Below are 54,792 nucleotides of genomic sequence, written 5' to 3'. Positions count from 1 at the left end.
ACACGGTGGACCTGACGCTGGGCTCCCGCGAGGGCGACAGCTGAGTCCGAGGGTCCAACTGACGCGCACGCGTGCGTGAAGCGCGATGAGCCGGGTGCCGGAGCTCCCCCTCCGACACCCGGCTCAGTCATGGGCTCTGTGGGCCGACCGGGCTCAACGGGCCGACCGGGCTCAATGGGCCGACTCTCGACTCACTTCTCGAAGAGGCTGTTGAGCTCCCCCTGGGACATCTGGTCCTCGGCGTACGAGAACGTCCCCGACTCGGCCAACTCCCGTGCGGCAAGCACCAGTCGCCGATACATCGCCCGCGCGATGCTGCCCCCCACGGTGACCCGCCGTACCCCCAACTCGCGCAACTCCGCCATCCCCAGCGCGTTCCCGGTCAGCCCCATGACCACGTTGAGCGGCCCGTCGAGCTCGCGGACGAGCGTCCCGATGGTCGCCGCGTCAGCAGCCCCCGGCACGAACGCGCAGTCCGCGCCGGCCGCCAGATACGCGTTGGCCCGCCGCACACACTCGTCGAGCGAACCGCCGACGAGGAGCACATCGGTCCGCCCCACGAGCACGAACGGCTCCCCGTGGCCGTCAACAGCCTCCCGCGCGGCCCGAATCCGCTCCACGGCGAGGTCGTGCCCGTAGAGCGGCCGGTCCCGCTCCCCGGTGAAGTCCTCGACATTGCCGCCGGCCACACCGGTGGCGAGCGCCGCCGCGACGGTCTCGGCGACCACCTCGGGCGCCTCCCCGTACCCGTCCTCCAGATCGGCACTGACGGGCACGGACACCCCACGGGCGATCTCCCCAACCCGCCCGAGCATGGTCCCCCGATCAACGCGCCCGGCGCCCACCCCCGCCGCCTCCGCGTCGGCGAAGAAGTCATGATCCGGCCGCCCAAGGGAGAAGGCGACCCCCGCGCTGGTGGTGGCCAGCGCGGAGAACCCGGCGGCCTCCAGCACCTTGGCGCTCCCCACGTCCCAGGCATTGGGCAGGAGAAAGCACCCTTCCTTGTGCAACTCGACGAAGTGTTCCGCCAGTTGGCGACGATTGCTGTCCACGTCCCGCAGCCCTTCCTCGACGGTCCCTGCGCCCGACCCTCCCACACACCCCCTCCCGCCCCACGCTCCCCGCGAACCAACCAAGCCGGGTAGTCTGTACCCGCTCCGTCCCAGGTGGGCGGCGCGGGGTGGGTTGCCCGAGCGGCCTAAGGGAACGGTCTTGAAAACCGTCGTGGCGGCGACGTCACCGTGAGTTCGAATCTCACACCCACCGCACATGAATGGCCCCTGACCAGGCAATACAGTCGGGGGCCATTGTCGTGTCCGCCACCCGCCCGGCCCCGCGGTTCCCCGTGCTTTCCCGCTCGATCGGGCACGGAAGGGGCACGCGAGGGCACGCCCGGGGCACGCCATTTCAAGATCCAGCGGTCGGTCACCCGCCGCCCGCTAACGGTTGATCGGGATCTCGTAGACGATCTCGCAGTGAGCGACGGGCACCACGATGTCGGCGGTCTCCACGGGTCGGCCGTCGTCGCTGTAGTACGTCCGCCGGATGTGCGTGAGAAGGGCGGCCTTCTGGATCCCGAGGAGTGACGCCTCCTCAGCCGTGGCTTGTCGCGGTTCCGGTTGCTCCACTGCGTGGCTGACGGTCACTCCGATCGCGGCCATGCGGTTCACCACGCCTGCCCCCGCGTGGGGCCCTCCTTCAGGGAGGACGACGAGGGTGCCGGCGGTGAGGTCGTACGGCTCCCAACTCGTCGACAGCTGCACCGGCCTGCCGTCTGCAAGGAACTCGTACGTCGTCCGGACGCACAGATCGCCTTCGGCGAGGCCGAGCCGGGCGGCGATCTCCGCGGGAGCCGGCACCTTGGCGTCGGTCCGGCTCTCCCAGTCGCCCTGCCTGCCCAGCGCCTTCATGTCCGCGCGGAAAGGGGACCCTTGGGGCTGCTCGCGCGCCGATGAACGCACCATCCGCACCCGCTGCCGGGGTTCTGCGACGTAAGTACCTGATCCCGCGCGGCCCTCCAGGACGCCCTGAGAGATCAGCAGTTCCTGAGCCCGGCGCACCACGTTCTCGCCCACGCCGCACTCTTGGCCGATTTGGGAGCGAGAGGGGAGGCGGTCCCCCGGCTCCCACACGTGCTCCGCGATCCGCCGCCGGAGTTCGTCGGCGATGCGGAGATAGGGCGGCTGCTCAGGAATATGGAAAATCTAGTCCACTAGCTCTAATCTAGTTAACTAGCTTCACTCAAGGTGATCGCTGGTGACGGAGGCTGTCTGTGCCCGCTTCGGGAGTTAGTGCGGCGGCCCTCGTTGCTCGGCTGACCGCGATCGGGCTCCCCGCGCGCCTGGAGGAGCACGCCTTGCACACGTCGGTCGAAGCGGAGGTGCCGGAATCGCTCTCCGCCGAGTCATGGAGGGAGGCCCTGGAAGTGGTGGCTGAGGCCGATCGTTTCGGACTCCTCGCCACCAGCCTGAACGCCCGAACTTTATGGGCGGTCGTACGAAAAGCGGTCCCCGCGACGGGCGATGTCGGGGGACCGAGCCATCAGCGATAGGAGCTGATTCAGCGTGCTCAACCGTATCCGCCGTGCCGCCTGCCGTACCAGGGCGCGGTACTTCACCAAGGGCAGGCACCGCCGCCCCTTAGCGCCTTCCCCGTCGCCAACCGCTCCCGCCTTCTCCACGCTCCTGGACGAGCCAACAGTCGTTCTAGGGCCGGCACTTGACCGTGCAAGTCATAGCCGCTCGCTCATGGGCGAGGACGTAGCTTTCGTCCGGCCGTACGTGCTGGCGTGGGAAGGACGCGTGCGACGGCATCGGGCGGTTGCCGTTGCTCCCCCTCTGCCGGCCGATGCGTGGTCGGCTTCCCTGGCGGTCCGCTGATGCCCTCTCGACGGCACACCCACGGTTCGGACGCCACGGCCGCGCCGTACCGCTCGACTGCATGCCGCATCGGTACGCACCACGCTTGCGCGGAGTCCTCTCCGGCCTCCGCACCGGTCGACCTGCCCGTGATCTACGAGGCCTGCGACTGCCCCTGCCACTCAGCGCCAGGCCAAGCCTGGCCCGCGGAGGTGGCGCAATGAGCGACTCGTCGCCCGGCGGCGTCCAATATAGAGACCACCGAGAGGCAGAAGCAGGGATGACGGTGCAGAACGAACTGAGGCTTCTCCCTTGGGCGGGGCCGGACGGCAAGCCGTGCTACCTGAGCACCGACGACCCGGACGGCTACATCTCCCGCCTGGCGGACCACATCGAGGCGGTGCAACTCGGGCTGGCATCAGAACTGCTGGAGCAAGCACCCCAAGTGCTCGATGATGAGACTGCGGATCAGGGGCAACTGAGCCTTCTCACGGCCCAGTTGGCTGGCGCCTTGCAAGACGTATTGCGCGTCGCGACGAGCCGCGGCCGCCGGATGGCGACGCCTGAAGTCCCAGAGAGAGAACCGCTGTTTGACTACTGACAGCGGCTTCTGGAGAGCAGCCGTACGCATACGTGGGACAGCAGGGAGCCTCGAACATGGATCGGGGCTCCCTGGAGATCGGTCGACGCCGGTCAGTGAGGCCGTGATTCGGTTTCCTGGGGAGGGTGATGTTCATGACCGGTCGTTGTGGTTGCTGTACTCCTCTGCTGTGCCGCTTGGGCGGCTCTGCGCGTGTGGGCGAGGGCAGTCCCCAATAGGGGAAGGGCTCTATCCAGATCACCTGCCGCTTGGTAGGCGCCAGCGAGGTTGTTGCGGCTGATGAGGGTGTCGGGGTGGGTGTTGCCGAGGACCTGTTCCCGTTGGGCAAGGGTGGCTTCCAGCAGGGGGATGGCTCTGTCTAGATCACCCGTCGCTTGGTAGACGGTCCCGAGGTTGTTGCGGCTGGTGAGGGTGTCGGGGTGGGTGTTGCCGAGGACCTGTTCCCGTTGGGCAAGGGTGGCTTCTAGCAGAGAAGTAGCCCTACCTAGATCACCCGCCCTAAACAAAGTGCTGGCAAGGTTGTTGCGACTAGTAAAGGTGTGAGGGTGCGTGTTGCCGAGGACCTGCTCGCACTGGGCGAGGGTGGCTTCCAGCAGGGGGATAGCTCTGTCTAGATCCCCCGCCGCCTGGTAGGCGTTTGCTAGGTTGCCACGGCAAATTAGGGTCTGGGGGTGTATATCTCCAAAGGCCTGTTCGCGCTGGGCGAGTGTGGCTTCCAACAGAGGGATGGCTCTGCCCAGATCGCCCGCAACCCGGTAGGCGCCGGCGAGGTCGCTACTGCTGATGAGGGTGTCGGGGTGGGTGCTGCCGAGGACCTGTTCCCGTTGGGCGAGGGTGGCTTCCAGCAGGGGGATGGCTCTGCCTAGATCACCTGCCGCTTGGTAGGCGCCAGCGAGGTTGTTGCGGCTGTTGAGGGTATCGGGGTGGGTGTTGCCGAGGACTTGTTCCCGTTGGGTGAGGGTGGTCTCCAGCAGAGGGACGGCCTTGCCGAGATTCCCCGCCGCAAGGTAGGCGCTGGCGAGGTTGTTGCGGCAGTTGAGGGTGTCGGTGTGGGTGTTGCCGAGTACCTGTTCCCGTTGGGCGAGTGTTGCCTCCATCAGGGGGATAGTGCGGGCAGTGTGACCTTGCTGGTGGAGTCGATTGGCGGCGTCGTTGTACGCACTGGTGAGGGCGTTGTTGTGGTGTCCTAGTGGAGTGGTAGCTGCCAGGGTGACGAGGTGGGGTATGAGGGTGTCCCACTGTGTGTCGCTGGTGCCGTCCCGGCCTGGAGGTGGGCTCAGTTGGTGGAGGACGGCCCGTTCGGCCCGTTGACGTCCTGGAGGGCACGTGGACGGCTGTGTGTTGGCCGTGGTGGTGAGGGGGCCGCGCAGGACGGTTTGCACCAGGCGGTGCACGCTTACGTGGGTGCCTGTGTCGTTGATCATGCTGTACGCAGCCAGGGCGCCGATGGCTTCAGCGATTTCGTCCAGGTCGGCGCCGGGTGGGGTTAGCAGGGTGTGGGGGATGTCGTCGGGGGCGAGCCAGGCAGCCGTGTGCAGGACCTGGACGGCCATCGGGTCCGCTTGCTCCAGGACCTGGAGAGTGACGTTCCAGACCCGGGCGATCGTGCGTTCGGCGTGGAAGCCGTGGGCGGTCTTGGCGAGTTTGGTACCTAGGCGTCGGCGGTAGGCGTCGAGGCTGATGCCACGGTTCTGAGCGAGGTACGCGCCAGCCTGCTTGATCGCCAGAGGAAGGTGCCCTAGGTCAGCGGCAAGAGCACGGGCTTCGACCCCCTGGCGAGGGTTGGGGGTGGTGTCCTTGAACGCGAGACGGCACAGCAGGGTGGTTGCGTCGTCCGGGTGGAGGTTGCCCAAGGCCAGGGTAGGGGCCGTGTCGGGCCAGCCGATGGTGCGGCGACTGGTGGCCAGGTGATGCCCCTGGTGCAGTGCTCCGGTATACGGGGCGAGGTCGTCGGGATTGTCGACGTTGTCGTACACCAGCAGCCAGCCGGGATGCCAGGCCAGCCATTGCTTCGCCCACGCCACTTGCGCCCCCCGCCCGGCCGTGCTGGCCCAGGCCGGCACCAAAGTCTGGGTGAGGGCGGTGAGGGCGGTCTCGATCTCGTCGGGGGAGGCGGCGCCGATCCACCAGATCAGGGTGTAGTCGCCGCGATAACGGTGTGCGTAGTGCAGGGCGAGCGTGCTTTTGCCGACCCCACCCAAGCCGTGGACAGTCCCGCTTTGTGTGATTGCACCCTCGCGCTGGTCGGTCAGGGTATGCCGCAGCCAGGCGAGGTCATGCTGACGGCCCAGGCACAACGGCGGCGGAGGCAGGTTCGAGGTGCCTGGCGCTGCCGTGACTCTCTCCACGGCATGCAGCGCCTCAGCAGGCAATACAACGTCACCCGTGTAGGCGTCTCTGATCTGCTGGGCTCCGATCGACCGCTCTCCGGTTGCCGCGATGCGTGGACCGGACACGGCTTCTTCCGCGCTCACGACCGTAGCGGGGCGTGACCGTCACCGGTGATCGCGGTGCCGATGTGTTGCGCCGCGATCGACCGCTCACCGGACGCCGTGATGGTGACCGCGCCTGCGGCTGGGGCCGGTAGCAGGGCCGACAGCTCCTCCCGCAGTGCCGGATCGTCCTGCAACGCGCGCTTCAGGAGCCGGCTCAGCACAGCCGTGGAGTAGGCGTCGTCCTGCTCGTCGGCGGCCTCACCCACGACTCGTTCTAGCTCTGTCCGGCTTGCCTCGTCCCTGCGCCGCCAGACCAGTTGCAGGATCTGCTGCCCCAGACCAACCGTCGCCTCGGCAGCAGCATCCTGAGCCCTCGTCAGCACTGCCACCCCGTACGCGCTCACCGCGGCCGTCACCGCAGGGCCCGCCTGCTCGACCAACTGCACGATCTCCGAACTCACTTGATTCCCCCTGACTGCCACGGTTCCCAAAGAACACCAGGGTAGAAACAACACACCCATCGTGAGGCCAATACGCCCGAAACGCCCGCAGCGGTTCGACTCCCCCCTCACGCCATCTGCTTGGGAAGCTTGGGTTTCTTGTGGCTGCTACCGCGCTGGCCTGTGGCGGGGCGGTGTCGGGATCCTGGTCGCACTGATGGCCACTCCCCGCCGTTACCCGTGGTTCCCCGCAGGATCTGGCACGCGAATGGCACGACCCATTCGGCTGGAAGAACCCTGGGGGGATGCTCGACCTTGGGGTCTGGGCCTCAGCCAACGATAGTCAGCCATGACGGCGGGTGCGCCGACCGATCAGGCGCGCGTGTGTCTCGCTGCATCCCCACTGGCCTCAGCCACGCTGCCATGCTGTCGACCAGAGCAAGTCGCGTCGGCAGACGCGTAGCAGTGTGGCTTTCAGTGATGCCCTCTTCGGTCCGAAGCAACTTGGACGGGGGCGCTGCCGTGGTCCGCTGCGTGACTCACCTCCCTCGTTGTCTCGCAGTTAGACACCCACCTACCGCGACTCCCGCTCACTCTTCTTGCGGCGCTTGCTCGCCCTCTTCTTCGGTTCGGCTTGGTCGCGCTTCGTCAAGTCACCTTGGTGGGGGTAGTAGCGCGACGTGCCCCTGGCCGGCGATGAGAGTTGGGGCGGCCCGTGACTCTTCGTCAGGGTTCGCGTCAGACGCGAGCACCGCTCCGGCAAAGAGCACAGATCTGGTCGACGCAAGGTTCGACGACTTTCTGTCCTACCTGGCGCAGTCGACTGTAATCTTGAAGGAGGGCAACTATGAGGCTATGAGTGCACAACGGAGGCGATGATGCTGCGAACGCCAAACTGGCGCGATTGGTATCATTTCCGTCATCAGCAAGCATGTTTTGAGTCTGGTAATGCTTTCGAAGATTACGTTTCCAAAGTGCTATCGCACTTCCACGACGACTACCTGAATCCGGCACCGTCCGGCTCGCTCGGGGACGGCGGGTGTGATGGATTGGCCGAGTCAGGCACAATCTTTTATGCCTGTTATGGGCAGAGGCCAGGTCGTGATGCTGAGCGAGAGCTAGCAAAAAAGATTAACTCGGATTTCAGTCGCGGATTGGCTGAATGGGACACGTTTCATACGTGGAAGTTTGTGACGAACGCGCCCGTTGGGCCCGTGGCATTGAGGTCCGTCACTCAATTGCAACAAGCGCACAGCCCGTCCTCCACCCGGCCGCTTACAATCCGAGTTGTAAGACCAGATAGACTCTGGACGGAAGTGGTGGGAACCCTAAGCGACACAGTTCTCGACTCACTCTTCCCGGGTGCGCCTGGAATTGAAAATATTGAGCTTTCAGATCTGCTGCCCCTGCTCGACACTCTCGGCACTCATGATTCGGCTGCCGAGGTCGGTGGAAGCGTGTTGCCCGTCCCAGCTACCAAAATGGAATTCAACGCCCTTCCTGAGGCGAGCCGGCTTGAGTTTAATGCCGGGCGGCTTCTGGCTCCACGCATTGATCGCTGGTATGCCGAGTCCTCTGACCCAGATCTCTACGATGCACAGGGAGAGCGGTTTCGAACCCTCTATAAAGAAGCTAGATCGATTACTGCCGAGCCTGCAGAGATTCTTGAGCGGCTCTACGTTTCAGTGGCTGGTGGCAACTTCCGGATGGATGGGAAGCGCGCCAATGCGGCTTTCGCTGTAGTTTCGTACTTCTTTGATTCGTGTCATATTTTTGAAATGCCGTCGGTTCCAGGATCAACATCCGGGGAGGGAGTTGCCTGATGCTTTTGCCCACTAAGGGGGTTTCGCCGGAACGCGCCCTGATGACAATCGGATCGGAGATCCTGGAGGAATTGTCTGACCCAATGTCGGTGTCGGGATTGTGGGAACGGTACAATACTCGACAAGACACCACAAGCAGGCTTCATCGGGTTACATTCGACTGGTTTTCGCTTGCGCTAGCAACCCTCTACGCAATGAAGGTTGTGGACGTGTCGGATGGTGGCTATATCAGGACTTCCCATGTTTCTCACTAGGCTCACTTCATCCGATGCCAGATTTAAAACCCTAAGCTTTCATGAAGGGTTGAATATTCTTGTAGCTGATCGCACAGACGCGTCGGCGCAGGGTGACAGTAGGAATAGTATTGGCAAGACAAGTTTCGTCAAGATTTTGCGGTACGTTCTTGGCGGCGATTTGCCTCCAGATTTCAAGGCCTCTGAGCTTTCAGATCATAAATTCATTGCGTCTATTTCGCTCCCAGCAGTAAGCGGTGATGTTGATGAGACGGTGACTGTCACGCGTTCCGTCTCACCTACGACCAGAGTCGATGTGACCGGCTGGTCGGCTTCTGAGGGGGCGCGAGACCTGCACGTTGACGCGTGGCGCAGTATGCTGAGTCGACATGTTTTTCGAATCCCTCCAAACGTGAACCGGCCGACCGCCGGTCAAATTTGGGGACAGCTAATCCGAACTTACTTCGGCAACCCCATCAAGGGGCATCAGTCTGAGGCTGACTGGGAGTCCGGGGTCAAGCTCGGATTCATGCTGGGGTTGGCACCGGAAATCTTGGGTAAAGCTGGTGACCTGGATCGCCTTACGAAGCAGGGTAAGGCCATCCGTAAAGCAGTAAAAGACGGGGCTATCGCACACCTTTCTCTCGATGAATCAGCGCTTCGCGCTCAGCTTGCGACAGCCCGTCGCCAGAGAGACCGCATACAGGAAAGCATGCGTTCTTTCACGGTTGATGAGCAGTACGCCAGTCATCAACAAGAGGCCGACGGTCTTAGTGGTTCGATTCAGAGGCTCAACGATGAAGCCTTGGCTTTGCAACGCCGATCACGTGAACTTGATGAAGCGCTGCGCGACGAAGTGGTGGCTTCCGAGAGCAATGAGCTAACTGCGAAGCTTGCGCGTGTTTATGCCGAGATTGGGCTCGTGCTCCCAGACGTTGTTAGTAGGCGTTACGACGAGGTAGTTGCCTTTCACGAGTCCGTTGTTCGTAATAGGCGCTCATTCTTGGAGCAAGAACTCAACGCGGTTACATCCCGCCTCGATGCCATCGATGTGGAGCGTCGAGCGCTAGACCGTGCGCGATCCCAAGTTATGCAGATTCTCGAAGAGACTGTCGCGCTCGACACCTTTATGAGCATGCAACGTGATCTCGCCAAACAAGAGGCGAACGTCGCGGACTTGGAACGACGTCTCGAAGATGCGAATTCGATCAGCACAATTAATGACACGGTCAAGCTTCGGACTGCAGAACTGATTGCCTCCGTTCGAACTGAAATGAACGAACGGGACGAGAAAATTGATGAGTCTGTTTTACTGTTCAGTGAGCTCGGGGCGGAAATCTATACCGACCGAGAGGCCTCTCTCTTGGTGTCTTTGACACCTAAGGGAATCCTCAGTGTCGAGCCGAAGATCTCGGGCGACGCTAGTACCGGCGTCCGTAGTGTTGAGACTTTCATGCTCGACGTCGTGTGCGAGATTGCGGCCATTAAAGCTCGAAGGGCCCCGCGGCTGCTCGTTCATGACAGCCATCTCTTCGATGCCATAGATGGGCGGCAGGTTGCTTCTTGCCTTAATATCGGCGCGAGGCTTGCGGAAGAACACGGGTTCCAATACATTGTGACGGTCAACTCTGACTTTATTGCGAGTGTAGAAGCACAAAGTGATGGTGCCTTTGATGCCGCTCCTTACACCCTGGACACTAGACTGACGGATGAAAATGATGAGGGAGGCCTCTTCGGATTCCGATTTGATTAGCCCAACGGCAAACGACCAAGGGCTCAAATCTCACCTACCTCCCGGCCCTCACTTGCTCCCATCCCGTCTGCCGTCGACCCACATACCGTGGAGCGGGCGTGGTTACTGGCGTCCAGGTGGAGCGCGCCACTGTACGAACGACCTGGACGCCAGGGGCCTCGTCTGCTCGGCTCTGTCTGGGGCGATGGCGGACGGGATGGGAGCTCCCCGCGCACGCTCCTACGGACCCGCAGCGACCGACGCCGCCTCCTCTTCATCCCGGTGCTGGCCGATCCCCCGCCGGAGGCACTGCTTCGGCCCTCGCTGGCCTGCCCAAGGTGCTCGCCTTACTGTTCTCGGCTCGTGCATCGGCGCGCGGCCCGGCCCCCGGCCGGGCTGGAGCGGGACGAAGGCAGGAGCGCAGGCCCGGCCGGGGGCCGGGCCGCGCGCGCGGGGAGCGGAGCGAGCCGCCTTGATCAAGTAGGGAAAGTCTTACCGCGCGGCTCAGACAGGCTCGTGCTGATCGTCGACGCCCACTCCACCTACTCACGTGAGTAGGTCACGGCTAAAGTTGTGCTGGCCGACATAACAGGACGACAGGAGCGTGCTGACCGGATGGGACCCAAGTCCGAGCGGGTCTACCGCACGATTCGTGAGTGGATCGCTACGGGCAAGTACTCGCCAGGTTCCAAGCTCCCGTCCGAACGCACCCTGTCGGAAGAGCTGGAGATTGGCCGTACGGCTCTGCGTCAGGTGCTGGCAAAGCTCGTTGCTGAGGGCGTCGTTGAGGTGCATGGCCGTAGCTCCTACCGGGTGCCCGACCGGTCAGTGATCATCGAAGCGCCGGCGGATGTCGAGCCGTGGCAGATCCATGGTGAGCGGACGCTGTACGACAACCGATGGGTGAAGCTGAGCCTCGTCGACGTGGAACCGCCCGGCGTAGAGCGCTTTGAGCACCATGTCGTCAGGCTTCACCACGTGGCCATTGCCGCGGTCCTCGATGACCAGGACCGAGTGCTCATGATGTGGCGGTACCGCTTCGTCCCTGACTCGTTCGGCTGGGAACTGCCCGGTGGCATCGTCGACGAGGGGGAGGAACCCCTTCAGACCGCCTTGCGTGAAGTCGAGGAAGAGACGGGCTGGCGGCCGAACTCCCTGGAACATGCGGTCACTTATCAGCCCATGGTCGGCATGGTCGACTCGCCGCATGAGATCTTCGTCGGTCAGGGAGCAAAGCTCGTCGGTGAACCGACCGATCTGGAGGAAGCCGGGCACATCGCCTGGGTGCCTCTGTCCGATGTTCCTGGGCTGATGGCTCGTGGTGAGTTGATGGGCTCGGGCACTCTCGTCGGCCTCCTTCATGTGCTCGCTTCACGGGGTGCCGGCACCTCGCCTACAACTGCTGTGTGAGCTGCTCGATCCGCCGTCTGTGACGCACTGATTTGGTCCGGCTCGCAATCAACTTTGCGTTCCGCAGGTGGTCTTGCGCCTGGTCGTACTCGCCGCGCGCCAAGTGGGCCTGGGCCAGATCGCAGCGCAGTCCGGCCGTTGCCCTGATGAACGTGGGATCAGTCGTATCCAGAGCGGTGTACAGGCTGTCCACTGCCTCGGGATCGCCGATCAGGGCGAGTGCGTTTCCGCGCCACCTGGTGAGGTGGCCCTCATTGAGGAAGATGCTCAGCATGTCCGGATCGCGGGCCTGTTCCCCGGCGGGCAAGTGCCGAGCTGCGCGTTCAAGTGCCCGCTGGCAGTCGTCCTGGAGTCCAGCGCGGGCGCAGATTTCCGCCTCGGCCGCGTACAGCCAAGCTGTGAGCCGCGGAGAGTTCGCCTTCCCACCAAGACGCTGGGCATCTCGGACCAGCTGTACCGCCGTCTCTGGTCGCCCGGCGTCGCAGAGGACGAATGCCTGCTCGGCGGTGGCGTGCGCGAGATACATGGGCTCTTCGGCCTCTTGCGCGGCGCGCTTGCCCAACTCGTAGTGGCGCCAGGCTCGTTCGACGGCTCCGACATCGAGGGCCTGCCAGGCTGCCAACGTCGCCGCGCCGGCCAGAGCCAGAGCGACCGGGCGACGAGTCTCCGGGAGGACTGCGAAGGTGAGAGCTTCTTCCAACCGGGTCAGGTGGCCAGTCATCTGGTCGACCAGACTGGCGGCACCCATCTGCCGGTCGATGGTCCGGAGCAGCTCGGTTTGGTCCATGAACGTCTTGACCATGGTCAGGCTGACGTTCCGTGCCTCATCGATCCGAGATATCAGCTCGTCGTACCCGTCGGCCGCCGTGAACGCCGGCGGTGACTGTGGCCTGCTCGTCAGTTCGTCGTCTGTGATCCCGAGCAGGGCGCGGAGAATCTTGGCGTAGCGGCTGGAGATCGTACGGCGTCCGTTCTCCCATTCCGACACGTACACTCGCAAACTCGCGGTGGAGGCGACGGTGAGCATGTGCTGACGCGCATGGCTCTCGATCTCCCGCACAAGACGCTCTTGCGACCATTCCCGCGCCGTTCTTGCTGCCTTGAGTCCACTCATCGTGTACTGCCGCTCCGGGTAGGGGTGTTGACCGTAACAGCAGCATGCCTCACGACGGCGCAGGTCGGCAGGGGTTAACGAGCCAGCTGTTAACCCCTGTTGTCTACCGGCTTGTTGATGGGCGCGCTTTCCTAGAACTGTCGCAGTCAGGCGAGTTGAAGAGCCGGACCAACGACGATGCTTGACATCTGGTGCGCACCAGATGCAACCTACTGGTGCGCACCAGCAGGAAGTGCAAACACTCCGCAGCTTTGCTGCGGCATCCATCGACATTCGGGAGCGGCGACCCACCGCCAAGCAAGTACGCCGCTCCCGCCCCTGAAGGGACTTCCATCATGCGTCAGATTCCCGTCGACACGTCCGCCGCGACTGTGATGGTCGCCAAGGCTCCACAGCCCAAGGTCAAGGACCGCCGTACCGGTGAGATCGCCGTGGACAAGGACGGCGTCACGCTGATGACCGTGGAGGTCATGTTCTCCACGCCGGACGAGGTCGAGATTCTCAAGCTCACCGTGCCCCAGCCCGGCGTCTCCGAAGAGTTGACCATGGGGACCCCGGTCGCTTTGACCGGCCTGGTCGCCTCGGCGTGGGAGAGCGAGTTCAACGGTCAGAAGCGGCATGGCATCGCCTTCCGCGCGGTGGCCGTGACCTCGCTCGCCGTTGCGGCCCCGCAGGCTGAGGCTGCCTGATCATGACCTGGTTCATGGTCGTTGTGGTGCTGGTCGTCGCCGCTGCGGGTCTCCTGCGGTGGCGGCGTCCCGCCTGGTACTGGCTGACCTTCGGGGTCACCCTCGCCGCCCTGCGGGTTCTGGTTCGCTACGCCTCCGTCATGGACGCCTGCGGCCTCACGGTCCCACCCTCCCGCTGGCGCCTGGCCCTCGCCCGGATCGCCAACCGACCGGTACCCGAATCCCGTCCACCGCGCATCCTGCGACTGCGCCCGACCCGTACCGGCCTGGTGTTGCGGCTGAAGCTCCGTCCCGGACAGGACGCCTTCGACGTCGCGGCGGCCTCCGACCGGCTGCGTCATTCCTTCGGCCTGTACGGCGTCACCTCGCGTGAACTGCGTTCGGGTGTCGTCGAGGTGCGGATGACGGGTTATGACGTCCTCAAGCGAGTACAGATGCCCGTCCGGATCGAGACGCGCCCGATGCGGGTTCCGGTCGCCCTGCGCGAGGACGGCTCTGTGCACTACCGCGACTACCGGGCCGTACCGCACGGGCTCACCCTGGGCGCCACGGAGTCCGGGAAGTCCGTCTACCAGCGCAACTTGGTCGCGGGGCTGGCCGCGCTGGACGTCGCGTTGGTGGGCATCGACTGCAAGCAGGGAGTCGAACTCTTCCCGCTGGCCCGCCGTTTCTCCGCCCTCGCCGACAACCCAGACACCGCCCTCAACCTGCTGGAAGCCCTCGTCACGCACATGGAGGACGTCTATCAGCTGATCCGGGCCAACCAGCGGATCACTGTCGATGTGCCGGACGCGGAGATCGCCGCCGACATCTGGGACTTGCCCGCCGATGTGCGCCCGGTGCCCGTCGTGGTCCTGGTCGACGAGGTGGCCGAACTTGCCCTGTTCGCAACCAAGGACGAGGAGAAGCGGCGCGACCGGATCATCACCGCTCTGGTCCGCCTCGCCCAGCTCGGCCGTGCCGCCGGCATCTACTTGGAGATCTGCGGGCAGCGCTTCGGCTCCGAACTCGGCAAGGGCATCACGATGCTCCGCGCCCAGCTCACCGGCCGGACCGCGCACCGCGTCAACGACGAAGCCTCCGCCAACATGGCCTTCGGGGACATCTCCCCGGACGCCGTACTCGCCGCCATCCAGATTCCCACCGACACCCCCGGCATCGCCGTCACCGGTGACGCCTCCGGCGGTTGGACTCGTATCCGCGCCCCGCACACCTCGCTGCGTGAGGCCGTGAACATCTGCAACAGGCACGCCGAGCGCACCCCGGAGCTGCCCGCCCTGGCAGCCTTCCGCCCCGCGGTTGCCCCGCTGCCCTCGGCCCGGGTGCCGCTGTCCAAGACAGCCCCCGCCACTGCCTGAACCTCTCTCGCTCCTCGGTCGGCGCGACCGCATCGCGCCGGGTCCCTACCCGCCCCATGCCTGCTGAAGGGAGAGCACGTCATGTGCCCCGACTGCGAGGACTTCGCCCGCACCGTGCTCCTGCTGGGTCAACTCGCCCTCTACGCCGACGAATTCGGCGCTGACCATGACTTCATCGAGTCGGTGGCCCCGTCCCTCGCCGCGTCCTTGCCCGAGCCGCTGCTCGGTGCCTTCCCGCCCGACTACGACCCCACCGACGGCCCCGACCACCCCGGCGGCTGGTGATGGCCCGCCCCACGTTCCGCGTGGACGCCGTCCTCGTCCAAGCCGTCATCGCCGGGGCCCTGTCCTTCGCCCACCTGCACGACCTCGCCGCCGCTGCCGGACAAGGCGGTTGGAAAGCGTGGGCCTACCCGATCAGCGTTGACCTGCTCCTGGTCGCGTCCTGGCGGAGGCTGCGCTCGGGCGGCCCGTCGCGTCTGGCCTGGTGCTGGTTCGTGATCGCCCTGGTGGCTTCCCTCGGTGCCAATGTCGCCACCGCTGGACTCCTCGACCTCCACCAGGTCCCGGCCTGGCTGAGCATCCTCGTCGCTGCCTGGCCTGCGCTGGCCTTCATGGGCGGGACGCTTCTTGCCCACTCCACCGGCGACCACCCGGCGCCCGAAGCGCCGGCCACCACAGCCGAGCGCGAGCCGGTCGCCTCGGTCGAGCCGGAATCCATCCCTCCCGCGCTGGACGAGAACGAGGACACCCTCACGCTCCCGGCTGCGGAATCCGCTCCAGCGCCGAAACCGGCCGCGGCTGCGCCTACTGCCCCGGCTGTGCCGGTCCCGGCCGCACTGGTCGACCACGCCCGCAAGGTGGCCGCCGACCACCGCGCCCGGACCGGATCGCCGATCGACACCGACACCCTGCGCGCTCGCCTCGGCGTCCCACCCCAACTCGCTCACGCCATCGCCGCTCAGCTCGCCTGAACCCGGAAGGAAACACAACTGATGACCCGTGACCCCGCTGATCTGACCGTGGCCGACTACCTCGATGGCGCCCGCGAGATGACCGCCGCCGATCGGCCCTACCTCGCCCACCTGCTTGCCGAGGAAGCCGCCCGGCGCACCGCCGACCCGGCCACCGCCGCCGGTATCCGTGCCAGCTTCCCCGACCCGGCGATCACCCGAACGGAGAGCGACTGACATGCCCGCCCGCGACCACTTCCACTCCGTCATGCGCATCGGGCCGGTGCAGATCGGCACCCACCGTGACCGCCACGGCCACACCAGGCACGCCGCGGTGTGCACCAACGAGGGCTGCGGCTGGTCCGCCGACTACGCCAGTCAGAGCGCCGCTCAGCTCGCCGCCCGCACCCACCGCTGCCGCATCCGCTAGGAGGCCACCGCTCATGGACGTCCCCCTCTGGTTCGCCCTCGCCGCCATCGGCTACCTCGGCTGCAAGCTCTTCCGGCCGCCGTTCTGGCTGGTCCTGGTGCTGCTTCTGGGCGGCTACCTCGTCGCAGACAGCATCCTCGCCCTGGTCATCGACACCGCCGTCAAGTAGCCCGCCCCAGAAGGGAGTTCAGCTGATGTTTCACCCGAAGATCCCGACCATGCCCCAGCCGACCGGCCTGATCACCCCGCCCGCTGTCGTCGAGCCGACCGCTGTCACTCAGCAGCAGACGCCCGCTCCGGCACCGGTCGCCCCGGTCCCGACCGCGGTGCCCGCCCGGCTCGCCGTCCAGCTCACGCCCGGCGCCGTCGTCGCCTTGGTCGGCGGTGGCACGGCCGTGGCCCTGGTCGTCGGCGCGGTCCTGGTCTCGATGCTCCTCGCGGTCGCCGTCTCCGGCGCCTCGGTCGCCATCTGCGCCCTGGTCATCCGTTCACTCGTCACCAGCGAAGCCAAGCGGCGCTGACCGGCCCCCGGGCGGCCTCGATACCGCCAAGCATCCGCCGCCCGGGAGCCCTGCCCCTGCCGAACCCGAAGACTCGGAAGGACCCCCAGCATGACGCAGCACCCCACACCGCCGCCTCGGATCTGCCCCAATTGCGACGGCTTCGCCTCCATCGCCATCACCCTCGGGGGCCGCAGCGCCCGCGGTCACCTACGCACAATCACCGCGCACTGCACGGCTTGCCACGGCACCGGCACCACCCGCCGACGCACCCGGAACAACCGGGAGGACGCCCGTGCATGACCTGCTGCGCGACCCGGTCATCCTCGGCGATCTGATGAGGGTGGCCTCGGCCGACGACTTCGACCGCTGGCACGAACAGATCCGCCGTACCGGCGGCTGCGCCGACCCCATCCACCTCACCGGGTGGACCCTCACCAAAGACAAGACGACCGGCGCCACCCTGCACCACTACACCACCGCCAACGAGCCCGGCGGACACCTTCGCGTCGCTTGCGGCAACCGCCGCGCCTCGCGCTGCCCCTCCTGCGCCTGGACCTACGCGGGCGACACCTACCACCTCATTCGCGCCGGACTCGCCGGAGACGATCGCCGCGACATCCCTTCCACCGTCCGCGACCATCCCCGCGTCTTCGCCACTCTCACTGCCCCGTCTTTCGGACCCGTCCACAACCGCCCCGATACGGGTGTCTGCCGATGCGGCTCCGCCCACCTCGCCGATGACCCCACCCTCGGCACCGCCCTCGACCCGGCGACCTACGACTACGCGAGCGCCGTGCTCTTCAACAACCACGCCGGGGAGCTCTGGCAGCGCTTCACGAACCGGCTGCGCCGCGAGATCGCCGCCCGCGCCGGCATGTCACAACGCGAGTTGAAGGAAGCCGCCCGTATCTCGTACGGCAAGGTGGCCGAGTTCCAGAAGCGGGGCGCTCTGCACTTCCACGCCGTCATCCGTGTCGACGGACCAGAAGGACCGGACACTCCGCCCCCGGATTGGGCAACCGCGCAGCTGCTCGACGATGCGATCCGTGCCGCCGCCTCGCACTCCTATACCTCGGTCTCGGTCCCGGCCGCCGAGGATGAGCCCGCCCGTACCTTCCGTTGGGGTGCCCAGCTCGACGTACGTCCCGTGAAGGCTTTCGGTGACGGCTCCGACATCACCGAACAGGCCGTCGCCTCATACGTCGCCAAGTACGCCACCAAAGCCGCCGAGAACACCGGCACCCTTGACCGCCGTATCGGCGAACTCTCCGAACTCGACCGCCACCACGTCCCCGACCACACCCGCCGCCTCATCGAAGCCTGCAAACGACTCGACCCGCTCTATCCCGACCGCCGCCTCTGGGCCTGGGCTCACATGCTCGGCTTCCGCGGCCACTTCTCCTCCAAGTCCCGCCGCTACTCCACCACCCTCGGCGAACTACGCCAGGTACGAGCCGACTTCCGCGCGGCCCAGGAGAACGCGGCCCTCGCCCTCGACGACCGGGAGCCGGACACCGTCCTCGTCCTCACCGACTGGCAGTACGCCGGACATGGCCACACTCCCGGAGAGTTCGCCCTCGCCGGCACCATCGCCCGCGACCTCCAGCACAACCGTGAAACCGCCCGCGAGGCACTCGCAGCGCTGGCTGACGAGGGGGAGTGGTGACGATGGAACGACTCCTCACCGTCGACCAGGTCGCCGAGCAACTCGGCACCGGTGTCCGCTTCCCTCGCCGCCTCATCGAGGAGCGCCGCATCACCTTCGTCAAGGTCGGTCGGCACGTCCGTATCCCTGAGAGCGCTGTGGAGGACTTCGTGAGCGCGAACACCGTGGAGCCGATCGCCCTACGGCCCACGGGCTTCAGGAGGGCTGCCTGATGGCTGGCAAGCGCAAGTCCCGCCGGAACTTCGGTCGCGTCCGTAAGCTGCCGTCCGGCCGGTTCCAGGCTCGGTACCCGGGGCCTGACGGGCTCCTGCGTCCAGCGGACCGGACCTTCGCGACCTCGACGGACGCTGACCGCTGGCTCATGCGCAAGCGCATCGAGATCGAAGAAGGGCGCTGGCTCGATCCGGTCGAGGGACAGACGACCGTGCGCGACTGGTCAGCCCGTTGGCTGGCCGCCGTCTCTCCGCAGCTGAAGCACAAGACGCAGGCGACGTACCGGTCCCTGATCAACTCGCTGATCGTTCCGGCACTTGGCGATCACGAGTTGTCCAACCTCCGGCCCATCACGGTTGCTGAGTGGGTCGGTGGCATGAAGACCAAGGGGCTCAGCGCGTCCCGGATCAGGCAGGCGTACCGAGTCCTGTCGCAGATCATGCGGTCGGCCGTCGACAACGACATGATCCCCCAGACACCGTGTCGGGGCGTGAAGCTGCCCAGGATGCCGCAGACCGAACCGCACATCCTGACTCCGCTCGAAGCCTCGCGGGTGGTCCGGAGCGCGGCCAAGCCGCATGACCTGCTGATTGCCCTCCTTGCGTACGCAGGCCTGCGGGTCGGTGAAGCGTTCGCCCTGCGGCGGGGGGACATTGACATCTCCGGCGGCCTAGTGATGGTTGACGAGAACCTGGCGGAGGCCAATGGCGCCTTGGTCTTCGACACCCCCAAGTCCCATCAGAAGCGGGTCCTGAGGATCGGTTCCTCGCTGGCGAAGCGACTCGGCCGGCACTTGGAGACGCTGCCCAGTGGGGAAGACGCGCTTCTCTTCGTGACGCCCGCGGGAAAGCCTCTGCGCTACAACCAGTGGCGCAAGGCGTACTTCGACCCTGCGGTCACGGCTGCTGGACTGACCGACGTGACCCCGCACGATCTCCGGGCCTCACATGGGACGTGGGTCGCCGACCGGTACGGCGTGATGACTGCCGCTCATAGGCTCGGCCACTCGAACGCGAGCGTCACCACTCGGCACTACGCCCGTCCTGTCGCTGGCCGTGACGATCAGGTCGCCGAAGCGGCGGACTCCTGGTTGATCGAGCAGGACGATGATGAGGGAACGCAATAGGAACATTCACCCTCCTCTGCCTCGCCATAAAGCCATCGTGGCCAGTCTGAGAACTCGTAAGAAATCGACAGCCCCTGACCGAAACCCATGGTCAGGGGCTGTGTGATCTCGTTGCAGGCGTCCACGATGAAAGCCTCTAATGATAACGGAGGCTCGAAAAGATGATCTCGGAATTACGATATGCATCACAAAGTGACCTGGATCGATCAAAGATGTGGCAATGTCGGTCTGTGCTTGCGTGAGGACTCCACTGTAGGTCATTAATATTTCTACATGGCTTCGAAGTGTTAGGAGTATCAGTGAGCGCTGTCGACATTTTTCAGGAATTGCAAAAGGAGCGGGCGAGAATTCTGGACGAGGCTCATATGGAGATGCTTCGCCTGAATTTCGATTCGGACAAGAAGCTGAAGGAGGTTGATCGGAAGGCAGCCAAGGTGGTGAACGAGGGTGAAAGCATGCCATGCCTGGTGCGCTGGACGCCGGGACCGGATCTGACGATTTATCATTCGGCCGACGCTCCGTGCGGGCGTGTTCGGGACCGTCGTAATTTCAGGCGTATGACTGAGAAGGCTGCTAAGGATGCGTCGTCATATTCATGGCTCCACCGTTGCAGTGCCTGTTTTTGGTCCGCTGCTGTTGGTATTCATGTTAAGCGGATGTTCGAATGGAATTAGCTGCTCTATTCTACGACGGCGATTGTAGGCCTAATGAGTCAGTCTCGCCCTGATCTCCCCGCAGTGCTGGAGCGCGATCTTCGTCTAGAGGTCGGCGGAGTCTGTCCGTTCTCCTCATGTCGTATGCCGGCTCAAGAGAACTGTCATATCTGGGATCGCGCTAAAGGTGGTCCTGATGTTTTCGGAAATCTCATAAGGGCATGCGCCGCGCACCATCATGAGCATACGGTCGGACGTATCCCTGATCATGATCTGCGTGTGCTTAAGGCTCGCCTCGCTTGGGCTAATGACAGGTATACGCCTACGGAGCGCCTGTGGTTGCAAGTATTTGCGCATTCGAGAGGTGTCCATTTCCAACATCCAACTCTGAGGCGATCCTGTCTCCGATTCTTGGAGGCGGACGGATATGTGGTGATCGTCGAAACGCCAAAACAGCACAGAGGAGGACAGGAAATGGATCATTGGCGGCTGACTGGCATCGGGCAGTGGTTCGCCAAGGCATGGGCAGAGTCGGGGGCCTACCCCCTGGGCGTTACGTATCGATAGGCTCGGCAGGCCCCGGGTGCAGTCACGTGCCCCGCGCTGATCCCTTTCGGGCACGTAGCGGGCACGACAACGATGAGGACGGCGCCTTCAGGGCGCTCGCACCCGTCTGACCTGCGCCGCAGCGATCTGCCCGCCCGATCGGCGAAAGGTCTTGAAAACCGTCGTGGCGGCGACGTCACCGTGAGTTCGAATCTCACACCCACCGCAGAGCACGCGGAAGCTGTTGAGCTGGGGCGCCGGAGGGAATCCGGTGCCCCAGCTTCTTTTCGGGCACGGGCGAGCACAGCCGACGGGGGACTTTTCATGACCACCACGCGCGGGGTACGCGCCGTCCTGTTCGGGTGCGCTCTGGCACCGGTGTTCCTCCTGGTCGCGTGCACGTCGGAAAGCGATACCGAAGCCGGCGGCCCCACGCCCTCCGCGTCGCCCAGTCGCTCCAACACCGCGGCGCAGCAGGAGAAGAGGCTCACCGCGCAGGTCCAGTCGGCCCTCGACGGCACGGTGACCGACAACGACTCCATGGTGGAGTCCGGCATCGAACGCGTGTCGGAGGGAATCCACACCGAACCCGGTCTCACCCCTGGAGCCACGTACCGCCTCACCCTGGTCTGCGACGGCAGCGGAGTCGCGGACGTCGACTTCACACCGAAGAGCACGCCCGCGCCGAAGCCGGTCGTCTGTGACGGGGCGATGAGCGCCCAGCGCTTCACGGCGGCCACGGCCTCGCTGCACATCGACGTCCAGGGGCGGTCGGGCGCCACCGGGATGATCGGCTGGCGCGTCGACAGGGTCTGAGCCACTGGTCCGAGCCGCCGGTCCGAGCCACTGGTCCAAGCCGCCGGTCCGAGCCACTGGTCCGAGCCTCCGGTCCGAGCCGCCGGTCCGAGCCGCCGGTCCGAGCCGCCGGCTCCCAGGCATCCCCGCGCGCGTGACTACAACTCACAGTCCCGAGCCAACCCCTCCCAATCCACCTCCCGCACCCCCCTCTCCGCATCGCACTCGCACGGCACATGAGGTGTGTGCTGGAACCAGATGATCGTGAGGGTGGAGCGGTGCAGGACGGGGTCGTGGTTCGGGTCCAGGGCCGTCGAGCGGAAGGTGCCGACGCAGGCGACCGGTGGGAGGACCTCGACCGGACCGAGTGCGCCGGCGTACTGGTGGGGGTACTCGCGCGGGGGTGGGACGAGATGGATCGGCGTGGTGGGGAAGGTGCGTTCGGCTTCGTGGAGCAGGCCCTTGATCGCCATGTCGTTGACCGGCTTGCAGGGGTAGCCCTCCGGCATGCCGCCGTACGTCGACGAGAGCCGCAGCTCGCAGAGGTCGGTGGCGCGGCCGGAGGCGAGGACCACTCGGGTCAGTGACATGGTCCGCACCCTGGGGCCGCGGCGCGTGTCGGGACGGTCGTGCATGTGGTTCCTCTGCTGCTGATCGGCTTTGCTGTTCTTTCGACCGGCGCCCCCCTTGAGCCGTCGTCCCGCTGACCCTTGAGCTGTTGCCCTCACGCCCGATGCCGTGTCATCCGCGCCGCCGACGCGATCGTCGCCCGTGCCTCGCGTTCCGTCAGGCCCGTGTTGACCGCCGCTTCGACCAGGGGTTCGACCAGAGGGGGGCCGATCCCGTCCTCGTAGGCGCGGCAGGCGGCCCAGAAGAGGCGGGTGTTGCGCTGGCCCTCGTGCGCGGCGAGGACGAACTGGACCAGGCCCTGGCCGTGGCCGCTGAGGGCGGGCGCGGTGGGGTGGTGGGTGCGCGGCGGCGGCAGCAGGAGGCGCAGGAGGGCGGGCGGGCAGGCCGCCGGGGCGAGATGCGCGGTGCCCGGCGCGGTGCCGTAGACGCCGTGGTCGGTGCGGGAGCCGGGGCCGACGAGGTAGCCGCCGGCGCCGCGGATGTCGATGCCGGGGGCGAGGCGGCCGGCCGAGTTGGGGACGACGGTGTCCGGGGGGCCGCTCAGCCAGAGGTGGCGGCCGCCGCTGGGGGTGAGGACGACCACCGTGTCGGGGATCGTGAACAGGTGGCGCAGGGCCAGTTCGCGCAGGGCCGCCGAGGAGTCCGTACCCGACTTCGTGTCGAGGTCGACGCCGATCAGGTGGTGCGGAGCCAGCCCGCACGCGATGCCGTAGCCGGTCGCCCAGGGCGCGGCGGCGAACAGTTCACGGATGCGCGCCGGGTCGGTCGAGGCGTCGTACACCCCGTGTCCGAGGCGTCCGCACTCGCCGTGGCAGGGCTCGGGTTGGAGGTCGGCGCGGTGGGGGGAGCGCAGGGCCGGGAGTTTCGTCCGGGACAGCGGAATGACGGCCAGACCGCGCTCCGCGGCTGACAGGGCGTGTGCGAGGGCCAGCGTCGTGGCCTGCCGGTCGGTGGTGGCCATACCTCCATGTTCGTACGTACGTTCGAAAAAGGGAAGAGGGGGCGGTGTTCGACGCGCCGAGAAAGGGCGATTGGCGGGAAATGTGCGGGAACGCTTCACCTCTTGCGGTGTCCGGGTTTGAGTCGCCCGTTCTGCCCTGACCTGGGCGTTGGAAGTGGTGAAAGGGGTTTATCGACTTGTCGTAGCACTTGAGGGGGAATCAGGGCTTCCGGGGTGGTTCGCCGGGGATTCCATGGGCAACTCTGGTCTCGCGACGTCGTGCACAACACCGAGGCGGTCGGCCAACTGCCCCGGAAACAGCCTGACTTGACGTACTTCCGGCAAGGAAGCCGGGTTCTGGAGGAAGAAACATGGCAAGCATCCGTACCGCCCGCGTCATCGCCGCCGTCTCCGCTCTCCCGCTGGCCGCCGCTCTGTTCACCGGCGTCGCCGCGGCGGACAACGGCGCGATCGCGGACGACGGATCGAACGCCGGTGTCGCGAGCATCGTCGGCAGCGGTGTCGGCCACGACAACAACGGCAACTCGTCCACCACGCAGCAGAACGCGGTCGGCTCCGGCGCCTCGAACCAGAGCAACACCGCCCAGGTCAACGGCTCCGCCTTCACGGCCATCAACCAGGGAAACGAGAACGTCCTCGTCAACTTCACCAACCTGTGGTGAACCGGCGGCCCTGACGCCCGGGAGGTCGCGAGGGACTACGGGGGGCCGGCGGAGTCCAGGGGTGTGCTCCGTGGGGTGGTAACGCGTCTGCGCGGCGGTACTTCGGTACCGCCGCGCAGGCGTTTTCCGTACGGGAGGCCGGCGGGCGCCCGCACGGCCCTCCCTGCCCTTGCGAAGGGTCGGAACCTTGACAGTGCACGGCATCTGACGGACAGTCAGAAACTCGCGCAGAGATCGTGGGAACCCGCTCGGCCTCGGCGGTGTACCAGAAGTGAGTACGACACGAGAGACACGAGACAGCACGACCACCGCACGAGACGACACGACCGCGAGCCGACGAGGGGGCGACGATGACCGACGAGCTGGGCGCACGACTGAAGGTGTACGAGGGGCGATCCGCCGCCGTCGCCGCCGAGGGCAAGGACCCCGTCAACGCGCCCATGATCCGGCACTGGTGCGAGGCGATGGGCGACACCAACCCCACGTACGAGGGCCCGGACGCCACAGCCCCGCCCACCATGCTCCAGGTGTGGACGATGGGCGGCCTCTCCGGTTACACGGGCGGCCGCACCCAGGCCTACGACGAGCTGCTCGCCCTGCTCGACGAGGCGGGCTACACCTCGGTCGTCGCCACCGACTGCGAGCAGGAGTACGTCCGTCCCCTGCGCCCCGGCGACGAGATCACCTTCGACTCGGTCATCGAGTCCGTCTCCGACCTCAAGTCGACCAAACTGGGCACCGGTTACTTCGTCACCACCCGCATGGACATCCGCGTCGGCCCCCACCTCGCCGGCACACACCGCTTCCGCATCCTCAAGTACGCCCCCACCCGCCGAAGGCAGCAACAGAAGCCCGCCCTGCGCCCCCGCCCCGTCGTCAACCGCGACAACGCCGGCTTCTGGGAGGGCGTCGAGCACCACCGCCTGCTCATCCAGCGCTGCACGACCTGCGACACCCTGCGTTTCCCCTGGCTGCCGGGCTGCAACAGCTGCGGCGGCCCGGACTGGACCCCGGTCGAGGCGAGCGGTGACGGCACGGTCTATTCGTACGTCGTCATGCACCACCCGCCCTTCCCGGCCTTCGACCCCCCGTACGCGGTCGCGCTGATCGAACTCGCCGAGGGCGTGCGGATGATCAGCAACGTCGTGGGGGTGCCGTACGACAAGGTCCGGATAGGCCTGCCGGTGCGGCTCGAATTCCGGTCGTACGACGACGAGTTGGTGCTGCCTGTCTTCCGCGCGCTGGAGGAGGTCGGATGACGGAAGGAGAGATGACGGAAGGAGAAGAGAGGCCCGGAGACATGAGGACTGGAGACGTGAGGGCCGGAGAAACAGGTTCCGCGGACATGAGGGCCGGCGAGAAGCTCCCGCCCCTGGAGATCCAGGTCACCCGGACCCTGATCGTCGCCGGCGCCATCGCCTCCCGTGACTACCAGGACGTGCACCACGACGCCGAGTTGGCCCGGCAGAAGGGTTCCCCGGACATCTTCATGAACATCCTGACGACGAACGGTCTGGTCGGCCGCTACATCACCGACCACTTCGGCCCGGCGGCCGAACTCCGCAAGGTGGCCATACGGCTCGGCGCGCCCAACTACCCCGGCGACACGATGGTGCTGACCGGCACGATCGAGGAGGTCGACGGCGACACGGCGACGGTCCGGGTCGTCGGGGACAACGGCATAGGCCGCCATGTCACAGGCACGGTGACCGTGACGGTGCCGACAGAGGCGCAGGTGCCGCTCCCCGCCCCGGACCAGCTTCCCGGCCCGCCCGGAGACCCCGCATGAGCGTCCGTACCCGAGACGCGCTCGGCGGGCGGGCGGCGATCGTCGGGACAGGGGCCACGGAGTTCTCCAAGGACTCGGGGCGCAGTGAGCTGCGGCTGGCGGCCGAGGCGGTGCGGGCCGCGTTGGACGACGCGGGGCTGGCACCGGGTGACGTGGACGGGATGGTGACGTTCACGATGGACACCAGCCCGGAGATCACCGTGGCGCAGGCCTGCGGGATGGGCGAGCTGTCCTTCTTCTCCCGGATCCACTACGGCGGCGGCGCGGCCTGCGCCACGGTCCAGCAGGCGGCGCTCGCGGTGGCGACGGGCGTCGCGGAGGTCGTTGTCTGCTACCGCGCGTTCAACGAGCGCTCGGGGCGGAGATTCGGCTCGGGCGTGCAGCACCGGGAGCCGTCGGCGGAGGGCGCCGCGCTCGGCTGGTCCCTGCCGTTCGGGCTGCTCACCCCGGCCTCGTGGGTGGCGATGGCGGCGCAGCGGTATCTGCACACGTACGGGCTGACCCCGGAGGCGTTCGGGCACGTGGCCGTGGTGGACCGGAAGTACGCGGCGACGAATCCGGCGGCGTACTTCCACGGCCGCCCCATCACCCTCGCCGACCACGCGGCCTCGCGGTGGATCGTCGAGCCGCTCCGGCTGCTGGACTGCTGCCAGGAGACCGACGGCGGCCAGGCGCTGGTGGTCACCTCGGTGGAGCGGGCCCGCGATCTGCCGAACCCCCCGGCGGTCATAGCGGCGGCCGCCCAGGGCGCGGGCCGGGGGCAGGAGCAGATGACCAGCTTCTACCGCGACGACCTGGCGGGGCTGCCGGAGATGGACGTGGTCGCCCGGCAGCTGTGGCGCACCAGCGGGCTCACGCCGGCCGAGATCGACGTGGCGATTCTGTACGACCACTTCACGCCGTTCGTGCTGATGCAGTTGGAGGAGTTCGGGTTCTGCGGCAAGGGGGAGGCGGCGGATTTCGTGGCGGGGGAGTCGTTGCCGATCAACACGCACGGGGGGCAGCTGGGGGAGGCGTACCTCCATGGGATGAACGGGATCGCGGAGGGGGTGCGCCAGTTGCGGGGGACGGCGGTGAACCGAATACCGGGGGCGCGAGGCGTGCTGGTCACGGCGGGCACGGGGGTGCCGACGTCGGGGCTGGTGCTGACGTCGGACGGCTGAGCGACGCCACCCGGGGACAGTCCTGCGAGGCCCTCGGGGCACTCCTCCGGGACGCTCCTGCGAGGTACTCCCCCGGGACACCCCCCAGGGGTCATCCCGCAGTACCCCTCACCCGCTAGTCCACCTTCAGGAGGTGCAGCCAGCACCACCCCTACAACCTGAGGCGGACCCGGCTTCGGGACCTGCGGCCGATCCGCCGGAGGTGCCCTCGCTCCTAGCGTGGAGCCATGACCACACTCGTCTGCACCAGCGCCTCGACCGCTGCCGAACCAGCGACGCAGACCCTCGCGTACCCGTCGTTCTCCTCGTACGTGAAGGCCCGCCAGCCGGTGCTGCTGCGTACTGCCCGGTCGCTGACCGCGAACCCGTGCGACGCGGAGGATCTGCTGCAGACCGCCCTCACCAAGACGTATGTCGCGTGGGAGCGGATCGAGGACCATCGTGCGCTCGACGGCTATGTGCGCCGGGCGCTGCTGAACACCCGTACGTCGCAGTGGCGCAAGCGCAAGGTCGACGAGTTCGTGTGTGAGGAGCTGCCCGAGCCGGAGCCCGCGCCCGGTGGGGACGACCCGGCCGAGAAGCAGGCCCTGCACGACGCGATGTGGCGGGCGATCGCGAAGCTGCCGGCCAGGCAGCGGGCGATGGTCGTCCTCAGGTACTACGAGGACCTCAGCGAGGCCCAGACGGCCGAGGTGCTCGGAGTGTCGGTGGGCACGGTGAAGTCCGCGGTGTCGCGTGCGCTCGGCAAGCTGCGGGAGGATCCTGAGCTGGGCCTCGTGCGGTGACGCACTGACCTGGAGTGGGCCCGGAGTGCCCCGCGTGATGTGATCGATCACCGGCACCTAGTGACATACCGAGCGGTATGTGCGCAGAATCGGCGCAACCGTTACCGCCGCGTAGGCAATGTCGCCCCGGGAGGATCGCCGTGCTGAGCACCATGCAGGACGTACCGCTGCTGATCTCTAGGATCCTGACGCATGGATCCACGATCCACGGCACTTCGCAGGTGACCACCTGGACCGGCGAGGCGGAACCCCACCGCCGTTCCTTCGCCGAGGTCGGCGACCGCGCGGCCCAGCTGGCGCACGCTCTGCGCGAGGACCTCGGTGTCGAGGGCGACGACCGGGTCGCGACCCTCATGTGGAACAACGCGGAGCATGTGGAGGCCTACTTCGCGATCCCGTCCATGGGCGCGGTCCTGCACACCCTCAACCTCCGCCTCCCGCCTGAGCAGTTGGCGTGGATCGTGAACCACGCGGCGGACCGGATCGTGATCGTCAACGGTTCGCTGCTGCCGCTGCTCGCCCCGCTGCTCCCGCACCTCAAGCCGGTCGAGCACGTGGTGGTGTCGGGCCCGGGCGACCGTTCGCTGCTGGACGGTGCCGCCGTGCAGGTGCACGAGTACGAGGAGCTGCTGGCCGGCAAGCCGACCTCGTACGACTGGCCGGAGCTGGACGAGCGGCAGGCCGCCGCCATGTGTTACACCTCCGGGACGACGGGCGACCCCAAGGGGGTCGTGTACTCGCACCGTTCCGTCTACCTGCACTCCATGCAGGTCAACATGGCCCAGTCGATGGGCCTGACCGATCAGGACACCTCGCTGATCGTGGTGCCGCAGTTCCATGTCAACGCCTGGGGACTGCCGCACGCCACCTTCATGACCGGCATCAACATGCTGATGCCGGACCGCTTTCTGCAGCCCGCCCCGCTCGCCGAGATGATCGCGACCGAGCACCCGACGCACGCCGCCGCCGTGCCCACCATCTGGCAGGGGCTGCTTGTCGAGCTGACCGCACGCCCGCGTGACGTCTCCTCGCTCACCCAGGTCACCATCGGCGGTTCGGCCTGTCCGCCCTCCCTCATGGAGGCCTTCGACAGCCTCGGCATGCGGGTCTGTCACGCCTGGGGCATGACGGAGACCTCCCCGCTCGGCACGATCGCCCGCCCGCCGGCCCAGGCGGTCGGTACGCCGGAGGAGTTCGCGTACCGCCTCACCCAGGGCCGTTTCCCGGCCGGCGTCGAGGCGCGGCTCTCCGGACCCGGCGGCGAGCGGCTGCCCTGGGACGGCGAGTCCGCCGGCGAGCTGGAGGTCCGCGGCAACTGGATCGCGGGCGCCTACTACAACGGCCCCGACGCCGAACCTCTGCTCCCCGCCGACAAGTTCAGCGAGGACGGCTGGCTCAAGACGGGCGACGTCGGCACGATCTCGCCCGACGGCTTCCTCACCCTCACCGACCGCGCCAAGGACGTCATCAAGTCCGGCGGCGAATGGATCTCCTCCGTCGACCTGGAGAACGCGCTGATGTCCCACCCGGCCGTCGCCGAGGCCGCCGTGGTCGCCGTCCCCGACGAGAAGTGGGGCGAGCGCCCGCTGGCCACGGTCGTTCTCAAGGAGGGCGCCACCGCCGACTTCGCGTCCCTGCGCGCCTTCCTCGCCGAGGAGGGCAAGATCGCCAAGTGGCAGCTCCCGGAGCGCTGGACGATCATCGAGTCGGTCCCGAAGACGAGCGTGGGCAAGTTCGACAAGAAGGTGCTGCGCAGGCAGTACGCCGAGGGCGGCCTGGACGTCACCAAGCTCTAGCGGCTGGCACCGGGAACAGAACGGCACGGGCCCACGTCACCGTCGTAGGACGTGGGCCTGGGTCCAACTCATAGGCCACCGGCCTCAGTTGGTGCCGATCCGTGCCAGCAGGTCCACGATCCGGCTCTGCACCTCGGTACTGGTGGAGCGTTCCGCGAGGAAGAGGACCGTCTCGCCGGAGGCGAGGCGGGGGAGGTCGGCCTGGTCGACGGCGGCGGTGTAGACGACGAGCGGGGTGCGGTTGAGCTGGCCGTTCGCACGCAGCCAGTCGACGATGCCGGCCTGCCGCCGGTGCACCTGCATCAGGTCCATCACGACCAGGTTCGGCCGCAACTGCCCCGCCAGCGTCACCGCGTCGGCGTCGCTCGCCGCCCGCGCGACCTGCATCCCGCGCCGCTCCAGCGTCGCGGTCAGCGCCAGCGCGATCTCCGCGTGCTCCTCGATGAGCAGCACGCGCGGCGGGTGCTGGTCGCTGTCGCGCGGGGCGAGCGCCTTCAGGAGTACGGCGGGATCGGCGCCGTAGGCCGCCTCGCGGGTCGCCTGTCCGAGCCCCGCCGTCACCATCACCGGCACCTCGGCGGCCACCGCCGCCTGCCGCAGCGACTGGAGCGCGGTCCGGGTGATCGGCCCGGTCAGCGGGTCCACGAACAGCGCGGCCGGGAACGCGGCGATCTGCGCGTCGACCTCCTCCCGCGAGTGCACGATGACGGGCCGGTAGCCGCGGTCGCTGAGCGCCTGCTGCGTGGTGACGTCCGGCGCGGGCCACACCAGCAGCCGCCGCGGGTTGTCCAGCGGCTCCGGCGGCAACTCGTCGTCCAGCGGCTGCGGCCGCGGCGGATCCGCGACCTCGACCGCCCCGCCGGGACCGTCCAGCGGCTCGGGGCCCTCGGCGGCGTTCTCGTCCGGTGCTCCTATGGCGTACGACCGTCCGGAGCCCTCGGTCACCTGCGCCAGCCGGGACTGCCCGGCGAGCGAGGGCTGCGGCTGCTCGGCCGACGGATGCGGACGGGCCGCCTGCTCCTGGGGCGCGGCGGTCGCATCGGTCCGCGTACCGAGCTTGCGGCGCCTGCCCCCGTTGGTGGGGTTGTTCGCCGCGGGCGCCGCCGCCGGCTGCTGCACCTGCGCGGCCTGCCGCGTGAACGGCACGCCCTGCCCCAGCGTCCGCACACTGAACGCCCGCCCCTGAGTGGAGTTCGGGTCGACCGGCATGCCACCGGCCTCGGCGGGCAACGGCTGCGAGGCCTGTGCCTGGGCCTGAGCCTGCGCCGCGGCCACTTCCGGCGGAAGCGGCGCGCCGGGTGCGGGGGTGGTGCCGGACTGCGCGGGCGGTACGGGGCCGGCGAGGCCGTTCGCCGGTACGGGACCGGCGGCGGCCTCCGCGGGAAGGGGCTGGCCGGGGGTCGCCTGAGCCGGGATCGGCGCGCCCTGCGCGGGCACCGGCTGCTGTCCGGGCGGGATCGGCTGCCCCGCCGTACCGACCGCCTGACCGGGCACGGCAGGCGCGAGCCCCGCCTGCGCCATCCCGGTCACCCCGGCGGCCTCCGCCACCGGAACTCCCTGCTCGGGCGTCCCCGCCGCCCCGCCCTGCGCCACGGCACGGCGTCGGCGACCCGTCGGCGCGCTCGTGGGGTGCGGTTGCGGCGGAGTGTGGTCCTCGGACTGGTCGTGCGGGGCGGTGTCGTGCCGACCGTTGTCGATCAGGGCGTCCCCGGCGAGGTTCTGCCCGCTCTGGCCGGGGAGTTGAGGGTGCGGATGCGCTTGCGCCGGGGCCTGCTGCTGAACCGGGACAGTCGTCGGCGGCTGAAGCTGACCCGGCATCTGTCCTGGCATCTGGCCCGGCACCTGTCCTGGCATCTGGCCCGGGACCTGGCCCTGCACGGGAACGGGCGGCTGAAGCTGACCGGGCAGCTGCTGGCCCGGCATCTGCCCCGGCAGCTGACCGGGGACCTGTCCCTGTACCGCTCCCGGAAGTTGGCCCGCCACCTGTCCTGGCACCTGGCCCGGCACCTGCCCGGCCATCGGCACCTGCTGCTGGGGCACGTTCGCGCCGCCCGCCGCGGCCGCCGCCGCGGACTCCGGTGTCCGGTCCGCGTCGGCCGGCGGCAGGGCGAAGACCGTACGAGGTCCCGCCTCCTGCGCGGCGGCGGCGCGCTCGTTCGCGGCGGCCAGGGCACGGCGACGGCGCCCGGTCGGCTCGGCGTTCTCGGCGGGAACGGGCTGGTTGGCAAGGACGGGCTGGTTGGCGAGCACCGGCTGGTTGGAGGGACCGGTGGCCGCGGGCAGGGCCGGCGGCAGGGCGTGCTGCTCGCCGCCCTCGCGCCGCGCGCGCCGCCCGGTCGCGGTTCCGCCGGCGGGCGCGGGCACGCCCTGCGGCGGCACCGTGCCGCCCAGGCCGCTGCCGACGGCCGCGGTACCCGCGCCGTGTTCGCCGGCCATGACGACGGCACCCTCGGAGACCCCGTCCCCGGAACCGTCGCCCTCGATCTGGCCTTCTACTCCTTCAGTACTCCCGTCGGCGGCCCGCCCGCGCCGTCGCCCCGTACCGCCGGAACCGTCCGCGGCGACGGGTTCCTGGGCAGGCTCCTCGGCCGCCCGGCGCCGACGCCGGCCCGTGGGCACGGCGACCTCGGCACCCGGGGTGCCGGACCCGCCGGCCTCCCCCGGAACGTCGCTCTCCAGGAAGGCGTCGACGGAGGACCGCCGCGCGCGCCGCCGCCCGCCGCCGGAGCTGGGCTCGGCCAGTTCGAGGGCCGCGGCCTGCACCTCGACGGCCCCGGCGCCACCGCCGATGGGCACTTCGAGGACGTACGCGCTGCCGCTCATACCCGGCACCTCGTGCGTCTGGAGCACCCCGCCGTGGGCCCGCACGATTCCGCGCACGATCGGCTCGTGCACCGGGTCTCCCCCGGCGTACGGCCCGCGCACCTCGATCCGTACGACCTCACCGCGCTGCGCCGCCGCGACCACGACGGTGTTGTCCATGTAACCGCCCGCCGACACGGGCGCGTTGCCGGTCGCGTCGACGCCGGCCACGTCCGCGACGAGATGCGCGAGCGCGGTGGCGAGCCGCTGCGGGTCGACCTCGGCCTCCATCGGCGGCGCATGCACGGCGAACTGCACCCGCCCGGGCCCGATCAGTTCGACGGCCCCGTCGACGCCGGCGGCGACGACCGCGTCGAGCATGACCTTCGTACGGACGACCTGCTCGGTGCCGGCGTCGAGGGCCTGGTAGCCGAGAACGTTGTCGATGAGGGTCGTGATCCGCGAATAGCCGGCGGACAGGTGGTGGAGCACCTGGTTGGCCTCGGGCCACAACTGCCCGGCGTCGTCGGCGGCGAGCGCGGCGAGATCGCGGCGCAGTTCGTCCAGCGGCCCGCGCAGCGACCGGGCCAGCAGCGTCAGCAGCTGCTCGTGCCGACCGGCGAGCGCCTCGTACCGGTCCTTCGCCCGCTCACCGAGGGCCGCGTACCGGTCGTCGCCGGCGGCGAGTTCCTCGTCGTGCTGCTCCTGGAGCTCCTCGATCTCGCGGACGTGCTTCTGGCGCAGGGCGGTCAGTTCGGAGGCGTGCTCCTCCTCGATCCGCTCCAGTTCGTCCGTGTGCCGCTTCTCGACGGCGTCCTTCTCCTCGGCGAGCGCGTCGTAGGGCCGCCGGTCGGTGAAGGTCATCACCGCGCCGACGAGCTGGTCGCCGTCGCGCACGGGCGCGGTCGTGAGGTCGACGGAGACCTCGTCCCCGGACTTCGACCACAGCACCTGCCCCCGCACCCGGTGCTTGCGCCCGGACCGCAGGGTGTCGGCGAGCGGCGACTCGTCGTACGGGAAGGGGGTGCCGTCGGCGCGCGAGTGCAGGACGAGGTCGTGCAGCGCCTTGCCGCCGAGGTCGCTGGCCCGGTACCCGAGGATCTGGGCGGCGGCGGGGTTGACGAGCACGATCCGCCCGTCGGTGTCGGTCCCCACCACACCCTCGGCCGCGGCCCGCAGGATCATCTCGGTCTGCCGCTGCGAACGCGCCAGCTCGGCCTCGGTGTCGACGGTCCCGGTCAGGTCGCGTACGACGAGCATCAGCAGCTCGTCGGAGCCGTAGCCGTAACTGTCGTAGGCCTGCTGCCCGTTCTCGAGATTCGCGCTGGTGACCTCGACGGGGAACTCGCTCCCGTCGGTCCGCCGCGCGATCATCCGTGTCGGCTTGGTCTGGCCGCGGGGATCCATGTGATCGGGCCGCCGCATGGAGCCCGGGATCAGCTTGGAGTCGAACTGCGGCAACAGATCGAGCAGCCCTCGCCCCACCAGCGCCGTTCCCGGCGCTTCAAAGGCCTCCAGCGCGATGGTGTTCGCGTTGACGACGGTCCCATTGGCGTTGACCAGCACCAACGCGTCGGGAAGCGCGTCGAGTATGGCTGCGAGGCGAGCAGCGCCTCGGGATGGCCTGCTGCTCACGAGACGCTTCCTCCCTGTTACCGCATCTTGCCGACCGCTCGGGCCATCTTGCCAACCTGCCCGCGACGTGTCACGCGAGCGAGTCTAAGGGCTGCGGTCCCGCCCGCGGCGCCGGATGAGAGGGAGGTCGCACGACGAAGTGACGCAGAAGGTGTGACGGCGCGACCCCGCCCGCGGCCTGGCCTGCACACCCCTGACCGAGCCGCGCGGAGCCGTACGCGACTGACGACTCGGCACATTTTGTGGACCCGGTGGAGCGACGGTGGAACGTCTGTGTGGAGCAGGCCCTTGGACGCCGGGGGTCATGCCCCTGGAGGCGCCTCTGCGGGCCATGCCTTCGGCGGGTTACGCCTGTCCCCGGGGCCGTAGGTCGGGCAGCAACGGCACCATCCGGTCCCACCGCCCGATCTCGCATCCGTTCCGACGGTCGTACGAGGCGTCCACGGGCCGCCCGGCCCACACCCCGGTGACATGCGCGGTGGCGGTTCCGCCGTACTGCATGGTGCACACGCTCCCGTCGGGGACGGGGGCGAAGGTGTCCCGCCCCCAGCGGGCCCCGCGATCGAGCGCGTCGCACGCGCCGGTGACGTCGGGATGGGTCCCGCCTCCGGGATGGCAGTACAGGTCGTACGTACCGTCCTTGCCGCCGCCCGCGTCGCGCACGGTGACGGTGAGGTGATCGCCGGCTTGGTCCTCGTCCCGGACGGGCGGTGGGGCGAGGGTGAGGGGACCGGCGTAGGCGGCGGGGGCGGTGAGGGTGGGGGCGAGGGAGACGGAGGCGGCGACGGCGACGAACAGGGCGGCGAGGCGGCGGGCGCGGCGGGGGGTTTGGGGTGCGTGGGGCGCCGGGGGTGCCGGGGAACGGGGTGCCTGGCCCAGCGGCGAATGGGGGGCGTCGGGGACAGGGGGTGCCGGGGAGATGTTCGGCAACGGGGAGACGTACGAGACCTGGAACATGACCTGACTAACGGCGCCTGGGTCGGGACGTTGCGCGAGGCGTCCTCTTGGCAGGGTCGTCTCGTGGGACCTCGTGGGACCTCGTGGGACCTCGCGGGGGCTTCGCGGGGCCCGCCAGGCGGAGAAGCGCTTTGCCCTGCGGCCTGCACGCCTAGTACCGTGGGAGGCGATTGGTGACACCGCGCTCGACTGTGTCATCATCTGCACGCACCACTCGCGCTCGCGCGGGCGGCTGTGCGGGAGGCGTCGCCTAGTCCGGTCTATGGCGCCGCACTGCTAATGCGGTTTGGGCCTTAAAGCCCATCGAGGGTTCAAATCCCTCCGCCTCCGCGCAAGATCACCGAAGCCCCGGTCCCAGGACCGGGGTTTCGTCGTTTCCGCAGGTCACAATGGCTGCGGCAAACGGATTTCACATGGCGGCGGCAGTCATGTAATGTTCTTCCTGTCGCCGCGAGCGGCCCGAAAGGACCAGGAACGGCACACAGGACAAGCACTCGTAGCTTAACGGATAGAGCATCTGACTACGGATCAGAAGGTTGCAGGTTCGAATCCTGCCGAGTGCACACAGGCCAAAGGCCCCGGAGTAATCCGGGGCCTTTGGCGTTTCCGGTGCGTACAGCAGCGAAGTACAGCAACGCCGACGTCAGGCGCTGATGTCAGTCGCCGATCTCAGTCTGTTCTGCCGCCACCCATCGCCGCGGACAGCTTGCCGAGTGCCGAACGCACCTGCTCCTCGCTCGCTTCCGCGTAGACCTCCATCGTCATGGCGATCTGCGAGTGCCGGAGGATGCGCTGAGCCACCTTGGGGTGGACCTTGAGTGCGACCAGGAGCGAGCTGCACGTGTGCCGGGTGTTCCGGAGCGGGATGACTCGGAGGCCGGAGCGGCGAGCGCGCAGGGCGAACATGCGGGTCAGATTCCCCGGCTCGATGGGCGTCCCGTACTTCGTCGTGAAGACCAGGCCGCGCGTGTCCTGCCAGAGTTCACCGGAAGCCTTGCGGTCGCCGGTCTGCTGAGCGCGCCGCATCCGCAGAGCCTTCAGGCAGAACTCCGGCAGGGGCAGGAAGTCGTCGGACTCCTCGGTCTTCGTCTCCCGGTGGAGGATCTGACGGCCCGCCCGCTGGATCTGGTGATCCACGTACAGCTCACTCGTCTCGAAGTCGATCGACTTCCAGGTGAGGCCCAGGACCTCACCGCGACGCAGTCCCAGACAGAGGACCAGTACCCAGGCCGCGATGAGCGGATCTTCGCGGGCCAGACCGTCGGCAAGGAAGTGGCTCGCCTCGACGACGGACCACGGCTTGATACGACGCCGACGCGGCTTGGGCACCTTCACCAAGGAGGCCACGTTCTTGTTGATCTCCTCCTCGGCCACGGCGTGGGTGAGCGCGGCGCGCAGGGCATCACGTGCCGCCTGGATCACCCGGCGGGATGGATACGCCTCGCAGCACTCTCCTACGGCACAGCAGCGCTGCCGTTCCTTGACCCGCTTGGCGTCCTTGCCCTGCGCGCAGCACTGGCAGATGCCGGCCAGCTTGGTCAGCCACTCCCGTACGTCCCGGACGGTCAGCTTGTCGAGCCGCTTCGTGCCCAGTTGCGGGGCGATGTAGAGCCGCACTGACCCCTCGTACGAGACGTACGACAGGGGCGCGAGATTCGGCTTCACGATCGACTCAAGCCAGTAGCCGAGGAACGCCTGCACTGTTCGATGCCTGGTCTGCACGGGGCCTTTGGTGGCTTCGCCATGCAGCTTGATCCACTTCTCGTGTGTGTCCTCGCGGGTCTTGCCGTAGACGTACTTCCGCTTGCGGTCGCCGTCCGGGGTTGTCACCCACACGTAGGCGGCGAAGCCGTTCTTGTACGGGTAGATGGAGCCTTCGCCGTTGGCGCGCTTTCCACTCATGCCGCCAACCCCTCGGCGTCGGACGCGCAGCGGTTCACGTACTCGTCGACCCAGGCGGGGAGGATCCGCCGGTTCCGGCCGACTTTCACGGAACGGATTTGGCCGCTCAGTACGAGCGCCTTCGTCTTCGAGAGGCCGAAGCCGAGCATCTCGGCAACCTCAGCCGTGGTGTGCCACTTGCGGTGGATGGTCGCCGTGGTCACTTGGTGGGCTCTCCTTCGGTTCCGAGGGCGGGTTCGAGGGTCTCGGCGAGCCAGGTTTCGGTGGTGGAGAGGCCGGTGCCGGCGAAGACCCAGTGGGCGAGGACGTACGTGGTGTTGGGCTGGGCTTGCGGTGGGGTGGCTTGGGCGCGGCGCCATTCGGTGCGGGCGTTGCGGAGGGCGCCGAGGGTGGTGGAGTAGCGGCGCGACTTGGTGGAGAAGTGGCCGCGGAAGCCGAGCATGTGGGCCCAGGCACGCAGGCGGAGGGGTTCGAGGTCTTTGCGGGCGCCGAGGGTCCATGCGGTGCGGATGAGGCGGCGGGCGTGGTCGCTGATGTCGAGTTGGGCGAGTTCTGCGGCGAACTTGAGCGGGCGGTCGAGAGTCCCGCCGGTCGCGGCTTCGGTGCCCTTGGTGGCGTACTTGGCGATGTACGCGGCTACCGCTCGCTCGGTCAGTTCCTGGCCGTCGTTGAAGTCGGCGGATCGGATGGTGCGGACGTCGAGTTGGCGGCCGAAGGTGAAGGAGTGCCTACGGGTCTCGATGACCGGTCCGTCGACTTGGGCCTTGGCCGTTGCGGTGCGGATGGCGGCGGTGAGCAGTTCGGCGGTGGCCCAGGGTGGGGGTGGGGTGTCGCCGCCGGTGGGGCCGTCGAGGCGGATGACCGCGTGGAAGTGGACGGCTCCGCGCTTTTGGTATTCGGCGACCTTGGCGAAGGAGAGGCGGGCGTGTTCGCGGAATCGTCGCTGGGATAGGCCTGCTCGCTTGGCGACTTCCCGGCGCAGGTAGATCGAGAAGCGGCGCCAGAGTTGGCCGGCGTGGGCGTTCCAGAGGACGGCGGATTCGTAGTCGTAGGTGGCCGGGTTGAGGGGCGTGCCGAGTGCTTCGTCGTCCTGGTCGTGATGGGTGCCGCAGCGGCAAGTGCGGCCGTTGGACGGGCGGTTGTGGACCGGGCCAAAGCTCGGTGCGGTGAAGGTGGCGAAGACGCGGGGGTGTGCGCCGACGTGTTCGGGGATGCCCTTGCCGCCGCGTAGGCCCGAGGTGATCAGGTGGAAGGTGTCGCGGCGGTAGACCTCTGCGCAGGCCGGGCACCGGGTGGTGCGGCGGTTGTTGCAGCGGACGAGGAGTTGGCCGGCGGGGAGGGACGACGAGTTGAGGTGGTGGAGGATGCCGCCGATCTCGCCCGTCGTGGTGTTGACGTCGTATTCGGTGCGGTGGCCGTCGAGGCGGATCGGGGTGGTGCAGCCGCCGAGGGTGGAGAGCTGGCGGAGGATACCGGGCAGCGTTCCTTGCGCGGCCAGGTTCGCGAGTTCGGGGAGTGGGGCCGGGTTGGGGCGGGTGAAGATGGCTTGCTCCTTCTGGCTGGCTCGGTCAGTAGGAATGGGCCCCGGGGCGGCGAAATGCTTGGGCGTGTACCGCCGCCCCGGGGGGGTCAGATGCCGTTCAGGGGCGGCGGTTGTGGTCGCGGAGCATCGAGCGCAGGACGACGGCGGCGATGGCTACCGAGATGGCCGTGACGGCGACGGCCGCCAGGAGCGCGGTGACGACGACTCCGCCGACGAGCACGACCGCGACCGTGTTCTTGTCGATCGAGACCGACGGGAGCGAGCGCGGTATCGGTGCCGGGTTGGTCGGGACGTGGGTGTGCGCGGGCGGCGGGGTCGGGTTGTCGGGGTACTTGGGCAGGAACACAGCGAACCCTTTCTCATCTACTCGTCTAGTCATGTGAGCCGTTTATGACGTCCACGCCGGAGCGCGTACCGGACTCGATGGAGGGGGCCAGGAAGGTGTGGGAGAGCCAGAAGCCGAACAGGGCGATCAGGACGACGACCCAGGTGCGGACGCCGAGGAACTTGACCGCTCCCCAGGCGAAGAACCCGAGGACGAAGACGAGCGGCAGGCTGACGGTCACGAGTGCGGGGTCCTCTCAGCGGACGGGGCAGCGGTGGGTGCGGGCGGCCAACTCGGCGGCGGCGCGGCTGTCGTAGTCGGTGGAGAAGCCGCAGCGCGGGGCGGTGCAGGCGGCGGTGTGCTTCTCCTGGCCCCGGTTGTCGTAGGAGGTGCCGACCTGGACGGGGCCGATGCGGGTGACGTTGCGGAAGCGGCGATTGGCGGTCACGTTCTTCTCCTTTCAGAGCTGGGCGGCGATGGCTTCGGCCATGGGGGCTGCAACGCCGAGGCGGGCGCGGAGGGTTGGCGTGTCGATCGGTGTGCCGGTCCGGGTGTGGTGCTCGGTGGCGACCTTGCGGGCGTGCTCGACCAACGCGGCCGGGACCGGGATTGCGGGACGCGCGGGCGGTGCCTCGATGGCTGGTTGGGTGGGTGGCCCGGGAGCAGGTGTTCCGGGGACGGGTTCGGGCTCGTCCTCCTGGTCGTCGATGACCTCGGTGTCGTTGGCCGGTTTCGTCGTCGGGGTGGAGTGGGCGAGGAGCGTTCCGCCGAGGAAGGCGACCGCGGGCCAGCCCGCGACGAGGATGCGCAGCCAGGCCGGCACGTGGTCCAGGTCGAGCAGTCCGGCGGTGGCGACGTTCGCGCCGAGGGAGGCGGCGAGTGCGATGACGAACCAGCACCACCCGGACGCTTTCGCGTCGCCGGAGCGCAGTCGACGCCAGGCGGCGACAAGCAGCAGGTCGACGCTGACGGGATAGGCCCAGGCTTTCCAACCGCCCTGACCGGCCGCCGAAGCGATGTCGTGAAGGTGGGCGAAGGAGAGCGCGGCGGCGATGAGCGCCTGAATGAACACCGCGTCTACGCGGGCCAGTTGGGCGCGCATGACGGCTCCTTCCGGGTTCGGGCATGGGAGGGGTAGGGACTTGGCGAGGCGGTCACGCCGACCGGAGAGCAGGGAAGGCGAAGGTCAGTCGGCGACCGGGCGCGGCTGGACTTGCGGAGCCGGGGTCTCGATCGGTCGTACGGGCACGTCGGGCCGGAAGGGCTTCAGCGCGGGCAGGTTGGGGACCAGGTGCGCGGAGTCGCGGCAGATCTCGGCCGCGTCGCCGAGGAAGAGGTACGGCGTGCGGATGCGGGACCAACCGCCGGAGGTATCACCCGCGACGGCGAGACCGGGCCGCTCGGGAGCGATGGCGCAGGCGGCCATGACCGCTTCGGGGGCGATGTCGCCCAGAGCCATCTTGGCGGAGGCTTCGTCGTTGACTCGGTGGCAGACGCGGCCGGTGAGTTGGGCGCGGAGCATGGTGGCGCCCTTGCCGAGTTCGGCGCCGAAGCGCTGGCCGCAGACCTCCAGGTAGATGCCGGCCGCGCGGCCGAGTTGGGCGAGTCGGATGAGGTGGGTGACCATCTCATCCCGCCGCTCCTCGTCCTTGCGCGTGGCGACGAGGAAGAGTTCAGCGACCTCGTCGACGAACAGCACGACAGGGACCGGGCGTTCGCGGTCGGGCAGGCCCCAGATGTCGGAGGTGATCTCCTCGTCAGGAGTGTTCGGGGCGATCCCCTGCCGGGACTTGATCAGGTCGTACCGGTCCTCCATTTCCTTCACGAGCGCGGGCAGCAACTCGGCCGCCTCCTCCGGGTCGGTGGCAAGCGCGGAGAGCCGCGATGCGAACGGCGCCAGCTCTACACCTCGCTTGCAGTCGATACCAACCAGCGCGACGGGCTGCCGGGAAAGCCCGGTGATGAGGTGGCGCAGGTACATGGACTTGCCGGACAGCGTTGCGCCGAGGGTGAGTTGGTGCGGAACGGTGCGGTAGTCGCGTACGAAGGGCATGGCGTCCTCGCGCAGCGCGACCGGGATGCGCAGATACCCGCTGTCGACCTTGCGCGGCATCCGTACGCGCCGCAGGACGTCGAAGCCGACGAGCCGCAGTTCGACGACACCAGGCTTGACCGTCGAGACGTAGACGGCGTGAACTCGCCAGGCGTGCCGGAGCCGTTCGGCCGAGGCGGCGACGTCAGCGGGTTCCTGGCCCGGGGCGAGGCGCAGCCGGAGCCGCAGGCCGGTTGACGTGGGTCGGATGATGCCCCGGCGGGGCGGTACGGGCCGGACCTCGCGGCGGGTGGTGGCCTTGACCGCGAGGACCCGCAGCCGGGACGGCGTCACGGTCAGGCCGCACGCCTCCATGACCGAGCCGTACGAGCCGAGCAGCCTGGCCGTGGATATCGGCAGGCCGATCGTGGACCAGTACGCGGCCGGGTGCTTGGCCCGGGTGTAGGCGGCCCCGCCACCGAGCGCGGCGAGGGGACCACCCACCTCCAGAAGTGTCGTCAGGTCGGACATCAGGCCGAGGCCCCCACGGCAGCCGGGAAGGCGGCCGGAGTGACGGCGGCGGCGCGGAAGGCGATTCCGTGCCGCTGCTGCCCGTTGAACACGCTCTCCCAGGGACGGGCGACCAGCCCCGGGAGCGAGACCGGCGCCCCGAGCGCCAGTCCCTCGGACACGCCGCTCTCCGGAACGGTGACCTTGATGAGCGAGGACTCTCCGTCCTCGATGTGGACGACGCCGATCGTCATCAGCGCCTCACCGCTGACAGCGTCCTTGGCGATCTCGCCCGTCTGACGGTCGCGGACCTTGGGCTCGGGAGCCTCGGTGAGCAGGATCGTCGCGGTCGAGGTCTCAACACGGATGGTACGCAAGGTAATTCACCCATCTACTCGTCTATACATGATGTGACACGCGAACCCGGTCTTCGGGTTCGCGCGGATCACCTTGCCACACAACTTGCCCACTCGTCTATACGAGTATGCCTGTTGGGGTGTACGAGTTCGGGAAACGTCCCCGCGCACCACCGCTACCCATGCCGATCAGGTCGCCGGAAGCTGGTACGAGAGGACGTACGCGTCCGCCGCCATGACCGTGTCGCACACCTCGACGGCCCGCCCTTCGGTGTCGAACGCGGTGCGGATGAGGTGAATGACCGGCACGCCAGAGGCCAGCCGGAGGGTCTTGACCTCGGTGGGCGAGGGCATCCGGGCGCGGATCTCTTCCTCGAAGTGGTCGAGGCGGTGGCCGAGTTCTTCGAGGCGGGCGTAGATGCCGCCGGGACCGGGGTTGGGTTCGGCGATCTGAGTGCCGCGGGCGATGTCGAGGGGGAGGTAGGAGGCGGCGAACTCCACCGGCTTCCCGTCCAGCAGATACCGGCGCCGGCGGGCGAGCACGCGCCGCACAGAGCCGAGCCGTGCGGAGATGTCCTGACTGGCCTTCTCCTCCTTGACCTCAAGGCTGTCGACCTGGGGGTGACTGCCGGCGGCGTCGGCCTCGACGATGAAGGCGGACTTGCCCTGTTCCCGGTGCCGGCGCGCGAAGCGGTCGGAGGCGAGCCGGCGGACGGGTGGGCGTGGTCGTACGAAGACGCCCTTGCCGTGCTCGGCGTGCACGAGCCCTTCCCCCTGGAGGATGGAGAAGGAGTTTCGGACCGTCATACGGGATACCCCGTAGTGGTCGACAAGGTCGGCTTCGGAGGGCAGCTTGTCGCCCTCATGGAATCGCCCACGGTCGATGGCCTCGCGCAACTGGTCGGCGATCTGCCGAAAGACCGCACGGTCGCTCGTGGGGTCGAGATCGCCGAGAAGGCCGGAGGGAAGGGGACTCACGCGTACTCCTTTAGGTATCTAGACGTGTGGGCGAGTGTTGTTGCTACGGTGGAGAGCCTAGCCATCCGAGAGGGCAGAGGAACGTGAGCACTGACCGTCCGCACTCCGTGAGCGTCGCCGGAGTCATCGTCGACGACCAGAGCCGTGCCCTCCTGATCAAACGCCGTGACAACGGCAAGTGGGAGCCCCCGGGCGGCGTCCTCGAACGCGAGGAGACCATCCCCGAGGCCCTCCAACGTGAAGTCCTCGAAGAAACCGGCATCAAGATCGCACTCCCGGCGACCCTCACAGGCGTCTACAAGAACATGACGGGCCTGATCGTCTCGCTGGTCTTCCGCTGCGAAGCCGCCGACGGCGCCCCGACAACGGGTGACGAGACCCGCGCCCTGCGCTGGGCCACCCGCGAAGAAGTCTCCGAACTCGCCGACGAGGCGTACGCAATCCGCGTCCTGGACGCACTCGACTCCGCCGACGGGACATCCCCGCCGGCCATCCGCGCCCACGACGGCGTGAAACTCGTCTAGCCCGAACCCGCTGCACATGGCGGCCTACCAGCATGAAGGAACTTGTATGCACGAGTATACGAGTACAGCCCGGGTCTGGGGGCTCACTTGCCCAGGATTCCCGGAAGAGGTGAGCCGGGCCCGGCGCTGGACGCGGGACGTCTTGCGCGGCTCGCCGCTGGCGGAGGACGCGGAGCTGATCGTGAGCGAGCTGAGCGCGAACGCGATCCTGCATACGGCGAGTGGGCGGGAGGCCGGCAGCTTCCATCTGGCCGTGGCGGTGTCGGCGCAAGTCGTCGCGCTGTCGGTCACGGACGGCGGGGGTGTAGGTACGGCCCCGAAGGTCGAGCACCTGGGCCAAGACGCCGAGCACGGCCGGGGATTGGGCATGGTCAGCGCGATCGCTCACCGGGTCGTGGTCCACGACAGCGACGGCGGCCACACGGTCACCGCGGAGCTCTTCGCATCCCCGCACGCCGGAGGCGGAGGGCACCCGTGCTGATGGACAAGCCGCAACGCGGCTACTGGTGCGAGTGCTGGACCCAAGACCTCACCACGGGGGCGATGCCGGCGCTCCATGCTTCGTTCGACGCGCACTCGGCGCCTCAGGCGGACAGATGGGTCGCGGTCGCCCTGCGCACCATCTCACCCGCTCTCGACCCGGACGCGTCCGAGGAGGCATGGGCGTGGCTGTACGACGGCCGCATCACAACGCGCAAGGCTCTCCTACGCGCTGAAGCCTGCACAGTGTCGGTCACCCAGGCCGACACACGTATCACCTGGACCATCCGACCGGTTCTCTTCCTGCCTCTCGCACACCGGCGGTGCAGCGAACTCCCAGCCTGCGCATACGAGTTCCGACCACACGTCGGCCGCTGAACAGCGCCGGATCTGAGCCACGCAGCCTCATGGGCAAAAGCCAACATTCCCTCTTGGCTGGCTACATCAGCTGGGCTTTGCTGCCTCCAAGGGAGGAAGCCCATGGCAGACGAGACCGACGTTCTTCTCGACCTGTGGAAGGGACAGCGGGACGAAGCCCGGCAAATGGAGAATCAGAGAGCGACACTGACCAACATCGTGATCATCGTGACGGCAGCAGCCCTCGGGTTCCTGGCACAACAAGGAAGCCTTAGAGCGTCTTCACTCGGTGTGACACTGCCGCTATGCCTTCTGGGCAGCTTCGGAGCCCTGGCTAGCGCCAAGTATGGCGAACGCTGGGCTGTCCACTCAGGACTAGCTGACGCGCTTCGCCTAGAGGTGGGCCTTCGCCACCCAGGCTTGAGCCTGTCAGAACTCATAGCCACGAACCGCGCGGAGCATGCTGCGGAGTTACCCCGAGTCCTCAGACTGAAGATCTGGATCCTTTGGGTCTTGCTCCACTCAGCGATCGCAGCCGCAGGACTCTTCCTCAGCTTGTGGATCCTCATAGCTCATAACTGACCCATCCACGCGCTGTCACAGCAGCTACTTGGAGCCGACCAGCTCAAAACAGCACACGCGATCGACTGAGTTACAACCTTCTCTACTGGTTCAAGGCGGCTCGCTCCGCTCCCCGCGCGCGGCCCGGCCCCCGGCCGGGCCTGCGCTCCTGTCTCCGCCCCGCTCCAGCCCGACCGGCGCCCGGGCCGCGCACAGCAATGAGCCGCTTGAGGCCGGAGAAGGGGTACATCGGGGCTGGGATGACCGATTAGGACATAAGTTCCAGAAACCAACCACACTTCCGCTCGTCATGGGCCATTATCGACTCATGGAACCCGAGCATCTCGCAGCTCTGCGCTCGTACGCTGAAGCCATTCTTGAAATAACAACACGAGAGAAAAAAGAAATTATAATCCCGCAAATTAAATCTTTGCGGTACGGGAGCGCCGAAAGCTCGCCTGAAGCACTACTTAAAGAGAGGGAAGTTCTCCTTCAGGGTCCTCCCGGGTCAGGGAAGACCTATCTCGTGAGATACTTGGCGGCCAATTGCGCGGAGGGTTACCTGAACGGCAAGGAATGCAGCTATCCAATTCTCATTCAGGCAAATCGAGTAGTACCCCCAAACGGCCGAGAGGGCACATTTTGGCTTGCAGACCAAGCTATCGAACAAGCATGGGGAGGAGATTTAGGGAAAGAGGCGCTGCGTAAAGTTCTAAAAGATGGCAATTCTCGGGTTTTCTTGGACGGATTGGACGAGATCCTGGATACCGAATCCAGAATCTCAATATTGCAAGCCTTGATTGCATGCACAAGGAAAAATTCAAGACTATCTTTTACCGTCTCCATCCGAGAACGTCACCTTGAAGAGCTTCCACACCAGCTACTGAAAACTCTTTCACCATGGATCATTCTGCCCTTTGATGAGGTTAGGCTGCTTAAACTCCGCGCGGTTCAACTATCCAGATTTGAGACTCTCACTCAAATAAGTGAATCGCGACTCCTCAAGGAAAGCATGGGGAACCCGCTCCTTCTGGCCCTGCTCTCCACGTATTTCATTGGCGGGTTAGAGCTCCCAAAAAGTAGAGGCAGGCTATTCGAAGATATCACACATGCAATGTATGTTCGTGAGCGTGAGCGTGCGCAAGCGATGCCCCCCGCAAGTGAAATGGAGAGGGGACTAGAGGTTTTCGCTAAAGCTCTCGCCACAAAAAAGATCCCACATATGAGCATCGACGCAGCCAAGATCGCCATCGAGTCCGATCCGGAATGGAACTTCAACTCCGCCGAAACGGAACGATTTCTCATTTACGCAATGGAGCGGCTCGTGATGCTGGTGTGTCCTATAGAAGGACGCATAGGATTCACCCACAGAGTATTTTATGAATACTACCTCGGTCGGGTGCTGGCCAGGAATATTGACTTAGTGAATCAAATTGCATTCACCGACCTGGACGAGTCGCTCCGAATTGCCGCTGGGCTCGCTGCGAACCCAATCAGTGTGATCACTGTCGCATATGTGCGCCGCACGTTGCAATTGGCCGTGTCCTGCTGCGAAGAACTAGAAAATCCTGAATTCGCCAGAGATTATTTGGTGAACCTCATTGCAAAAGACCTGCGACCCGAATACTTGACAGCTCTACATAAGGTCCTTGGCGAGACAGGGTTCACAGCTTCCCGCGAGGGCGGGAATTCGCAACAGTCTCAACGAGATGAAAATATACTCGACTTTTACAGTGAACTGCAAGAACTTTGGGTTTCCCTTCCTCGGAGAGGGGCCACCGCCAACGATCGAGGAAACGCCCTGGAAGCCTTTTCGGAAAAGCTCTTTGGGGGGTTCTTTCATATTGTGACAACCCGCCATCGTCATCGAGTTGGAGAAATCGATCTAGTTTGCGAAAATCAAAACGTTGATCCATTCTGGTCGCCATACGGTGGGGATGTCTGGATCGAATGTAAGAACACTGAAAGCAAGGCATCCATAGAGCAGGTCAACACGTTCATTGGAAAGCTTGTAGGGTCGCGTTGGAAGATCGGATTTTTCCTATCCAGTTCAGGATTCAGCAGGGATGCAATGAGGCGTATCAGCGAGGCTGCGGCAAACCCATCCATCCCGCTAATTGTTCCAATATCTGGTGCCGAGATCCAGCATGTGATCGCCGAGCGCTTGCCCCTTTCTAGGTTCTTCAAAGAATGTGTGCGCAAAGTAGCGTGACTTCTCCGGCGCAGTCGCGCAAGCTTCCTTTTTACGGCAACCCTTCCCAATCCGAGAGTTCAGGCTTCTTATCACGGCTGGCCATCGCGGCTTGCTCTGGTCGACGGCATCGATATCGTGGCTGAGGCCGGTGGGGGTGCAGCGAGGCACACGCGCGCCGAACCGGCCGACGCACCCGCCATCGTGGCTGACTGTCGTCGGCTGAGGTTTAGACGGGCTACGTCGAAGGTGCTTGCCCGTCAGCCGAGCGTGGCAAAGCTGGGCCGTCTCTGCGCCGTCCAAGGCCGCGCGACGGTGGCCAATGACGACCAACGACAACCACCAGGCGCCCGATCACACCGCCCCTGGCCAGCAAAAACCCAGCTTCCCAAGATCCCCGACAACACCCAGGGCAAAAAACTGATCATCCCTCAGCCACGGAGACTCCACCGACCGTGCTGTTGTCCCTGCCTATTGAGCTCGCCTCGCCCTTACCCATGCCCCCTCATAGGCGCGCGGACCCCGCAGGGGGTGCAGATTCACTGGAGTCTGCGAAGCCGCGACGCTGTCTCGCATCACCTCTGCTGCGTCCTCCCCAGCTCCGCTCAGCTTGATGCGAGGCAGATTGAACGACAGGAAGATGTCGCGACTGAGAGGCTGCGGAGTGTCCGCTCGCAGAATGGTCAGTCGGGGCTCACTCTCGTTGAGAGCCAGCATTACGGACGCGGTCAGGCTGCAGCCGGCCCACGTCGTCACCCCGTCCAAAAGAATCACTCCGGTGAGTTGCCATGTAACGACAGCAGCGCACCACTCCTGTTGGCCGAAGCGGTAGGTGCGCATCGACTGGATCTCAGATACCGATACGCGGCCCCCGCTTAGCCAGCCGTGAGCAGCAACGATCAGCGGATCAGAGCCTGGGACGCCGCTGATTGTGCACTCGAACGAGCCATCCATCGGAAGCCAGCCGTACCGGGTCGCAATGTCCACCAACTGGGACCCGGTCGAGGGCTGTTCCAGGAGGGCCCGCACCGCTGCTTCGTCGGTCGTCGTCTCGGTGGCGAACTCAGCCACGACATCGGCCATAGAGGGCAGGAGCCGGAACCGGTCGGTCATGCCGGCGATGTCCTTGTCCATCGGTGCGGGATACGACGTGCCGTCACCGAAGTCCTTGTTGTTGCCGCTGGCAAAGTAGATCCGCTCCTCCGGGTGTGCTTGCGCGTACTCCACAGCAGTAAGCCAAATCGCCGCATCTCGACTGCCGATCTTCAGCCCCTTCACCACCCTGCACGGCCGGAGCTGGTTTGCTTCACGGAACGCTGCCTCTTGGAAGGCCTGTGGGCTGGTCGAGATCACTTCCACGACTGTGCTCCACTGCTGCCGCCAGTGCTTGCGCACCTCTTCGGGTTCGCATGGGCCGAGCGGCGCGTCGAGACCCCAAGGTGTTACCTCCCGCAGTGCCTTGACTGCATCTGCGGCCCGCGCGTGCTGCTCCTGGTACTTGAGCGCTTGTTGGGCCGCCAGTTCTTCCATGACCATCCACGGAACCGCAACACGCTCGCCGCTCACGGCGCGGATAGCGCGCAGCAGATCGGTGCTGCCGTCCTCGGGAGTGAGGCTCCACAAAATATTCGTGTCAAGGATGATCAACTCGCTGCTCCTGTCGCCCGTCGAGGTGATCTCCCAGGGTTTCAGGCAGGACCCGCGAGTGCACGCGAATTGGCCGGAGAAACCGGTACCGGGCCGGGGCCGACCACTCCAAAGGCCGTTGGAATCAGCCTTGCTGTTCCTCGACAAGGCCACAGGCGAAGGGGAACGACTGCAAGAACTCCCGTCGCGCGGAGTCCGTCTCTGCCCCGGCCAGATCCTTGAGCACCCGCAAGAGGCGGCCCCGCTCGTCTAGAGGCAGTCGCAACAGTTCTCCGCCTACCCCTTCCATCATCTTCACAGCAGAGTCGGGATTGACTTCGTCGTCACCGCAGCACTCAAGGAACCAAGCGACGTCGACGACCAGCCCGGCGAGGGCTGGCACAAGCGGATCCCTGGCAGTCATCCCCGCAACCTCGCCGACCCCTCCGGCAGAGAGGCCACGGTCTCCCAGTGCATGAGGATGCAGGCCATCCCCGTAGAACATCTGGCGTCCCGATGGTGAGTGTTTAACTGCGTGACAACGCCCACGCACAACGGCGGACGAGTGCGAACACCTGCGGACCATCAGCGCAGGTGAGAGACGCACCAGCCCAAGGCGCCGCTGCCACGCGACTTGCTTCGGGACGAAGCAGTCGCTCGGTCGAGGCATGAGTCTCGCGGTGGAAACCCAGCTCGTCCAAAACCCACTCACACCGAGACCTCTGCCGCTGGCATGCTGGCAAGTCCGAGTATCGGACCGCAGCCCCAGGGGGACAGCTTGATCGTGAACCGGCGTATCGGCAGCGAACAGCCTGATGAGTACGACGAGCTAGAACAGCACCTCACCCAGAAGCTGAACGCCCCGCTCAACTGGCCCGAAGACAGCGGCCTCACCGTCAGCCACGTTGCCAAAATCGCCGCTGCTGCAACCTGTGACACCGCGTACAGCCAAGCTGCCAACGGTCACTTGATCGACCTGTTCGCGGCACTTCCGTTGCCGGGAACCACAGAAGGGAAGGACTTCTGGGAGCGCATCCGCGACAGCGGAGGCAGTGCAGCCTGGAACATCCATCCCGCCAACATGGGCGGGCCCTTCTTCGACCGTATCCATGACGGCAACGAGGGCGGCATCGCCTCCCGCGTCCTGAGCTTCCTGGAGGAGCTGACACCAGCACAGCGCACGGCTGTGGCAGAAGCCATCGGCTCAGTCCTCGACAACGGCACCATTGGCGTTAGTGGTCGCTACGGGGGCGAGCTGTGGCTACGGGACGCAGAGATGAGCGCATGGCGCGTCGCGCTGGCCGGTCGGCGGGAGTTCGAAACGGCACAGGACCGTGAGCGATTCTTCGAAGCATGGCGCCGCGCCTGACCGCCTGGCACACCTCAAGTCGCGTACAGAAGAGAAGTACCGTAATCACAGCAACCAACGCCGTCTAACAGAATCCGCCCATAGTTCCTCAGCGACCGCTCTGACCCTCACTGACCGACCCACATGGAGGTAAGGATCAGAAGGGGTGCCGCTCTCCGTGGGCGTCGAGAGCATCCGTGTAGCGCTGTAGCTTCGCCCCGAGTTCCTCTTGGAGGAGGCTTGCTGCTTGGCGGGCCTCCTCCAGATCGCCGGCCGCGCAGAGTTCGACGAGTTCGGCTACGTCGGCGGAGAGGATCCTGAGGGTGTCGCCCTGGACCAGGACTCCAGGAAAGCGACGGCCAGGCAGGCGCACCACAGCGTCGTTGCCGGCATCGGTGAACAGCTCGGCTTCCACTCGTTCCATCGGGTCCCCGTCTCATTCAGCTTGGTTCAGGGCCGTTCACAGCGGACCCGAGGCCGATGCCGGTAGCACTCCCGGACAGCGGGGAACGCAGCTGAACGCCCCCGAACGACGCCCACCATCCCACCCCCACAGTTGGAATGCGTGTTGGCCGTACAGAGCTTCAGCAGGCGTCTGGTCGTGGTGGGATCGGCTGGGTCTGCCGGACGCCGGTGCACGCCAGCAGCGTGCTGCCGTCCTCGTCGAGAAACAGCATGAAGACCCACGATCCGTCGGCAGTCCTGATCTGCCCCAGTCGAACCGGTCCGCTGTATAGGTCGAGGCGTTGCACGGCCCGCGCCAAACCCGAGGTCTCGATGCCCTTCCGAAGGGTGTGCCGGAGTCGGCGCCCATAGACCGTCGCGAGCGACTTGACTGATGTCGTTCCGTCCCAGACGACGTAGGAAGCGCCGGCGCGGAGAGCAGACAGGGCAGCCAACGACGTCTCGTCCCCGACGTCCAGCAGCCGTTCGAGCTTTTCTCGATCCATGACCCACCCCCGGGTCGGGATCCTGCTGTACAGCAACGAGGTACAGCAACCCCAGCAACCGCCCGCGCCCGACACTGGCTCTCACGGCTCTCCGCACAGCCTGTATGACCTCCATTGACCGATCTCTGTAGAGCTACGGATCAGAAGGTTGCAGGTTCGAATCCTGCCGAGTGCACAGTTGGCGAGAGGCCCCGTGGAGAAATCCACGGGGCCTCTCGCTTATGCCTTGGCGGTAACCGGGTTCGGAGTGGAGCCGGAGCGGCTGCGGGTTCTGGCGCGACGGTCCGATCCGGCTGAGTCGCCCTCGCTAGGATTCCTGTCATGGACACTCGGGGCGGGGATTCCTCACAACAGGACACGGATCGTGGTGCGGCCGTGGAGTTCAGCTACCGGCTGACGGCCGCGGACTTCGAGGAGGCGCTCCGTGCGCGGGCCCGTTGGTCGCCGGCGGGCCGGGCCCAACTGCTGATGGCGCCGCTGATCGCGGTGGTCGCTGTGGTCGTCTTCTCGGTCGTCCAAGATCCCACGCTGCCCGTGTTGATCATCTCGCTGGTGCTTGTCGTGGCAGTCACGTCTTGGGGAGCGGTACGAGGGCTGCGCACCATGGCCCGCCGGATGTTCAGCGTCATGGAGACGTACGGGCAGTGCCGCATGGTGGCCGACGACCACGGCACCGTCATCACCGGCGAGCGGGCGTCCACCACCATCGACTGGACGGCGTTCCGGGAGTACGTGGAGACACCCGGGCTCTTCGTGCTGCTGGGCGGCGACCGCGCGGCCGGAGTCGCGGTGCTGCCGAAGAGGGGAGCCCAGGATCCCGCCGACGTGGATCGGCTCCGGGCGATCCTGGATCACAACCTGAAGCGGCTTTGAGTACATTCCGCCGCAGGTCCGTGCGGCAATCGGCCCTGGGGAACCACGAGTTCCCCAAGCTGGGCCTTGGTAGCGGCTGCCCCGTACGGTCCAGGTCGCGACCTCGTAGCATCGGGCGTCATGGCGGACGCAGGCGGCGAACTCGGTTGGCTTGAGCAGTGGTACCGAGCTCAGTGTGACGGCGATTGGGAGCACGAATGGGGTGTTCGCATCGCGACGCTCGACAACCCGGGCTGGACAGTGGACATCGACCTTGAGGAGACGACGCTGTCCGACCGGTCCTATGTGAGAACGGACATCCGACGCAGCGGCTCCGACTGGGTGATGGCGAAAGTGTCGGACGGCGTCTTTCAGGCGTCCTGTGGCCCGCTCAACCTCAGCGAAGTCCTCCGCCTTTTCCGCGAATGGGCCGTGTCAGTCAGCCAGGAGGCCTAGCCGCCTGACGAGCGCGGACAGGGTCCGCCCGGCTCGAACTCCGTCTCATCCAGACCCGTTCATGACTGTTCAGGCGAGACCCGCAGCCCTCACGGCTCCGAAAATCAGCCGTCCCTGAACCCGGTGAGCACTCGCGAAGGGCGCCCACCACCCCGCCTGCGGCGAACGGCGGTGCATGCCACCGGCGTGCGGCCGTCCTGGTCGAGAAGAGCCCCAAGTCAGAGAAGGTCCCGCCAGAAGGGGACCGTTGCTCGCGGGTTCCAGTTCTCGTCGACCTCGCCTCGCGCCTCGTCGAACTCCTGGTCCATGTAGTCGTCCAGGTCCAGGCCGTAGTGGATGACGTCGGTCTGCCACATCGAGAGCACCGGATGCCCGAAGCCGCCACGGCCGGCGGGCAGGTATCGGTGGGCATACACGGGCACCAGCACCGGCGCCTCCGCCAGATGGTGCCGCGCCGTGTCCAGGGCCGCTGTTCCGTCGGCGGGGCGTTCACCCCAGCCTGCGTACCAGAAGCCGTTGTGCTCGACGGAGAGGAGGACGCCCTCGACCGGCCAGTCGAGCTGTCGGCGCAGGCTGTCCAGGTCGCCGCCGCGCCACTCCGGCCAGGGCCTGGACCAGGTCTGACCGTCCTCGGGAGGGACGTTGACCGGCAGCCCGGCCGCGAGGAACGCGCGGTGGTCGTCCGCGAACTCGAAGCCGTACTCGCGCTCGATGCGCGCGAACTCGGAGTCCGTCAGTCCCGGATCGCACTCGTAGAGACCCGTCTGTGCCAGGCGACGTGCGGCCGCCACGCCCAGGCTCGTCCCCTCCTCACTGATCACCGGCGCACGCTAACGCCAAGGCGCCGCGCCCGCAGCCGAGTTGGCACCGGACCCCCCTGCGTGGCACCAACGGACACACCACACCGCCCCGGCCGACTGCCCCGCCCGATGGTCAAGATGGTCAAGTCTGCGCCATGTGACGTCAGTCGATGAGAGTGCGGGAGCTGTCCCACGTACTAGGGAGTAAGTGGACGGCGACTCCCGAAGGGCAACTACGTGATCCCGCACCGCATCGTCCTCGCCTCGGTCGCAGGCCTTGTCTCCGCGTTGCTGCTGGCGGCGTGCGACTCGTCGACCGACAACGCCGGCACTACGAGCCCCGGCAGCGTCGCCTCGATCGCGCCGGTCGCCACGGCCGCGTCGGAATCCGGGAGTTCGGCCCCGGACGGCGGCGGGAGTGGAGACACGGGTACGACCACCGCGCTGATCGCCACGGCGGTCGGCGGTACGGGTGATGTCGTCAGCGACGGCAACGGGATGACCCTCTACCGCTACGACAAGGACGAGTCCGATCCGTCCAAGTGGACGTGTTCCGGGGCCTGCACGGACACGTGGATACCCGTCATCGTGCAGGACTCCTCGCAGGCCTCTCCTCAGGACTCCGTGCAGACCACCGGCGTGGAGAAGAGTCTCCTCGGTACGGTCCACCGCGACGGCAAGCCGCAACTCACCCTCGCCGGCTGGCCGTTGTACAGGTACAGCGGCGACACTGCGGCCGGTCAGGTGAACGGGCAGGGCAAGGACGGTCTGTGGCATGCCGTCACTCCGACCGGGGGCAAGTCCGCCGCGAGCGGGTGAGTTGGGCGACAGGACTGTCCGCGGCGCGGTTCCGCAGGAGTCGTATCGTGCGGGCATGTTCGAGACGATCCGTTGGCGTTGCTATGCGCAGGTGGGCGACCGGCGCGCCGCGGAACGAGTGGTCGGTCGTATCGAGAGGCTGCTGCCGGGATCCCTTGAGATCGAAGGGTACGAGCGGTACTGGAAGTTCCCGGACCTCGCCGAGCTGCGGCTTGTCTCCCCGCTCGGTTGTTCCGCCCCCGAGCACGCGCTGCTGACCACCCTTCAGTGGGCATGGAAGATCGCCACGCCGTGGAGTCTCTGCGGACCGGAGACGGTCACGCGGCAGGAGTTCCAAGGCATCGCGGCCGCCAATGTCGGTGCCAGTTTCAGCGTCCCCGGCATCGAGTGGATGGAGTTCAGCATCGCTGATCGCTGATCGCTGATCGCTGATCGCTGATCGCTGATCGCTGATCGCCAGGGAGTTCCGCGCCCGCCCTCACGCCGCCTGCGAAAGCGCTGCCGTCGGTGTCCTCGTGCCGAACCAGGCCGGTTGGCGGCGGACGTTCGTGGCCGTGGGGCTCGGCTTCCGGGACTCGGTCGCGAAGACGAACAACCGCAGGACCAGGAAGCGGCCCAGGCCCGCCAGGCCGGATGCCGTGAGGTAGACGGTCTGTTCGGTCAGTAGTGAGGGCGTGGACTGGACGGTGTGGAGTACGAGCACCGCCGTGCTGGTCACCGCGTAGGCGACGGCCGCCGAACCCGCCGACTGCCAGTGCTCGCGCCAGCCGGCCCGCTTGCCGGTGCCGAAGGTGAACAGGGCGTGGAGTTCGGTGCACAGGATCGTCGAGGCGATCGTGATCACCGCGTTCGACAGGGCCCACGGCATCAGCAGCGCCAGCAGCGGTACGGCCGCGCTGGACAGGACGCCGACACCGCCCCCGCACACCACGAACCGCACGAAGGACGCGAACGGGCCGGGGCCGGCGGTTGGGGTCTGCCGTACTGCGGCGGCGGCGTCCATGTCGCGGTTCCTTCCGGGGGCGGCCCGCGAGTCGCGTGAGGCTTGGGGGCCTGCGTGTCTCGCGCGTCTCGTGGAGTCGAGGAGTCGTGGATCAACTGACGCCTACGATTCCGTGATTCGCCCGCCGGAACGATGGAGTGTCCTACCGAACCGATGGTGGAGCCAGCCCTACCCCCGCGGTCGGGGCGATCGGGGGGAAGGCCGGTGAGAGGGCGGTCAGTTCGTGCGGCGGTGCTCCTCCAGGTAGCCCACCGCGAGGGCGCTCGCGCGCGTGAACCAGTCGGTCAGTACGGCGACTTCGGCGGGCGAGTACTCGGCGAACAGGGCGTGCAGACGGGCGTAGTACGGCTCGTACAGCTCGCGGACCCGGGCCTCCGCGTCCGGCTGGGCGGCCACGCGGACCCGGCGGCGGTCGGCCGGG

Annotated in this window: 62 protein-coding genes and 3 tRNA genes (2 of these 65 running past the window's edge); 39 read left to right on the top strand and 26 right to left on the bottom strand. The window is 67.0% G+C overall.

Annotated elements, in window-relative coordinates; all coding sequences use genetic code 11:
* A protein-coding gene (locus ACIP6U_RS21425) for a S1C family serine protease (RefSeq protein WP_401720011.1) crosses the window boundary here: on the top strand, positions 1-44 show its end. The gene continues 1,477 nt to the left of window position 1, outside the view; the window shows 44 of its 1,521 coding nt (coding positions 1,478-1,521); its start codon lies off the left edge, out of view; the stop codon is at positions 42-44.
* Positions 45-191: 147 nt separating this feature from the next.
* Here the strand turns inward: ACIP6U_RS21425 and ACIP6U_RS21420 are convergent, their stop codons facing one another.
* Entirely contained in the window at positions 192-1,052 is an 861-nt protein-coding gene (locus ACIP6U_RS21420) for an isocitrate lyase/phosphoenolpyruvate mutase family protein (RefSeq protein ID WP_401720008.1), read from the bottom strand.
* A gap of 127 nt (positions 1,053-1,179) precedes the next feature.
* Here ACIP6U_RS21420 and ACIP6U_RS21415 point away from each other — a divergent pair.
* Positions 1,180-1,266, top strand: a tRNA-Ser gene (locus ACIP6U_RS21415).
* Between the two features lie 173 nt (positions 1,267-1,439).
* Here the strand turns inward: ACIP6U_RS21415 and ACIP6U_RS21410 are convergent.
* On the bottom strand, positions 1,440-2,195 hold the full coding sequence (locus ACIP6U_RS21410; RefSeq protein ID WP_401720585.1) for a GntR family transcriptional regulator: 756 nt from the start codon (positions 2,193-2,195) through the stop codon (positions 1,440-1,442).
* 77 nt (positions 2,196-2,272) lie between these two features.
* On the opposite strand from ACIP6U_RS21410, the gene ACIP6U_RS21405 reads away from it, so the two are divergent.
* A complete protein-coding gene (locus ACIP6U_RS21405) occupies positions 2,273-2,551 on the top strand; it encodes a hypothetical protein (RefSeq protein WP_401720005.1) in 279 nt (92 codons plus the stop codon).
* Between the two features lie 587 nt (positions 2,552-3,138).
* On the top strand, positions 3,139-3,459 hold the full coding sequence (locus ACIP6U_RS21400) for a hypothetical protein (protein WP_401720002.1): 321 nt from the start codon (positions 3,139-3,141) through the stop codon (positions 3,457-3,459).
* A gap of 92 nt (positions 3,460-3,551) precedes the next feature.
* Here ACIP6U_RS21400 and ACIP6U_RS21395 read toward each other — a convergent pair whose 3' ends face one another.
* Positions 3,552-5,933: a tetratricopeptide repeat protein gene (locus ACIP6U_RS21395; protein ID WP_401720001.1), complete on the bottom strand. Its 2,382-nt coding sequence runs from the start codon at positions 5,931-5,933 to the stop codon at positions 3,552-3,554.
* The gene (locus tag ACIP6U_RS21390; RefSeq protein ID WP_401719998.1) at positions 5,930-6,355 is read right to left on the bottom strand and encodes a hypothetical protein; all 426 of its coding nucleotides are present in this window, start codon (positions 6,353-6,355) and stop codon (positions 5,930-5,932) included. The genes ACIP6U_RS21395 and ACIP6U_RS21390 overlap by 4 nt, the downstream gene beginning before the upstream one ends.
* Positions 6,356-7,209: 854 nt before the next feature.
* Here ACIP6U_RS21390 and ACIP6U_RS21385 point away from each other — a divergent pair.
* The 4 genes from ACIP6U_RS21385 (at position 7,210) to ACIP6U_RS21370 (ending at position 11,532) form a co-directional block, all read left to right on the top strand.
* Complete coding sequence (locus tag ACIP6U_RS21385; RefSeq protein ID WP_401719996.1) at positions 7,210-8,157, top strand: ABC-three component system protein; 948 nt, start codon at positions 7,210-7,212, stop codon at positions 8,155-8,157.
* A complete protein-coding gene (locus ACIP6U_RS21380) occupies positions 8,157-8,411 on the top strand; it encodes an ABC-three component system middle component 6 (protein WP_401719993.1) in 255 nt (84 codons plus the stop codon). The genes ACIP6U_RS21385 and ACIP6U_RS21380 overlap by 1 nt, the downstream gene beginning before the upstream one ends.
* Complete coding sequence (locus ACIP6U_RS21375; RefSeq protein ID WP_401719990.1) at positions 8,398-10,143, top strand: ABC-three component system protein; 1,746 nt, start codon at positions 8,398-8,400, stop codon at positions 10,141-10,143. Before ACIP6U_RS21380 ends, ACIP6U_RS21375 begins: the two co-directional genes overlap by 14 nt.
* Before the next feature lie 594 nt (positions 10,144-10,737).
* Positions 10,738-11,532 carry a GntR family transcriptional regulator gene (locus tag ACIP6U_RS21370; RefSeq protein WP_401719988.1) on the top strand — a complete coding sequence of 265 codons (795 nt, stop codon included), beginning with the start codon at positions 10,738-10,740 and terminating at the stop codon, positions 11,530-11,532.
* Here the strand turns inward: ACIP6U_RS21370 and ACIP6U_RS21365 are convergent.
* A complete protein-coding gene (locus tag ACIP6U_RS21365) occupies positions 11,516-12,559 on the bottom strand; it encodes an XRE family transcriptional regulator (RefSeq protein ID WP_401720583.1) in 1,044 nt (347 codons plus the stop codon). The two genes, ACIP6U_RS21370 and ACIP6U_RS21365, sit on opposite strands and share 17 nt — an antisense overlap.
* Positions 12,560-12,981: 422 nt before the next feature.
* Here ACIP6U_RS21365 and ACIP6U_RS21360 point away from each other — a divergent pair, with 422 nt between their 5' ends.
* The 13 genes from ACIP6U_RS21360 to ACIP6U_RS21300 all read left to right on the top strand — a co-directional run bounded on the left by ACIP6U_RS21360 (position 12,982) and on the right by ACIP6U_RS21300 (position 21,599).
* Positions 12,982-13,335, top strand: a complete 354-nt coding sequence (locus tag ACIP6U_RS21360; protein ID WP_401719985.1) for a hypothetical protein — start codon at positions 12,982-12,984, stop codon at positions 13,333-13,335.
* Positions 13,336-13,337: 2 nt separating this feature from the next.
* On the top strand, positions 13,338-14,693 hold the full coding sequence (locus ACIP6U_RS21355) for an FtsK/SpoIIIE domain-containing protein (protein ID WP_401719982.1): 1,356 nt from the start codon (positions 13,338-13,340) through the stop codon (positions 14,691-14,693).
* An 81-nt stretch (positions 14,694-14,774) separates the two neighbouring features.
* Positions 14,775-14,978, top strand: coding sequence for a hypothetical protein (locus ACIP6U_RS21350; protein WP_401719980.1), 204 nt, complete (start codon positions 14,775-14,777; stop codon positions 14,976-14,978).
* The gene (locus ACIP6U_RS21345; RefSeq protein ID WP_401719977.1) at positions 14,978-15,667 is read left to right on the top strand and encodes a DUF2637 domain-containing protein; all 690 of its coding nucleotides are present in this window, start codon (positions 14,978-14,980) and stop codon (positions 15,665-15,667) included. Before ACIP6U_RS21350 ends, ACIP6U_RS21345 begins: the two co-directional genes overlap by 1 nt.
* Positions 15,668-15,688: 21 nt before the next feature.
* Positions 15,689-15,883 (top strand): hypothetical protein, encoded by a 195-nt coding sequence (locus ACIP6U_RS21340; RefSeq protein ID WP_401719974.1) that lies wholly within the window; start codon positions 15,689-15,691, stop codon positions 15,881-15,883.
* Position 15,884: 1 nt separating this feature from the next.
* Positions 15,885-16,076, top strand: a complete 192-nt coding sequence (locus tag ACIP6U_RS21335; protein WP_401719973.1) for a mobile element transfer protein — start codon at positions 15,885-15,887, stop codon at positions 16,074-16,076.
* Positions 16,077-16,089: 13 nt separating this feature from the next.
* Positions 16,090-16,245 carry a hypothetical protein gene (locus ACIP6U_RS21330; protein ID WP_401719971.1) on the top strand — a complete coding sequence of 52 codons (156 nt, stop codon included), beginning with the start codon at positions 16,090-16,092 and terminating at the stop codon, positions 16,243-16,245.
* Between the two features lie 25 nt (positions 16,246-16,270).
* Positions 16,271-16,597, top strand: coding sequence for a SpdD-like protein (locus ACIP6U_RS21325; RefSeq protein WP_401719968.1), 327 nt, complete (start codon positions 16,271-16,273; stop codon positions 16,595-16,597).
* 274 nt (positions 16,598-16,871) lie between these two features.
* Entirely contained in the window at positions 16,872-18,245 is a 1,374-nt protein-coding gene (gene repSA, locus ACIP6U_RS21320) for a replication initiator protein RepSA (RefSeq protein ID WP_401719965.1), read from the top strand.
* Positions 18,246-18,247: 2 nt separating this feature from the next.
* Positions 18,248-18,457, top strand: a complete 210-nt coding sequence (locus tag ACIP6U_RS21315; protein WP_401719963.1) for a helix-turn-helix domain-containing protein — start codon at positions 18,248-18,250, stop codon at positions 18,455-18,457.
* Complete coding sequence (locus tag ACIP6U_RS21310) at positions 18,457-19,584, top strand: tyrosine-type recombinase/integrase (RefSeq protein WP_401719960.1); 1,128 nt, start codon at positions 18,457-18,459, stop codon at positions 19,582-19,584. The genes ACIP6U_RS21315 and ACIP6U_RS21310 overlap by 1 nt, the downstream gene beginning before the upstream one ends.
* A gap of 299 nt (positions 19,585-19,883) precedes the next feature.
* Positions 19,884-20,258 (top strand): hypothetical protein, encoded by a 375-nt coding sequence (locus ACIP6U_RS21305; protein ID WP_401719957.1) that lies wholly within the window; start codon positions 19,884-19,886, stop codon positions 20,256-20,258.
* 849 nt (positions 20,259-21,107) lie between these two features.
* Positions 21,108-21,599 (top strand): hypothetical protein, encoded by a 492-nt coding sequence (locus ACIP6U_RS21300; protein WP_401719954.1) that lies wholly within the window; start codon positions 21,108-21,110, stop codon positions 21,597-21,599.
* A gap of 137 nt (positions 21,600-21,736) precedes the next feature.
* Here the strand turns inward: ACIP6U_RS21300 and ACIP6U_RS21295 are convergent, their stop codons facing one another.
* Positions 21,737-22,168 (bottom strand): hypothetical protein, encoded by a 432-nt coding sequence (locus ACIP6U_RS21295; RefSeq protein ID WP_401719952.1) that lies wholly within the window; start codon positions 22,166-22,168, stop codon positions 21,737-21,739.
* 134 nt (positions 22,169-22,302) lie between these two features.
* Positions 22,303-23,169, bottom strand: a complete 867-nt coding sequence (locus ACIP6U_RS21290) for a bifunctional DNA primase/polymerase (protein WP_401719949.1) — start codon at positions 23,167-23,169, stop codon at positions 22,303-22,305.
* 350 nt (positions 23,170-23,519) lie between these two features.
* Between ACIP6U_RS21290 and ACIP6U_RS21285 the strand changes: the two genes are divergently transcribed.
* The 6 genes from ACIP6U_RS21285 to ACIP6U_RS21260 all read left to right on the top strand — a co-directional run bounded on the left by ACIP6U_RS21285 (position 23,520) and on the right by ACIP6U_RS21260 (position 29,364).
* Positions 23,520-23,831, top strand: coding sequence for a hypothetical protein (locus ACIP6U_RS21285; RefSeq protein ID WP_123999061.1), 312 nt, complete (start codon positions 23,520-23,522; stop codon positions 23,829-23,831).
* A gap of 350 nt (positions 23,832-24,181) precedes the next feature.
* The gene (locus tag ACIP6U_RS21280) at positions 24,182-25,090 is read left to right on the top strand and encodes a bifunctional MaoC family dehydratase N-terminal/OB-fold nucleic acid binding domain-containing protein (protein ID WP_401719946.1); all 909 of its coding nucleotides are present in this window, start codon (positions 24,182-24,184) and stop codon (positions 25,088-25,090) included.
* A gap of 86 nt (positions 25,091-25,176) precedes the next feature.
* Entirely contained in the window at positions 25,177-25,620 is a 444-nt protein-coding gene (locus tag ACIP6U_RS21275; RefSeq protein WP_401719943.1) for a MaoC family dehydratase, read from the top strand.
* A complete protein-coding gene (locus tag ACIP6U_RS21270) occupies positions 25,617-26,783 on the top strand; it encodes a lipid-transfer protein (RefSeq protein ID WP_401719941.1) in 1,167 nt (388 codons plus the stop codon). The genes ACIP6U_RS21275 and ACIP6U_RS21270 overlap by 4 nt, the downstream gene beginning before the upstream one ends.
* A gap of 227 nt (positions 26,784-27,010) precedes the next feature.
* Positions 27,011-27,568: a SigE family RNA polymerase sigma factor gene (locus ACIP6U_RS21265; protein WP_123999064.1), complete on the top strand. Its 558-nt coding sequence runs from the start codon at positions 27,011-27,013 to the stop codon at positions 27,566-27,568.
* Positions 27,569-27,708: 140 nt separating this feature from the next.
* Complete coding sequence (locus ACIP6U_RS21260; protein ID WP_401719938.1) at positions 27,709-29,364, top strand: long-chain fatty acid--CoA ligase; 1,656 nt, start codon at positions 27,709-27,711, stop codon at positions 29,362-29,364.
* Between the two features lie 84 nt (positions 29,365-29,448).
* Here the strand turns inward: ACIP6U_RS21260 and ACIP6U_RS21255 are convergent, their stop codons facing one another.
* Positions 29,449-33,801 (bottom strand): PAS domain-containing protein, encoded by a 4,353-nt coding sequence (locus tag ACIP6U_RS21255; RefSeq protein ID WP_401719935.1) that lies wholly within the window; start codon positions 33,799-33,801, stop codon positions 29,449-29,451.
* A gap of 345 nt (positions 33,802-34,146) precedes the next feature.
* Entirely contained in the window at positions 34,147-34,599 is a 453-nt protein-coding gene (locus ACIP6U_RS21250) for an SSI family serine proteinase inhibitor (protein WP_401720580.1), read from the bottom strand.
* A 398-nt stretch (positions 34,600-34,997) separates the two neighbouring features.
* Between ACIP6U_RS21250 and ACIP6U_RS21245 the strand changes: the two genes are divergently transcribed.
* Both ACIP6U_RS21245 and ACIP6U_RS21240 read left to right on the top strand, forming a co-directional pair.
* A tRNA-Ser gene (locus ACIP6U_RS21245) sits at positions 34,998-35,088 on the top strand.
* A gap of 160 nt (positions 35,089-35,248) precedes the next feature.
* A tRNA-Arg gene (locus tag ACIP6U_RS21240) sits at positions 35,249-35,321 on the top strand.
* A 106-nt stretch (positions 35,322-35,427) separates the two neighbouring features.
* Here the strand turns inward: ACIP6U_RS21240 and xerC are convergent.
* From xerC to ACIP6U_RS21190, 10 genes are all read right to left on the bottom strand, one after another.
* Positions 35,428-36,660, bottom strand: coding sequence for a tyrosine recombinase XerC (gene xerC, locus ACIP6U_RS21235; RefSeq protein WP_401719932.1), 1,233 nt, complete (start codon positions 36,658-36,660; stop codon positions 35,428-35,430).
* Positions 36,657-36,863, bottom strand: a complete 207-nt coding sequence (locus ACIP6U_RS21230; RefSeq protein ID WP_401719929.1) for a helix-turn-helix domain-containing protein — start codon at positions 36,861-36,863, stop codon at positions 36,657-36,659. Before ACIP6U_RS21230 ends, xerC begins: the two co-directional genes overlap by 4 nt.
* A complete protein-coding gene (locus ACIP6U_RS21225) occupies positions 36,860-38,158 on the bottom strand; it encodes a replication initiator (RefSeq protein WP_401720578.1) in 1,299 nt (432 codons plus the stop codon). The genes ACIP6U_RS21230 and ACIP6U_RS21225 overlap by 4 nt, the downstream gene beginning before the upstream one ends.
* Before the next feature lie 142 nt (positions 38,159-38,300).
* Positions 38,301-38,549, bottom strand: coding sequence for a SpdD protein (locus ACIP6U_RS21220; RefSeq protein WP_401719926.1), 249 nt, complete (start codon positions 38,547-38,549; stop codon positions 38,301-38,303).
* A 25-nt stretch (positions 38,550-38,574) separates the two neighbouring features.
* A complete protein-coding gene (locus ACIP6U_RS21215) occupies positions 38,575-38,769 on the bottom strand; it encodes a hypothetical protein (RefSeq protein ID WP_123999123.1) in 195 nt (64 codons plus the stop codon).
* 15 nt (positions 38,770-38,784) lie between these two features.
* Entirely contained in the window at positions 38,785-38,976 is a 192-nt protein-coding gene (locus ACIP6U_RS21210) for a mobile element transfer protein (RefSeq protein WP_401719923.1), read from the bottom strand.
* Between the two features lie 12 nt (positions 38,977-38,988).
* The gene (locus ACIP6U_RS21205; protein WP_401719920.1) at positions 38,989-39,630 is read right to left on the bottom strand and encodes a DUF2637 domain-containing protein; all 642 of its coding nucleotides are present in this window, start codon (positions 39,628-39,630) and stop codon (positions 38,989-38,991) included.
* Positions 39,631-39,714: 84 nt separating this feature from the next.
* Positions 39,715-41,091, bottom strand: coding sequence for an FtsK/SpoIIIE domain-containing protein (locus ACIP6U_RS21200; protein WP_401719918.1), 1,377 nt, complete (start codon positions 41,089-41,091; stop codon positions 39,715-39,717).
* Positions 41,091-41,447: a hypothetical protein gene (locus ACIP6U_RS21195; RefSeq protein WP_123999118.1), complete on the bottom strand. Its 357-nt coding sequence runs from the start codon at positions 41,445-41,447 to the stop codon at positions 41,091-41,093. The genes ACIP6U_RS21200 and ACIP6U_RS21195 overlap by 1 nt, the downstream gene beginning before the upstream one ends.
* Positions 41,448-41,615: 168 nt before the next feature.
* Entirely contained in the window at positions 41,616-42,404 is a 789-nt protein-coding gene (locus ACIP6U_RS21190; protein ID WP_401719915.1) for a GntR family transcriptional regulator, read from the bottom strand.
* Between the two features lie 107 nt (positions 42,405-42,511).
* Between ACIP6U_RS21190 and ACIP6U_RS21185 the strand changes: the two genes are divergently transcribed.
* The 5 genes from ACIP6U_RS21185 to ACIP6U_RS21165 all read left to right on the top strand — a co-directional run bounded on the left by ACIP6U_RS21185 (position 42,512) and on the right by ACIP6U_RS21165 (position 46,538).
* A complete protein-coding gene (locus ACIP6U_RS21185) occupies positions 42,512-42,928 on the top strand; it encodes an NUDIX hydrolase (protein WP_401720576.1) in 417 nt (138 codons plus the stop codon).
* A 46-nt stretch (positions 42,929-42,974) separates the two neighbouring features.
* On the top strand, positions 42,975-43,409 hold the full coding sequence (locus ACIP6U_RS21180; protein ID WP_401719912.1) for an ATP-binding protein: 435 nt from the start codon (positions 42,975-42,977) through the stop codon (positions 43,407-43,409).
* Positions 43,409-43,786 (top strand): hypothetical protein, encoded by a 378-nt coding sequence (locus ACIP6U_RS21175; RefSeq protein WP_401719909.1) that lies wholly within the window; start codon positions 43,409-43,411, stop codon positions 43,784-43,786. Before ACIP6U_RS21180 ends, ACIP6U_RS21175 begins: the two co-directional genes overlap by 1 nt.
* Positions 43,787-43,888: 102 nt before the next feature.
* Positions 43,889-44,347, top strand: coding sequence for a hypothetical protein (locus ACIP6U_RS21170; protein ID WP_401719907.1), 459 nt, complete (start codon positions 43,889-43,891; stop codon positions 44,345-44,347).
* A gap of 307 nt (positions 44,348-44,654) precedes the next feature.
* Entirely contained in the window at positions 44,655-46,538 is a 1,884-nt protein-coding gene (locus ACIP6U_RS21165) for an NACHT domain-containing protein (RefSeq protein ID WP_401719904.1), read from the top strand.
* 450 nt (positions 46,539-46,988) lie between these two features.
* Here the strand turns inward: ACIP6U_RS21165 and ACIP6U_RS21160 are convergent, their stop codons facing one another.
* Both ACIP6U_RS21160 and ACIP6U_RS21155 read right to left on the bottom strand, forming a co-directional pair.
* On the bottom strand, positions 46,989-48,164 hold the full coding sequence (locus ACIP6U_RS21160; protein ID WP_401719901.1) for a PIN domain-containing protein: 1,176 nt from the start codon (positions 48,162-48,164) through the stop codon (positions 46,989-46,991).
* A 124-nt stretch (positions 48,165-48,288) separates the two neighbouring features.
* Complete coding sequence (locus ACIP6U_RS21155) at positions 48,289-48,648, bottom strand: hypothetical protein (protein ID WP_401719898.1); 360 nt, start codon at positions 48,646-48,648, stop codon at positions 48,289-48,291.
* A 273-nt stretch (positions 48,649-48,921) separates the two neighbouring features.
* Between ACIP6U_RS21155 and ACIP6U_RS21150 the strand changes: the two genes are divergently transcribed.
* The gene (locus ACIP6U_RS21150) at positions 48,922-49,512 is read left to right on the top strand and encodes a hypothetical protein (protein WP_401719895.1); all 591 of its coding nucleotides are present in this window, start codon (positions 48,922-48,924) and stop codon (positions 49,510-49,512) included.
* A gap of 136 nt (positions 49,513-49,648) precedes the next feature.
* Here the strand turns inward: ACIP6U_RS21150 and ACIP6U_RS21145 are convergent, their stop codons facing one another.
* Positions 49,649-49,915, bottom strand: coding sequence for a DUF6959 family protein (locus tag ACIP6U_RS21145; protein WP_266517058.1), 267 nt, complete (start codon positions 49,913-49,915; stop codon positions 49,649-49,651).
* A 160-nt stretch (positions 49,916-50,075) separates the two neighbouring features.
* Complete coding sequence (locus ACIP6U_RS21140; RefSeq protein ID WP_401719892.1) at positions 50,076-50,441, bottom strand: hypothetical protein; 366 nt, start codon at positions 50,439-50,441, stop codon at positions 50,076-50,078.
* 321 nt (positions 50,442-50,762) lie between these two features.
* Here ACIP6U_RS21140 and ACIP6U_RS21135 point away from each other — a divergent pair, with 321 nt between their 5' ends.
* On the top strand, positions 50,763-51,314 hold the full coding sequence (locus ACIP6U_RS21135; RefSeq protein ID WP_401719890.1) for a YcxB family protein: 552 nt from the start codon (positions 50,763-50,765) through the stop codon (positions 51,312-51,314).
* Between the two features lie 120 nt (positions 51,315-51,434).
* Positions 51,435-51,749, top strand: a complete 315-nt coding sequence (locus ACIP6U_RS21130) for an immunity 53 family protein (RefSeq protein WP_401719887.1) — start codon at positions 51,435-51,437, stop codon at positions 51,747-51,749.
* 218 nt (positions 51,750-51,967) lie between these two features.
* On the opposite strand, the gene ACIP6U_RS21125 is transcribed toward ACIP6U_RS21130, so the two are convergent.
* Positions 51,968-52,570 carry a hypothetical protein gene (locus ACIP6U_RS21125; RefSeq protein WP_401719884.1) on the bottom strand — a complete coding sequence of 201 codons (603 nt, stop codon included), beginning with the start codon at positions 52,568-52,570 and terminating at the stop codon, positions 51,968-51,970.
* A 216-nt stretch (positions 52,571-52,786) separates the two neighbouring features.
* Between ACIP6U_RS21125 and ACIP6U_RS21120 the strand changes: the two genes are divergently transcribed.
* Entirely contained in the window at positions 52,787-53,368 is a 582-nt protein-coding gene (locus ACIP6U_RS21120; RefSeq protein WP_401719882.1) for a hypothetical protein, read from the top strand.
* A 55-nt stretch (positions 53,369-53,423) separates the two neighbouring features.
* Positions 53,424-53,786 (top strand): hypothetical protein, encoded by a 363-nt coding sequence (locus ACIP6U_RS21115; protein ID WP_401719879.1) that lies wholly within the window; start codon positions 53,424-53,426, stop codon positions 53,784-53,786.
* Positions 53,787-53,846: 60 nt separating this feature from the next.
* Here ACIP6U_RS21115 and ACIP6U_RS21110 read toward each other — a convergent pair whose 3' ends face one another.
* Positions 53,847-54,371 (bottom strand): GtrA family protein, encoded by a 525-nt coding sequence (locus tag ACIP6U_RS21110; protein WP_401719876.1) that lies wholly within the window; start codon positions 54,369-54,371, stop codon positions 53,847-53,849.
* Positions 54,372-54,587: 216 nt separating this feature from the next.
* On the bottom strand, positions 54,588-54,792 hold the end of the coding sequence (locus ACIP6U_RS21105) for a MarR family winged helix-turn-helix transcriptional regulator (RefSeq protein ID WP_401719873.1). The gene runs 272 nt beyond the window's last position; the window shows 205 of its 477 coding nt (coding positions 273-477); the start codon falls outside the window, past its right edge; the stop codon is at positions 54,588-54,590.

The organism is Streptomyces sp. NPDC088794 (genome assembly GCF_044750545.1).
Classification (GTDB): domain Bacteria; phylum Actinomycetota; class Actinomycetes; order Streptomycetales; family Streptomycetaceae; genus Streptomyces.
The sequence above is the reverse complement of the archived record's forward strand: the minus strand, read 5'-3'. Positions and strand labels throughout refer to the sequence as shown.

What these genes read in the sequence shown, in the direction of transcription:
- ACIP6U_RS21400 (WP_401720002.1), top strand. Translation starts at nt 3,139, where the DNA reads ATGACGGTGCAGAACGAACTGAGGCTTCTCCCTTGGGCGGGGCCGGAC.
- ACIP6U_RS21385 (WP_401719996.1), top strand. Translation starts at nt 7,210, where the DNA reads ATGATGCTGCGAACGCCAAACTGGCGCGATTGGTATCATTTCCGTCAT.
- ACIP6U_RS21380 (WP_401719993.1), top strand. Translation starts at nt 8,157, where the DNA reads ATGCTTTTGCCCACTAAGGGGGTTTCGCCGGAACGCGCCCTGATGACA.
- ACIP6U_RS21375 (WP_401719990.1), top strand. Translation starts at nt 8,398, where the DNA reads ATGTTTCTCACTAGGCTCACTTCATCCGATGCCAGATTTAAAACCCTA.
- ACIP6U_RS21370 (WP_401719988.1), top strand. Translation starts at nt 10,738, where the DNA reads ATGGGACCCAAGTCCGAGCGGGTCTACCGCACGATTCGTGAGTGGATC.
- ACIP6U_RS21365 (WP_401720583.1), bottom strand. Translation starts at nt 12,559, where the DNA reads ATGCTCACCGTCGCCTCCACCGCGAGTTTGCGAGTGTACGTGTCGGAA.
- ACIP6U_RS21360 (WP_401719985.1), top strand. Translation starts at nt 12,982, where the DNA reads ATGCGTCAGATTCCCGTCGACACGTCCGCCGCGACTGTGATGGTCGCC.
- ACIP6U_RS21355 (WP_401719982.1), top strand. Translation starts at nt 13,338, where the DNA reads ATGACCTGGTTCATGGTCGTTGTGGTGCTGGTCGTCGCCGCTGCGGGT.
- ACIP6U_RS21350 (WP_401719980.1), top strand. Translation starts at nt 14,775, where the DNA reads ATGTGCCCCGACTGCGAGGACTTCGCCCGCACCGTGCTCCTGCTGGGT.
- ACIP6U_RS21345 (WP_401719977.1), top strand. Translation starts at nt 14,978, where the DNA reads ATGGCCCGCCCCACGTTCCGCGTGGACGCCGTCCTCGTCCAAGCCGTC.
- ACIP6U_RS21340 (WP_401719974.1), top strand. Translation starts at nt 15,689, where the DNA reads ATGACCCGTGACCCCGCTGATCTGACCGTGGCCGACTACCTCGATGGC.
- ACIP6U_RS21335 (WP_401719973.1), top strand. Translation starts at nt 15,885, where the DNA reads ATGCCCGCCCGCGACCACTTCCACTCCGTCATGCGCATCGGGCCGGTG.
- ACIP6U_RS21330 (WP_401719971.1), top strand. Translation starts at nt 16,090, where the DNA reads ATGGACGTCCCCCTCTGGTTCGCCCTCGCCGCCATCGGCTACCTCGGC.
- ACIP6U_RS21325 (WP_401719968.1), top strand. Translation starts at nt 16,271, where the DNA reads ATGTTTCACCCGAAGATCCCGACCATGCCCCAGCCGACCGGCCTGATC.
- ACIP6U_RS21315 (WP_401719963.1), top strand. Translation starts at nt 18,248, where the DNA reads ATGGAACGACTCCTCACCGTCGACCAGGTCGCCGAGCAACTCGGCACC.
- ACIP6U_RS21310 (WP_401719960.1), top strand. Translation starts at nt 18,457, where the DNA reads ATGGCTGGCAAGCGCAAGTCCCGCCGGAACTTCGGTCGCGTCCGTAAG.
- ACIP6U_RS21300 (WP_401719954.1), top strand. Translation starts at nt 21,108, where the DNA reads ATGACCACCACGCGCGGGGTACGCGCCGTCCTGTTCGGGTGCGCTCTG.
- ACIP6U_RS21295 (WP_401719952.1), bottom strand. Translation starts at nt 22,168, where the DNA reads ATGTCACTGACCCGAGTGGTCCTCGCCTCCGGCCGCGCCACCGACCTC.
- ACIP6U_RS21290 (WP_401719949.1), bottom strand. Translation starts at nt 23,169, where the DNA reads ATGGCCACCACCGACCGGCAGGCCACGACGCTGGCCCTCGCACACGCC.
- ACIP6U_RS21285 (WP_123999061.1), top strand. Translation starts at nt 23,520, where the DNA reads ATGGCAAGCATCCGTACCGCCCGCGTCATCGCCGCCGTCTCCGCTCTC.
- ACIP6U_RS21280 (WP_401719946.1), top strand. Translation starts at nt 24,182, where the DNA reads ATGACCGACGAGCTGGGCGCACGACTGAAGGTGTACGAGGGGCGATCC.
- ACIP6U_RS21275 (WP_401719943.1), top strand. Translation starts at nt 25,177, where the DNA reads ATGAGGGCCGGCGAGAAGCTCCCGCCCCTGGAGATCCAGGTCACCCGG.
- ACIP6U_RS21270 (WP_401719941.1), top strand. Translation starts at nt 25,617, where the DNA reads ATGAGCGTCCGTACCCGAGACGCGCTCGGCGGGCGGGCGGCGATCGTC.
- ACIP6U_RS21265 (WP_123999064.1), top strand. Translation starts at nt 27,011, where the DNA reads ATGACCACACTCGTCTGCACCAGCGCCTCGACCGCTGCCGAACCAGCG.
- xerC (WP_401719932.1), bottom strand. Translation starts at nt 36,660, where the DNA reads ATGAGTGGAAAGCGCGCCAACGGCGAAGGCTCCATCTACCCGTACAAG.
- ACIP6U_RS21205 (WP_401719920.1), bottom strand. Translation starts at nt 39,630, where the DNA reads ATGCGCGCCCAACTGGCCCGCGTAGACGCGGTGTTCATTCAGGCGCTC.
- ACIP6U_RS21200 (WP_401719918.1), bottom strand. Translation starts at nt 41,091, where the DNA reads ATGTCCGACCTGACGACACTTCTGGAGGTGGGTGGTCCCCTCGCCGCG.
- ACIP6U_RS21180 (WP_401719912.1), top strand. Translation starts at nt 42,975, where the DNA reads ATGCACGAGTATACGAGTACAGCCCGGGTCTGGGGGCTCACTTGCCCA.
- ACIP6U_RS21175 (WP_401719909.1), top strand. Translation starts at nt 43,409, where the DNA reads ATGGACAAGCCGCAACGCGGCTACTGGTGCGAGTGCTGGACCCAAGAC.
- ACIP6U_RS21170 (WP_401719907.1), top strand. Translation starts at nt 43,889, where the DNA reads ATGGCAGACGAGACCGACGTTCTTCTCGACCTGTGGAAGGGACAGCGG.
- ACIP6U_RS21165 (WP_401719904.1), top strand. Translation starts at nt 44,655, where the DNA reads ATGGAACCCGAGCATCTCGCAGCTCTGCGCTCGTACGCTGAAGCCATT.
- ACIP6U_RS21155 (WP_401719898.1), bottom strand. Translation starts at nt 48,648, where the DNA reads ATGTTCTACGGGGATGGCCTGCATCCTCATGCACTGGGAGACCGTGGC.
- ACIP6U_RS21145 (WP_266517058.1), bottom strand. Translation starts at nt 49,915, where the DNA reads ATGGAACGAGTGGAAGCCGAGCTGTTCACCGATGCCGGCAACGACGCT.
- ACIP6U_RS21140 (WP_401719892.1), bottom strand. Translation starts at nt 50,441, where the DNA reads ATGGATCGAGAAAAGCTCGAACGGCTGCTGGACGTCGGGGACGAGACG.
- ACIP6U_RS21135 (WP_401719890.1), top strand. Translation starts at nt 50,763, where the DNA reads ATGGACACTCGGGGCGGGGATTCCTCACAACAGGACACGGATCGTGGT.
- ACIP6U_RS21130 (WP_401719887.1), top strand. Translation starts at nt 51,435, where the DNA reads ATGGCGGACGCAGGCGGCGAACTCGGTTGGCTTGAGCAGTGGTACCGA.
- ACIP6U_RS21115 (WP_401719879.1), top strand. Translation starts at nt 53,424, where the DNA reads ATGTTCGAGACGATCCGTTGGCGTTGCTATGCGCAGGTGGGCGACCGG.
- ACIP6U_RS21110 (WP_401719876.1), bottom strand. Translation starts at nt 54,371, where the DNA reads ATGGACGCCGCCGCCGCAGTACGGCAGACCCCAACCGCCGGCCCCGGC.